Consider the following 56,824-nt stretch of genomic DNA (forward strand, 5'->3'; position numbering starts at 1 on the left):
CCGACGGCATGACTCTTGAGTCCCTGGCGCAACGCGTGCACTTCAGCAAAAGCCATCTGAGCAAGGTCGAACGCGGTCAGCAACGCCCAAGTCCGGAGCTGGCCCGGCTCTGCGACGCGGCGTTGGGGGCCGGTGGCGCGCTGGTGTCCCTGGTGCCCGGACGGGCGCCCGTGGCACCACCCATGCACACGAGCATCACGACGGATGACGAGGTGTGGTCGATGCGTTTGTCCCCGGACGGAGCGAGTTGGTTCCAGCCCCTGCCACGGCGGGATGTCGTGACAGGTGCCGCCGCCTCCGTCGTCCGGCTGGGGCTCGGCACCCCACGCCACGCGGAAGATCTCGAAGGCACCGCTGTGCTGGAGACGTACACGTCTCTCTTCGCGCAGTACCGGAAGCTCGGCCAAGCAGCCGGTCCCGAGGTTCTGCTGCCGACCTTGATCGCGCAGACCCACACCTTGAGGAGCCTGGCACAGCACTCCGCCCCACGAACGCGCAAGAGCCTGTTGAAGCTCGCCTCCCGCTACGCCGAATACATCGGCTGGCTGGTCCAGGAAACGGGGGACGACACATCCGCTCTGTGGTGGACACAGCGCGCCGTCGACATGGCCGCCGCCGGTGGTGACCAGGACCTGGCCGCTTACGCCTTGGTCCGCCGGGCGCTGATCACCCTGTACCGGGGCGACGGCGACGAGACCATAGCCCTGGCCCAGCAAGCTCAGAAGGGCCGGTTACCACCCCGCATCCTAGGGCTGGCCGCCCAGCGGGAGGCCCAGGGGCACGCGCTGTCCGGGAGCTACGCCTCGTGCATGCGGTGCTTGGACCGTGCTCGTATGCTCCTCGCCGTCCACCCTTCCGACCAGGCGTCTCCCGTCATCGGCACGACGAACCTGACCGACCCGGTCGCCATGGTGACGGGCTGGTGCTTGTACGACCTCGGACACCCCCGGCGGGCAGCTGCGGTTCTGGACGAACAGGTCGCCGCACTACCCAACGGCGCCCTGCGCTCCCACGCCCGCTACGGGTTGCGCCAAGCCCTCGCCCATGCCGCGGCCGGTGAAGTCGACCGGGCCTGTGCCGTGGCCGGGCCGTTGCTGGCGACCACGGTCTCCGTCGGTTCGGCCACCGTCGCGACCGACCTCGCCCGCCTGGAGCGCACGCTGGCCCGCCACGCGCGAAACGCCTCAGTGCGCGATCTCGTCCCCGAACTCACCGCTGCCCTGCGCGCTGTCCGTACCCAGTAGATCCGCCCGTACCCGAGAAGGGGAACCACCATGCCTGACGTCTTCATCAACTACCGCACCGGCGATGGCGAGAAGAGCGCGACTCTGATCGAAACACGGCTGTCCGACCGCTTCGGGAGCGAGAGGATCTTCCGCGCCTCGAAGTCCATCAAACCGAGCGAGCCGTTCCCCACGGCCATCCTGAAAGCTCTGCGCCGGAGTTCGATCCTGCTCGCCGTCGTCGGAGCGCAGTGGGCCGCTCATCCGCGGCTACGTCACCACGACGACTGGGTACGCAAGGAGATCCTTGAGGCCTTCGAGATCGGCATTCCTGTCCTCCCCATCCTGGACGGCCGTACGGTGGACCGGCTGTCGGCCGACGCCCTGCCTGAGGAACTTGCCCACATCGCCGATCTCCAGTCACTGCGGCTGGACCACCAGAACGCGGACGCGGACCTCGCCCGCATCGGTGACACTCTGGCTGAACTGGTACCGGAACTCGGCACGGCCGACCGTCACGCACAGGAGCACCGGGACAGCACGCCGGACGGGGCCGGCAACTCCATCAGCGGCGGCACCCAGGGCAGGGTGGTCCAGACTCGTGATTTCAACGGCACCGTGGGCACATCCTTCTACGGTGCTCAGGGTCCCGTCCACACGGGCAAAGGGAACCAGTACGTCGAATCGCAGCACTTCTCCGGTCCCGTTTCGGGCGATGGGGCAACGTATGTGACGGGCGAGGTGAACGGCGGCATCAACCACCGCTTCGGCGGCAGGGCCGACCGTGAGGACAACGACAGGTGAGTGACTGGATCCGAAATGCCTTCGAAGGAGGTCAGGGAAATGTCCACACGGGCCCCGGTGACCAGTACAACGTCTCCTTCCTGACCAACTCTCGGGGCCAGACACCCCGCGCGGTGGCCGAGAACCACCTCCGCTGGCTGCGCCAGCGGTTCGTCCCTCCCTTCGGACTGGGCGTGGCACGCGAACTACTGCTGAGCAACAGCATGGTGATGCTGTGCGCCCCGCCCGGGAGTGGGAGGAACGTAGCAGCGCACATGCTGCTGCACGAGCTCACCGAGAAGGGCGGCTCGTTCCAGGAGCTGGCCCCGAATCCGAGGGAGAAAGGCCCTCTTCTCCCACCGGACATGGTGGGAGAAGGTGATCGACTGCTGCTGGACCTGTCGGCCGGGGATGCGGAACTCTGGTCCGCTGTCCGGGCCGAACTCGGGCCCTTCCAGGACACGCTCGAGAGGAACACGGCCCACTTGGCGGTCGTCCCGCCGTACCACCTGGCCCACCAGCACAGCAACGGACTCCAACGCTTCTGTGCGGACCTCCGGCGGCCACCAGCCACAGCGCTGCTGCGGCGATATCTCCGGCTGGACGGGCTCGACACCGAGTCCAGCAGCCACCTGCCGACAGACATACTCTCCTACCTCGACCGGACACCGCCCTTACGTGACGTGGCCGCACTCGCGCACTACATCCTGCGCGCGAAAGTGTCCGCCGAGGGATCGGACGGCTTCGAGCAGTGGTGCGAGCAGGCGCTCCGTGCGGTGACGAACCGGGAGCGGGAAGTCGCCGATCATGTCGCCTCCCTCCGGGAAGGCCCCCAGCGGGCCCTGCTCCTGACCACCGCCATGCTGGATGGAGCCCACGCCGATGCGATCCATCTCGGCACCGAGCAATTGCTGCGCACCGCGCAGCACCCCCCGGACGAGGGTCCGCTGCTGGAGCGGGACGACCTCGCCCAACGCTTGAAATCCATCGACGCGATCAGCGATTTCGACGGTACGGTGCGCTTCCGGGAACTCGGCTGGCCGGAGGCGGTCCGGACCCACTTCTGGACCACCATGCCCGGTCTTCGCGACCACCTCCGAACATGGGTGGAGAAGTCCATCGGCCTGCCGGGCCTGACCGTGGAGGACCGCGACGGCCTCGTCGAGCGATTCGCCGTGCAGTGCCTACGCACCAAGCGGCCGGGCGATTTGATCTCTCTGGTGGAGCACTGGACCGGCTCACCGAAAGACGGCGTACGGCTGCGCGCGGCCGCCCAGGCGCTGGAGCACGGCCTGACCTCGGAACAGTGGGGGAACAGCTTCCGTCAGAGGATCTACTACTGGGCGATCGAGCGCCGCCTACCCGAAGGGCTCTTCACCGTCCTGGTCGAAGTCTGCGGCGAAGTGATGGCAGTGCGCCACCCCGACCAGGCCATGGTCCGCCTCCACCACCTGAGCCATCAGGAGCCGCTCCCCGGCATGGCCCAGGACGCCCTCGCCCGGCTCGTCCGTGCCGACCGCCGCATCCAGCGACGCCTACTCGACCGACTCGCCCGGGCGCTGGAACACACCCACTGGCCTGCCGACAGAAACCTGTTCGCAGCAACCGCCGACCCCTGCCTGCTCGCATACCCCGATACGCGCTCCCACGCTCTCCTGGCCGAGCCCGGCGTACGTCACCACCTGTCCACCTGCTGGGGCTCGCTCTTCCGGAAACACCCGCCACCCACTTGGGCGCCTCTTGTGGGGCTCTGGCTGTCCACCGCGACGGACGACGAAGTCCAAGGCGACCTTCTCCTGCGGGTCCTGGTCGGGGCAGCAGCCGAATCGAGCGCCCTCCTGAGCCGTCTGTATCTGATCGGGCGCGACTGGTCACGCGCCGGGCCCGATCCCAGGGAACGGGCACGGCGGGCAGGCACGACAAAACGACTGCTCCGGATGATCGATGCCGCCCAGGGACTGCAGAGCGGCTGACCAGTCTGCGAAACCCAACGGGAGAAGACGCACGATGAGCTCTGGCCACAAGACGGTGACCCTCTTTCTGACCGTCATCTGCGCATTGCTGGCGGCGATCGTGGGCAAGTGCCTGGGCTGGCCCCTGTGGGCCTGGCTCGCCGCTGCCGCCGCCCTGATGGCGGGTCCGGCGACAGTCGCACTGATCTCCAGCCGCCGGAAGGACCCCCTGCCCAGGGAGCTGACACTCGAACCCGACCTGCCGATTCCCCCGCTGGAGCGCCGCGAGCAGCGCATCACGCGCGTAGCTCTGCCCAGCGACACCCCCGACTACGATTTCATCCTCGCGGCCACCGTGCGGTGGTACCCCATCGATGCGCCGTCGGACGCCCCGATCATCAATCCCGGCGCCCTTGCCATCGACGCCGTCCTGGCCCGGGCACGCGTGATCTCGGCCCAGCGGTCACCCGGGCGAAGCGCTCTGGTCCAGCACGAGCTGAACGGGGAGCTGGGTACCATGCTGCCCGATCCGTCCGGCCGCGTGTACGCCATGGCCGAGAGCGTGGAACTCATGCTGTCGGAGCAGGACCGGGAGCGGCTCGCAAAGCTCTCCGGAGTCCGCAAGGACGAAGCGGTCTGGGAACACGAGCGGAGATACGAACGGAACAAGCGCGCCTACTTGGGTGACGACGTGCTCAAGGACACCGGCAGCGCGGTGGTCTGGTGGCTGGCGAGGAACGACGACCGCATCGACACGACTGTCAAGGACATCGGCCTCCTGGCACAGCTCTCGTCCGCGGCCAACAACCAGGGCGTCCCCGAACCGTTCCAGCACCTCGTGCCCTGGCCTGAGGTGGAACAGGAGGACGACCGCGAGGCGACCGCCGCCGACCTCTTCGACCGGATGCTGTTGGCGATGGGCTTCGCCGAGGACGATCCCGGGCGGGCGCTGTTCGTGGACCGGGTTGCCGATGCCGCAGAAGGGTCAGCACGCCATGAGACCGCCCAGGCGATCCGGCAGCGCTTCGACGCGCCGTCGGCTCCAGGCACGGACGACGGACCCCTGCCCCCCTTCAGCCCGGAGCAGCCTGCCGCCACCTGACACAGGGACGCTGGTGCGCGGATGCCCGGCGCCCCTCAGGGGGTGCCGGGCATCCGCGGAACGCCTTACCGACCTACAGCCCCGCAGCCTTCTTCAGCGCCTCCACACGGTCCGTCCGCTCCCACGTGAAGTCCGGGAGCTCGCGGCCGAAGTGGCCGTACGCGGCGGTCTGCGCGTAGATCGGGCGCAGCAGGTCCAGGTCGCGGATGATCGCGGCCGGGCGGAGGTCGAAGACCTCGGAGATCGCCGTCTCGATCTTCTCGACGTCGACGGTGGCGGTGCCGAAGGTCTCGACGAACAGGCCCACCGGCTCGGCCTTGCCGATCGCGTACGCGACCTGCACCTCGCAGCGGGTGGCCAGACCGGCGGCGACGACGTTCTTGGCGACCCAGCGCATCGCGTACGCGGCGGAGCGGTCGACCTTGGACGGGTCCTTGCCGGAGAAGGCACCGCCGCCGTGGCGGGCCATGCCGCCGTAGGTGTCGATGATGATCTTGCGGCCGGTGAGGCCGGCGTCGCCCATGGGGCCGCCGATCTCGAAGCGGCCGGTGGGGTTCACCAGGAGGCGGTAGCCCTCGGTGTCCAGCTTGATGCCGTCCTCGACGAGCTCCTTGAGGACGTGCTCGACGACGAACTCGCGGATGTCGGGCGCCAGCAGCGAGTCCAGGTCGATGTCGGAGGCGTGCTGGGAGGAGACGACCACGGTGTCCAGGCGCACGGCCTTGTTGCCGTCGTACTCGATGGTGACCTGGGTCTTGCCGTCGGGGCGCAGGTAGGGGATGGTCCCGTTCTTGCGGACCTCCGACAGGCGGCGCGACAGGCGGTGCGCGAGGTGGATCGGCAGCGGCATGAGCTCGGGCGTCTCGTCGCACGCGTAGCCGAACATCAGGCCCTGGTCGCCCGCGCCCTGCTTGTCGAGCTCGTCCTCGTCGCCCTCGACGCGGCTCTCGTACGCCGTGTCGACGCCCTGCGCGATGTCCGCGGACTGCGCGCCGATGGACACCGACACGCCGCAGGAGGCGCCGTCGAAGCCCTTCTTGGAGGAGTCGTAACCGATCTCGAGGATCTTGTTGCGGACGAGCGTGGCGATGGGGGCGTAAGCCTTCGTCGTCACCTCGCCGGCGACGTGCACCAGGCCGGTGGTGATCAAGGTCTCGACGGCGACACGGGAGGTCGGGTCCTCTTTGAGGAGAGCGTCGAGAATGGTGTCGCTGATCTGGTCAGCGATCTTGTCGGGGTGACCCTCGGTCACGGATTCCGAGGTGAACAGGCGGCGGGACACATCGCTCCCTGGGGTTGCAGCGGCTGCTGGCTGATCATTGACGGACCCGGCCGAGAGCTGCGCTCGACGCGGATCCAGAGGCCAGTTTATCCGGCGATCCCGCCGTTAGGACATCCCGTCGCACATCCGCGACGCCGTGACCTGTGATCCCCGCCTCAGCGGGGACCCCGGCGCGTCAGGAGAGCCGCTCGGCCACCAGGTCCCAGACCGTCTCGGCGAGGGCCTCCTTCGGCCCGTACGGGACGGGGGTCTCGGAGCCGTCGGGGGCGAGGACCACGGCCTCGCTCGCCTCCGCGCCGAAGGTCTTGCGCTCCCCCACTTCATTGACGACCAGCAGGTCACAGCCCTTGCGGGCGAGCTTGGCGCGGCCGTTGGCGAGCACGTCGTCGGTCTCGGCGGCGAAGCCGACGACGATCTGTCCCGGGCGGGCGCGGCCGGCCGAGAGCTCGGCGAGCACGTCGGGGTTGCGGACCAGCTCGACGGGCGCGGGCTCCTGCCCGTCCCGCTTCTTGATTTTGCCCTCGGCGTAGCGGGCGGGCCGGAAATCGGCGACCGCGGCCGCCATGACCACGGCGTCGGCGTCGGCCGCCGCCTTGAGCACGGCCTCGCGCAGCTGTATCGCGGTGCCCACCTGGACCACGTCGGCACCGGCGGGGTCCGACAGGCCGGTGTTGGCGGCGACGAGGGTGACGCGGGCGCCCCGGGCCACGGCGGTACGGGCCAGGGCGTAGCCCTGCTTGCCGGAGGAGCGGTTGCCGAGGAAGCGGACGGGGTCCAGGGGCTCACGGGTGCCGCCCGCGCTGATGACCACGTGCCGGCCGGCGAGGTCGGCGGTCTGGGACCGGGCGCCGCGGGCGAGCACCCGGCGGCAGACCTCGAAGATCGCCTCGGGGTCCGGGAGGCGGCCCTTGCCGGTGTCGACGCCGGTGAGGCGGCCGACGGCGGGCTCGATGACGATCGCGCCGCGGCGGCGCAGGGTCGCCACGTTCTCCTGGGTGGCCGGGTTCTCCCACATCTCGGTGTGCATGGCGGGCGCGAAGACGACGGGGCAGCGCGCGGTGAGCAGCGTGTTGGTCAGCAGGTCGTCGGCGAGGCCGTGGGCGGCCTTGGCCAGCATGTCGGCGGTGGCGGGCGCGACCACGACGAGCTGCGCCTCCTGGCCGATGCGCACGTGCGGCACCTCGTGGACGGAGTCCCACACCTGGGTGGCCGCGGGGTGGCCGGAGAGCGCGGACCAGGTGGCCTCGCCGACGAAGTGCAGGGAGGCGGCCGTCGGCACGACGCGCACGTCGTGTCCCGACTCGGTGAGGCGCCGCAGCAGCTCGCACGCCTTGTAGGCGGCGATCCCGCCGCTGACCCCCAGGACGACCTTGGGCTTGTCCATCGCTTCGCTTCTCCCCGCGCTCTCGCACACTTCCGTGGCCTCTACCTACCCCATGACACACCAAGGGCCCGGCAGCTGCTCTGCCGGGCCCTGGATGACGTCGAAGGTGCCGCTCTACTGGGCCGGGGCCTCGATGGCCTCGGAGGTCAGCAGACCGGCGTTGATCTCGCGGAGCGCGATGGAGAGCGGCTTCTCGTGGACGTGGGTGTCCACCAGCGGGCCGACGTACTCCAGCAGACCCTCGCCGAGCTGCGAGTAGTACGCGTTGATCTGGCGGGCACGCTTGGCGGCGTAGATCACCAGGCTGTACTTCGAGTCGGTTGCCTCGAGCAGCTCATCAATCGGCGGGTTGATGATGCCCTCGGGCGCGGTGATGGAAGAGGACACTGTCTGCCTTCCGATGGGGGTGGAGATCAAGAACTCTGGGGTCTGGGGATACCCCCAGTTCAACGGAGCAAGGCTAGCAGCTCGCGCGCCACGTCCTCGACGGAGGTGTTGACGAGCGTCACATCGAACTCCGCCTCGGCGGCCAGCTCGACCTTGGCCGCGGCCAGGCGGCGCTCGATGACCTCGGGCGACTCCGTGCCCCGGCCGGTGAGCCGGCGGACCAGCTCGTCCCAGCTCGGCGGCGCGAGGAAGACCAGCCGGGCGTCCGCCATGCTCTCGCGGACCTGCCGGGCGCCCTGGAGGTCGATCTCCAGCAACACCGGCTGCCCCGCGGCCAGCCGGTCCAGGACCGGCTGACGCGGGGTGCCGTAGCGGTTGCCCGCGAACTCGGCCCACTCCAGCAGCTCCCCGTTGGCGACGAGCTTGTCGAACTGCTCGTCGTCGACGAAGAAATACTGGACGCCGTCCTGCTCGCCGGGTCGCGGCTTGCGGGTGGTGGCGGAGACCGAGAGCCACACCTCGGGGTGTGCCTTGCGCATATGGGCGACGACCGTGCTCTTACCGACCCCGGAGGGGCCGGAGAGCACGGTCAGCCGCGGTTGTCTGGCCGGGGATACGGGGGACGTCCCCCGGGAGACTGCAGTACTCATGCAGCGATTATCCCGGTTCCCGGGAGTGCCTGGGACCGTCAGGCGGCCGTGCTGCCGAACTCGCGCTCCAGGGAGGCGATCTGGTTGGAGCCGAGACCGCGCACCCGGCGGCTCTCGGAGATCCCGAGCCGCTCCATGATCTGCTTGGCGCGGACCTTGCCCACACCGGGAAGGCTCTCCAGGAGTGCGCTGACCTTCATCTTGCCGATGACTTCATTCTTCTGGCCCTGTGCGATGACCTCGTGCAGCGAGGCGCCGGAGTGCTTGAGCCGATTCTTGACCTCGGCGCGCTCCCGGCGAGCCGCGGCGGCCTTTTCGAGCGCGGCTGCGCGCTGTTCAGGGGTAAGGGGCGGAAGAGCCACGCCTACGTCACCTCGGATATCGAACTGTCGGATAACGGACCGGTGTGGAACCTAGTCGGCCCACACCTGCGGAGCAACGCGCAACGCGCTTGCACGTTCGCTCTCGTCGGAGACTAGCGGCCGATCCCGCTCCAGTCAGCGAGAACAGACGAAAAGTCCTGGTCAGACTCGCTCGACCAGGACTTTTCCGGACATACTGGCCGACAATTCTTTGCCGCGCTCGTCCGGGACAGGCGCTAACCCGCCGTCGGGCCGCCCGTTTCCACCGCGGCCCGCACCTCGTCGGCGAACCGCAGGGCGCTCCCGCGCAGCGCGGCGACGTCCGGACCGTGGCGCAGGACACCCCGGCTGACGTTCGGGACGACGTCGCGGACGGCCGCGCCGAAGACCTTCGGCAGGTCGGCGGCGGTGGCGCCCTGCGCGCCGATGCCGGGGGCGAGCAGCGGGCCGTTGATCGCCAGGTCGGCCCCGGCGGCGGCGAGCGAGCCGCTCAGCGTCGCGCCGACGACCGCGCCGTAGGAGCCCATGGGCGCGGCGCCCGCGTTCTCGTCCCGCAGGTGGTCCAGCATGGTCGCCGCGACGCTCGCGCCCCCGGTCCGCACCGCGTGCTGCACCTCCGCGCCCTCGGGGTTCGAGGTGAGCGCGAGGACGAAGACGCCGGTGCCGCTCTCGCGCGCCAGGTCCAGCGCCGGGCGCAGCGAGCCGTAGCCGAGGTAGGGGCTCACCGTGACGGCGTCGGAGAAGAGCGGCGAGGCGGGGTCGAGGTAGGTGGCGGCGTACGCGGCCATGGTGGAGCCGATGTCGCCCCGCTTGGCGTCCATGAGGACCAGCGCGCCGGCCTCGCGGGCCTCGGCGACGGCCCGCTCCAGGACGGCGATGCCGCGCGAGCCGAAGCGCTCGAAGAAGGCGGACTGCGGCTTGAGCACGGCCACGCGGTCGGCCAGCGCCTCCACGACCGTGTGCGTGAAGCGCTCCAGGCCGGCGATGTCGTCGCTCAGGCCCCAGTCCGCGAGGAGCGAGGCGTGCGGGTCGATGCCGACGCAGAGCGGGCCGCGCTCGTCCATGGCCGCGCGCAGCCGGGTGCCGAAGGGTTCGAGGGTCATGCGGCTGCCTTCTTCCGGGTCTCGGCGCCGACGGCCTCGGCGAGGGTGGCGTACGGGCTGGCGGCGAGCCGCTCGGCCAGGCCCCGGTGGATCTCCCGGCACCAGAACGGGCCCTCGTAGATGAAGGCGCTGTAGCCCTGGACCAGGGTCGCGCCCGCCAGGATGCGCTCCCAGGCGTCGTCGGCGGTCTCGATGCCCCCGACCCCCACCAGCGTGATCCGGTCGCCCACACGGGCGTACAGGCGGCTCAGGACCTCCAGCGAGCGGGCCTTGAGGGGGGCGCCGGACAGGCCGCCCGCGCCGATGGCCTCGACGGTGCGCTTCGGGGTCGTGAGCCCGAGGCCGTCGCGGGCGATGGTGGTGTTGGTGGCGATGATGCCGTCCAGGCCGAGCTCGACGGCGAGGTCGGCGACGGCGTCGACGTCCTCGTCGGCGAGGTCGGGGGCGATCTTCACCAGCAGCGGCACCCGGCGGGTGGTCACGGTGCGGTCGGCGGCCTCGCGGACGGCGGCCAGCAGCGGGCGCAGGTGGTCGACCGCCTGGAGGTCGCGCAGGCCCGGCGTGTTGGGTGAGGAGACGTTGACCACGAGGTAGTCGGCGTGGGCGGCGAGGCGCTCGGTGGACGTGACGTAGTCGGCGACGGCCTCCTCCTCGGGGACGACCTTGGTCTTGCCGATGTTCACGCCCACCGTCGTACGGAAGACGGCCTTCCGGGCCGCCAGGCGCTCCGCGACGGCCGCCGAGCCGTCGTTGTTGAAGCCCATGCGGTTGATGAGCGCGCGGTCCCCGACGAGGCGGAAGAGGCGCTTCTTGGGGTTGCCGGGCTGCGGCTGGGCGGTGACGGTGCCGATCTCGACGTGGTCGAAGCCGAGCATCGCCATGCCGTCGATCGCGGCGGCGTTCTTGTCGAAGCCCGCGGCGAGCCCGAAGGGGCCGTGCATCCGCAGGCCCAGGGCCTCGGTGCGCAGCGCCTTGTGGCGGGGGGCGAGGACGGCCGCGACGAAGGTCCGCAGGACCGGCACGCGGGCGGCGGCGCGGATCCAGGCGAAGGCCAGGTGGTGGGCCTTCTCCGGGTCCATGCGCTTGAAGAGCAGGTCGAAGAGGAGACGGTACATTTCAAGCCTTCTTGGGCGGGGAGGGGCGAGGGGCTCGCGGAGAGGGGGACACCTTCCGGTGTCCCCCTTCCGTGGCTACGCCTCGCGGGCGGCGGTCAGCGCCGTGGCGTGTTCCTGGAGGGAACGCACGCCGACGTCGCCGCGGGTGAGCGCCTCGATGCCCTGGACGGCGGCCGCGAGGGCCTGGACCGTGGTCAGGCAGGGCACGGCACGGGCCACCGCGGCCGTACGGATCTCGTAGCCGTCGAGCCGGCCGCCGGTGCCGTACGGGGTGTTGACGATCAGGTCGACCTGGCCGTCGTGGATGAGCTGGACGATGGTCTTCTCGCCGGCCGGGCCCTCGCCCTCGCTCTGCTTGCGCACGACGGTGGCGTTGATGCCGTTGCGCTTGAGGACCTCGGCGGTGCCGGAGGTGGCGAGCAGCTCGAAGCCGTGGGCGACCAGCTCGCGCGCCGGGAAGATCATCGAGCGCTTGTCGCGGTTGGCGACGGAGACGAACGCGCGGCCCTTGGTGGGCAGCGCGCCGTACGCGCCGGCCTGCGACTTGGCGTACGCCGTGCCGAAGACCGAGTCGATGCCCATGACCTCGCCGGTGGAGCGCATCTCCGGGCCAAGGACGGTGTCCACGCCGCGGCCGGAGGCGTCGCGGAAGCGGCTCCACGGCATCACGGCCTCCTTGACGGAGATCGGCGCGTCCAGCGGCAGCGTGCCGCCGTCGCCCTCCTTGGGGAGCATGCCCTCGGCGCGCAGCTGGGCGACGGTCGCGCCCAGCGAGATACGGGCGGCGGCCTTGGCCAGCGGCACGGCGGTCGCCTTCGAGGTGAAGGGGACCGTGCGGGAGGCGCGCGGGTTGGCCTCCAGGACGTAGAGGATGTCCCCGGCCATGGCGAACTGGATGTTGATCAGACCACGGACGCCGACGCCCTTGGCGATGGCCTCGGTGGAGGTCCGCAGCCGCTTGATGTCGAAGCCGCCGAGGGTGATCGGGGGCAGCGCGCAGGCGGAGTCGCCGGAGTGGATGCCGGCTTCCTCGATGTGCTCCATGACGCCGCCGAGGTAGAGCTCGTGGCCGTCGTAGAGCGCGTCGACGTCGATCTCGATGGCGTCGTCGAGGAAGCGGTCGATGAGCACCGGGTGCTCGGAGATGAGGCCGGCGTGCCGGGTGAGGTACTCCCCCAGCGACGGCTCGTCGTAGACGATCTCCATGCCGCGGCCGCCGAGCACATAGGACGGGCGGACCATGACGGGGTAGCCGATCTCGGCGGCGATGCCCTTGGCCTCGTCGAAGGAGAAGGCGGTGCCGTACTTCGGCGCGGGCAGCCCGGCCTCGGTCAGCACGCGGCCGAAGGCGCCGCGCTCCTCGGCGAGGTCGATGGCCTCGGGCGAGGTGCCGACGATCGGCACGCCGTTGTCCTTGAGCGCCTGGGCGAGGCCGAGCGGGGTCTGGCCGCCGAGCTGGACGACGACGCCCGCGACGGGACCGGCGAGGGTCTCGGCGTGGACGATCTCCAGGACGTCCTCCAGGGTGAGCGGCTCGAAGTAGAGCCGGTCGGAGGTGTCGTAGTCGGTGGAGACGGTCTCGGGGTTGCAGTTGACCATCACGGTCTCATAGCCGGCGTCGCTGAGCGCGAAGGAGGCGTGGACGCAGGAGTAGTCGAACTCGATGCCCTGGCCGATGCGGTTGGGACCGGAGCCGAGGATGATCACGGCGGGCTTCTCGCGCGGCGCGACCTCGCTCTCCTCGTCGTAGGAGGAGTAGAAGTACGGCGTCTTCGCGGCGAACTCGGCGGCGCAGGTGTCGACCGTCTTGTAGACCGGGCGGACGCCGAGGGCGTGCCGGACCTCGCGGACGACGTCCTCGCGCAGGCCGCGGATGGCGGCGATCTGGGCGTCGGAGAAGCCGTGCCGCTTGGCCTCGGCGAGCAGCTCGGGCTCCAGCTCGCCGACGGCGGCGAGCTCGTCGGCGATCTCCTTGATCAGGAAGAGCTGGTCGACGAACCACGGGTCGATCTTCGTCGCGTCGAAGACCTCCTCCGGGGTGGCCCCGGCGCGGATCGCGGCCATCACGGTGTTGATGCGGCCGTCGGTGGGGACGACCGCCTTCGCCAGCAGCTCCGCCTTGTCGCCGGGCGCGGAGACGAAGTCGAACTGCGAGCCCTTCTTCTCCAGGGAGCGCAGGGCCTTCTGGAGCGCCTCGGTGAAGTTGCGGCCGATGGCCATGGCCTCGCCCACCGACTTCATGGTGGTGGTGAGGGTGGCGTCGGCGGCCGGGAACTTCTCGAAGGCGAAGCGCGGGGCCTTGACCACGACGTAGTCGAGCGTGGGCTCGAAGGACGCCGGGGTCTTCTCCGTGATGTCGTTCGGGATCTCGTCCAGGGTGTAGCCCACGGCGAGCCGGGCCGCGATCTTCGCGATCGGGAAGCCGGTGGCCTTGGAGGCGAGCGCCGAGGAGCGGGAGACGCGGGGGTTCATCTCGATGACGATGATCCGGCCGTCGTCGGGGTTGACCGCGAACTGGATGTTGCAGCCGCCGGTGTCGACGCCGACCTCGCGGATGATCGCGATGCCGATGTCGCGCAGCCGCTGGTACTCGCGGTCGGTGAGCGTCATCGCCGGGGCGACGGTGATCGAGTCACCGGTGTGCACGCCCATGGGGTCGAAGTTCTCGATGGAGCAGACGACCACGACGTTGTCGTTGCGGTCGCGCATCAGCTCCAGCTCGTACTCCTTCCAGCCGAGGATGGACTCCTCCAGGAGCACCTCGGTGGTCGGGGAGAGCGTGAGGCCCTGGCCGGCGATGCGGCGCAGCTCGTCCTCGTCGTGGGCGAAGCCGGAGCCGGCGCCGCCCATGGTGAAGGAGGGGCGGACGACGACGGGGTAGCCGCCGAGCTCCTCGACGCCCGCGAGGACCTCGTCCATGGTGTGGCAGATGACCGAGCGGGCGGACTCGCCGTGGCCGATCTTCGCGCGGACGGCCTCGACGACGCCCTTGAACAGGTCGCGGTCCTCGCCCTTGTGGATCGCCTCGACGTTGGCGCCGATGAGCTCGACGTCGTACTTCGCCAGCACGCCGTTCTCGTGCATGGAGATCGCGGTGTTGAGCGCGGTCTGGCCGCCGAGGGTGGGCAGGAGGGCGTCGGGGCGCTCCTTGGCGATGATCTTCTCGACGAACTCGGGGGTGATCGGCTCGACATAGGTGGCGTCGGCGATCTCCGGGTCGGTCATGATCGTGGCCGGGTTGGAGTTGACCAGGATGACCCGCAGGCCCTCGGACTTGAGGACCCGGCACGCCTGGGTGCCGGAGTAGTCGAACTCGGCGGCCTGGCCGATGACGATCGGGCCGGAGCCGATGACCAGGACGGACTGGATATCGGTGCGCTTAGGCACGCTGGCCCTCCATGAGCTGGACGAAGCGGTCGAACAGGTACGCCGCGTCGTGCGGGCCTGCTGCTGCCTCGGGGTGGTACTGGACGCTGAACGCCGGCTGGTCGAGCAGCTGGAGGCCCTCCACCACGTTGTCGTTCAGACAGACGTGGGAGACCTCGACCCGGCCGTACGGCGTGGCGGTCGCCGCGTCGAGCGGGGCGTCGACGGCGAAGCCGTGGTTGTGCGCGGTGACCTCGACCTTGCCGGTCGTGCGGTCCTGCACGGGCTGGTTGATGCCGCGGTGGCCGTACTTCAGCTTGTAGGTGCCGAAGCCGAGCGCGCGGCCGAGGATCTGGTTGCCGAAGCAGATGCCGAAGAGCGGCGTCTTGCGGGAGAGGACCTCCCGCATCACGGCGACGGGGCCGTCGGCGGTCGACGGGTCGCCGGGGCCGTTGGAGAAGAACACGCCGTCCGGGTCGACGGCGTAGACGTCCTCGGCGGTGGCGGTGGCGGGCAGGACGTGCACCTCGATGCCGCGCTCGGCCATCCGGTGCGGGGTCATGCCCTTGATGCCGAGGTCGACCGCGGCGACGGTGAAGCGCTTCTCACCGATCGCGGGGACGACGTAGGTCTCCTTGGTGGCGACCTCGGCGGAGAGGTCGGCGCCCTGCATCTCGGGGGCCTGGCGGACCTCGGCGAGCATCGTGCCCTCGTCGGGCAGGCTGTTGCCGGAGAAGATGCCGACCCGCATCGCGCCGCGCTCGCGCAGGTGGCGGGTGAGGGCGCGGGTGTCGATGCCGCTGATGCCGACGACGCCCTGGTGGCTCAGCTCCTCGTCGAGGGAGCGGCGGGAGCGCCAGTTGGAGGGGATCCGGGCGGGGTCGCGGACGACGTAGCCGGCGACCCAGATCCGCTTCGACTCGGGGTCCTCGTCGTTGACGCCGGTGTTGCCGACGTGCGGGGCGGTCATGACGACCACCTGGCGGTGGTACGACGGGTCGGTCAGGGTCTCCTGGTAGCCGGTCATGCCGGTGGAGAACACCGCCTCGCCGAAGGTCACCCCCACGGCCCCGTAGGCGCGGCCGCGGAAGGTCCGGCCGTCCTCCAGGACGAGTACGGCGGGGACCTTGGCGGTCCCCCTGGTGGAGGTCGTCATCGTGCGCCTTCCATGTCGTGGTTCGGGTGGTGCGGCCGGGTGAGTGCCTCGACCCAGGCGGGGTGTTCGGCGGCCCGGTCGGAGCGGAAGCCGGAGTCGATCCGCCGGTCGCCGTGCTCCCAGGTGATCACCAGCAGGCCGCCCTCGGTGAGGACCTTGCCGGCGATGCCCTTGTCGAGCCGGGCGCCGCGCACCCGGTCCGCGGGGATGAAGAAGTCCTGGGCACCGGGCCGTACGACGGTGACGCCCTGGTCCGTCAGGGTGAGCTCGGCGCGGCTGCGGGTGCCGAGGCCGCGCGCGACGATCCGGTCGAGCCACTGCCCGGCGGTGGTGGAGCCGTGGTAGCGGCCCGCCATGGTCAGCCGCGGCTCGGCGGCGGTGGCCGGGGCCGCGGGCAGCTCGGGCAGGTCGCCCTGGAGCGTGCCGCGCCACTTCCAGCCCTCGCGCATCAGCCAGTAGAGCAGCGCGATGAAGAGCAGCAGCCCGACGACCCAGCCGATCCGTGCGGCCCAGTCGGTGACGGCCTGGGACTTCTCCTCGACCGCCAGATTGATCAGTGCAGATGTCACGCGAGATTCCCGTCCACGACCGTCGCCCGTCCCCGCAGGAAGGTGTGGGTGACGCGTCCCGGCAGCTCACGGCCCTCGTAGGGGGTGTTGCGGCTGCGGGAGGCGAAGCCCGCGGGGTCCACGGGTCCACGGTAAGCGGAATCGACCAGGGTGAGGTTGGCAGGCTCTCCGGCGGCGACCGGGCGGCCGTGACCGGCGAGGCGGCCGATCTCCGCCGGGCGGGCGGACATCCGCTCGGCGACGCCCGCCCAGTCCAGCAGGCCGGTGTCGACCATGGTGTGCTGGACGACCGACAGGGCGGTCTCCAGGCCGACCATGCCCATGGCCGCGGCACCCCACTCGCAGTCCTTGTCCTCGTGCGGGTGCGGGGCGTGGTCGGTGGCGACGATGTCGATCGTGCCGTCGGCCAGCGCCTCGCGCAGCGCCAGCACGTCGCGCTCGGTGCGCAGCGGCGGGTTCACCTTGTAGACGGGGTTGTAGGTCCGTACGAGCTCGTCGGTGAGGAGCAGGTGGTGCGGCGTGACCTCGGCGGTGACGTCGATGCCGCGGGACTTGGCCCAGCGGACGATCTCCACCGAGCCCGCCGTGGAGAGGTGGCAGATGTGCACCCGGGAGCCGACGTGCTCGGCGAGGAGGACATCGCGGGCGATGATCGACTCCTCGGCGACGGCGGGCCAGCCGCCGAGGCCGAGCTCGGCGGAGACGATGCCCTCGTTCATCTGGGCGCCCTCGGTCAGCCGCGGCTCCTGGGCGTGCTGGGCGACGACGCCGCCGAACGCCTTCACGTACTCCAGGGCGCGGCGCATGATCACGGCGTCGTCGACGCACTTGCCGTCGTCGGAGAAGACGCGGACGCCGGCGGCGGAGTCGTGCATCGCGCCCAGCTCGGCGAGCTGCTTGCCCTCCAGGCCGACGGTGACGGCGCCGATGGGCTGCACGTCGCAGTAGCCGGACTCCTTGCCCAGGCGCCACACCTGCTCGACGACGCCGGCGGTGTCGGCGACGGGGAAGGTGTTCGCCATGGCGAAGACGGCGGTGTAGCCGCCGCTCGCGGCGGCCCGGGTGCCGGTCAGGACGGTCTCGGAGTCCTCCCGGCCCGGCTCGCGCAGGTGGGTGTGGAGGTCGACCAGGCCGGGCAGCAGGATCTTGCCGTCGGCCTCGATGACGGTGGCGTCGCCCGCGTCGATGCCGGTGCCCACCTCGGCGATGGTCTCGCCGTCGATGAGGACGTCCTGGGGCTCGCCGCCGAGGATCTTCGCACCGCGGATCAGGATCTTGCTCATGTCAGTTGTTCTCCTCGGCATCGAGAGACCGGCGCGGAGCGCCGCCGTCAAGGGTGGCGGTGGGCGACGGGTGGGCGAAAGTGACGGCCGGCTCGGAGCCGCCGAGCAGGAGGTAGAGGACGGCCATGCGGATGCTCACGCCGTTGGCGACCTGCTCGACGGCGGTGCAGCGGTCGGAGTCGGCGACCTCCGCGGTGATCTCCATACCCCGGTTCATCGGGCCGGGGTGCATCACGATGGCGTGCTCCGGCATCCGGGCCATCCGGTCGCCGCTCAGGCCGTAGCGGCGGGAGTATTCGCGCTCGGTGGGGAAGAAGGCGGCGTTCATGCGCTCGCGCTGGACGCGCAGCATCATGACGGCGTCGGACTTCGGCAGCACCGCGTCCAGGTCGTAGGAGACCTCGCAGGGCCACTGCTCGACGCCGATCGGCACCAGGGTGGGCGGCGCGACCAGGGTGACCTGGGCGCCGAGGGTGTGCAGCAGGTGGACGTTGGAGCGGGCCACCCGGCTGTGCAGGACGTCGCCGACGATCGTGATCCGGCGGCCGCCGAGGTCCCGGCCGAGCCCGGCGTCGCGCCCGACCAGGCGGCGGCGCATGGTGAAGGCGTCCAGGAGCGCCTGGGTGGGGTGCTCGTGGGTGCCGTCACCGGCGTTGACCACGGCGCCGTCGATCCAGCCGGAGTTGGCCAGCCGGTAGGGGGCACCGGAGGCGTGGTGGCGGATGACGACGGCGTCGGCGCCCATGGCCTCCAGGGTCAGGGCCGTGTCCTTGAGGGACTCGCCCTTGGAGACCGAGGAGCCCTTGGCGGAGAAGTTGATGACGTCGGCGGAGAGCCGCTTGGCGGCGGCCTCGAAGGAGATGCGGGTCCGCGTCGAGTCCTCGAAGAAGAGGTTGACGACGGTGCGGCCGCGCAGGGTCGGCAGCTTTTTGATCGGCCGGTCGGCGACCCGGGCCATCTCCTCGGCGGTGTCGAGGATGAGGACGGCGTCGTCGCGGGTGAGGTCGGTGGCCGAGATGAGGTGGCGCTTCATCCGGATGCTCCGTGGTCGAGGAGGTGGGGGTGGGGATGGCGAACGGCGGGGCCGCGTCCGGGCATGCGGGGGCGCGGAACCGGCGGTCGCCGGGGCCGGAGGCGACCGCTACTGCTGGGCCGGGGCACTCTCGCGCACGCCGAGGAGCACGCTGTCGCGGCCGTCCTCCTCGGTGAGCTGCACCTTGACCGTCTCCCGCAGCGACGTGGGGAGGTTCTTGCCGACGTAGTCGGCGCGGATGGGCAGCTCGCGGTGGCCGCGGTCGACGAGGACCGCGAGCTGGACGGCGCGGGGGCGGCCGATGTCGTTCAGCGCGTCGAGCGCGGCGCGGATCGTCCGGCCGGAGAAGAGCACGTCGTCGACCAGGATCACCAGACGGCCGTCGATGCCGGGGCCGGGGATGTCGGTGCGGGCGAGCGCGCGGGCGGGGCGCAGCCGCAGGTCGTCGCGGTACATGGTGATGTCGAGGGAGCCGACCGGGGTCTTGCCTCCGGTGATCTCCTCGAGCTTGGCGGCCAGCCGGCGGGCGAGGAAGACCCCGCGCGTCGGGATGCCGAGGAGCACCACGTCGTCGGCGCCCTTGGCGCGCTCGACGATCTCGTGTGCGATACGGGTCAGGACCCGGGCGATGTCCGGTGCTTCGAGCACGGGACGAGCGGCGGAACCGGCCTGGTTCACGTCACGGTTTGCGTCCATACGAAACGGACCCCCTTCTCCGCCTCACGGGACGGACATTAAAGGACGTCGGATTTACCTTTCTCACCGTACCAGGGTCCCGGACCAGGACCGGCCACCGCCCCGCACGGGGGATGCTGTGGACCATTCGGCTTGACGAAGTCAGATTACGCTGCGTAACCTCACAGTGAGTTACCAGCCACGCGGCAGAGCCGCAGATTGATACCGCGTCCGGGGAGCTTTATGTCCAGCGAATACGCCAAACAGCTCGGGGCCAAACTCCGCGCCATCCGCACCCAGCAGGGCCTCTCCCTCCATGGCGTCGAGGAGAAGTCCCAGGGCCGCTGGAAGGCCGTGGTAGTGGGCTCGTACGAGCGCGGCGACCGTGCCGTGACCGTGCAGCGCCTGGCCGAGCTGGCCGACTTCTACGGCGTTCCGGTGCAGGAACTGCTGCCGGGCACCACGCCGGGCGGGGCCGCCGAGCCGCCGCCGAAGCTGGTTCTGGACCTTGAGCGCCTGGCCCACGTGCCGGCCGAGAAGGCGGGTCCGCTCCAGCGCTATGCCGCGACCATCCAGAGCCAGCGCGGCGATTACAACGGCAAGGTCCTGTCGATCCGCCAGGACGACCTGCGCACCCTTGCCGTGATCTATGACCAGTCGCCTTCGGTGCTCACCGAGCAGCTGATCAGCTGGGGTGTGCTCGACGCCGACGCGCGCCGCGCCGTCCAGCACGAGGACGCCTGAGCCCCGGCTCGGTGAAATCCCCGCCCTGACGGGCCAAAGCCGTGGGGCGGGGAGAAACCCTTCAAGGTTTCTCCCCGCCCCACGGCTTTTTACGTCTGTCAGCTCTCGTCGCGACGAAGGCTCGGCTTGAGGTCCTTGAACCGGCCGAGCAGACCGTTCACGAAGGACGGCGAGTCGTCGGTGGAGAACTCCTTGGCGAGCTGCACCGCCTCGTCGATCGCCACCGCGTCCGGGGTCTCGTCCTCCCAGATCAGCTCGTAGGCACCGAGCCGCACGATGTTCCGGTCCGCGACCGGCATCCGGTCCAGGTCCCAGTCGACCGCGTAGGTGGCGATGAGCTCGTCGATGCGGGAGACATGCTCCGCGTACCCCTCGACCAGCTGCATCGTGTATTCGTTGACCGGCGGCTGCCGGTCGTCGGAGCGCGAGTGCCGGACCCAGTCGGCGAGGACGTCTCGCACGGTGGTGCCGCGCTGATCGGCCTCGAAGAGGATCTGGAAGGCGCGCTTACGGGCCTTGCTGCGGGCGGCCACGGTTAGCTGTTCACCCGACCGAGGTAATCACCGGTGCGCGTGTCGACCTTGATCTTCTCACCCGTGGTGATGAAGAGCGGGACCTGGATCTCGTAGCCGGTCTCCAGCTTGGCGGGCTTGGAGCCACCGGTGGAGCGGTCGCCCTGGACACCCGGCTCGGTGTGCTCGATGGTCAGCTCGACGGCGGCCGGCAGCTCGACGTAGAGCACCTCGTCGCCGTGCTTCGCGACGACGGCCTCGAAGCCCTCGAGCAGGAAGTTGGCGGCGTCGCCGACGGTCTTGCGGTCGACGTGCAGCTGGTCGTACGTGTCCATGTCCATGAAGACGAAGTACTCGCCGTCCATGTACGAGAACTGCATACCGCGCTTGTCGACGTTGGCCGTCTCGACCTTCACACCGGCGTTGAAGGTCTTGTCGACCACCTTGCCGGAGAGCACGTTCTTCAGCTTCGTGCGGACGAAGGCGGGGCCCTTGCCGGGCTTGACGTGCTGGAACTCGACGACGGACCAGAGCTGGCCTCCGTCGAGCTTGAGCACCATGCCGTTCTTGAGGTCGTTCGTGGAAGCCACGGTTGCGGAATCTCCTGGACTGAAGCTGGGACCCCGAAGGCACGCGCTAAAGCGCGAGCAGCTCCTTGGTCGTAATGGTGAGTAGCTCGGGTCCGCCATCCGCCTCGGGGCGGACGACGAGCGTGTCATCGATCCGGACGCCGCCCCGCCCCGGGAGGTTGACCCCCGGATCTACGGTGACCGGCACGCAAGCGTCCAGTTTACCCATTGCCGAGGGCGTCAGCCGAGGGTCCTCGTCGTTTTCGAGTCCCACGCCGTGTCCGATGCGCGGTCCGAGCCGCTCACCGTGGCCCGCGGCCTCCAGCACGACCCGTGCCGCGCGGTCCACTTCGCGGTAGGGAGTGCCCGGCGCGAGCTTCTCCCGGCCCGCCCGCTGAGCGGCGAACACCTGCTCGTAGAGCTCGATCTGCCAGTCCGCCGGGCTGGTGCCGATGACGAAGGTCCGGCCCACCTCGCTGCGGTAGCCGCGGTAGTCGGCGCCCAGGCACACACAGAGGAAATCGCCCTCCTCCACCCGCCGGTCGGTGGGCACGTGCCCGGCCAGCCCCGAATTCGGGCCCGCGCCGACCGAGGTGGTGAAGGCCGAACCCGAGGCGCCGTGGTCGATCAGGCGGCGCTCCAGCTCCAGCGCCAGATGCCGCTCCGTGCGGCCGACGAGGATCGACTCCAGCAGCTCGCCCAGCGCCTGGTCGGCGATCTCCGCGGCGATCCGCAGCGCGGAGATCTCCTCGTTGTCCTTGACCACCCGCTGCTGCTCCACGGCCGTGCCGAGGTCGTCCAGGCGCAGCCGGGGCGCGACCGAGCGCAGGGCGCGGTGCCGGGCGACGGTCAGGTGGTGCTCCTCGACGGCCAGCGAGCGGGCACCGGCCGCGGCGGCCCGCTCGGCCCCGGCGACGGCCGGGTCGCCGCCCGGCAGGGGCAGCGCCTCGATCCGCAGGCCCTCGGCCGGGCGGTCGGCCGGGCCGCGCACGGCCAGGTCGCCCGGACACAGCAGGGTGTCCTCCACGGGCCCGACGAGCAGCGCGGCACCCGCCGGCGCCCCGCCCGCCAGATACCGGACATTGGCGCCGCCGGACACCAGGGCGGCCTCGCTCCCGGCCGCCTCGCAGCGCTCACGCAGCCGCGCGCGGCGCGCCGCGTACACCTCGGACATGCCTCCGAGCGTACGGCGGAGTGCCGTGGCGGGCCGTTCCAGCGCGTCCGACCGGGGCCTACGGATAGCCGGGCGGCGCGGCCAGGGCGCGGGCGACCACGTCGTCCAGCAGGCGGGCCGTGGTGGCGACGTCCTGCTGGGAGTTGTCGATGATCGGCAGACCGGAGCCGTACCAGCCGGCCATGCGGCCGTGGATCCGGGCGACTTCCTCGTCGCCGAGGCGGCGGTTGCCGGTGCGCTCGGCGTTGCGCTCCAGGACGATCTCCAGGCCGGGCAGCAGGACCACGGGCAGCAGCCCCGGCCCCACGTGCCGCTTCCAGCCGCCGAGGCCGACGACGGGCCGGTCGGGGAAGACGGCGTCGTCCAGGACGCAGGAGATGCCGTTGGCGAGGAAGTTGCGGGCGGCGAAGCCGCAGGTGCGGCGGGCGAGGCGGTACTGCGCCTCGGAGTGGTCGTTCCACCCGGACCGCGGGTCGGCGAAGCCGGAGCGCACCCACTCGCGCACGTCGTCGAGGCTGATGTGCGCCGTGGGCACGGCGCGGGTGTCCGCCCAGTGCCGTGCCACGGTGGTCTTGCCCGCGCCGGCCGGGCCGATGAGCAGCAGGGCCACGGCGGCGTGCGTCGCGGGCGCGGCCTCGACGGCGGGCGCGGTGAAGGCCGCGGGCATGGTGAAGGCCGCGGTGGCGTCCGGCCCGGGCGGGGGTGGTACGGGTGGCATCGGGGGGTGGGGCGGTGGCACCGGCGGTCCCCCAGGGTGCTGCATGCGGTTGGCACTCCGTCTCGTGCGGCGACTTGCGCGGCAGAGGCTATCCCCCGCCCGGCCCGGCCCCCGTGCGGGGGTAGGGCCCGCCGGTCCCGTGGGAGCTGGTCGCGCCGTTCCGCGGGTCCCTCGCGGGGGCCGGGGCAAAGCCCCGGTCCCCGGTGAAGACGCGCGGGTCAGCCCCGCAGTTCCTCCGCCAGGGCGCGGAGCGCCAGCCGGTAGGACCCGATGCCGAAGCCGGCGACCGTGCCGCTGGCCACCGCGGCGATCACGGACGTGTGGCGGAACTCCTCGCGCGCGTACGGGTTGGAGATGTGCACCTCGACCAGCGGCGCGGTGCGCTGGGCCGCGGCGTCCCGCATGGCGTACGAGTAGTGCGTGAAGGCGCCGGGGTTGATGACCACCGGGATCCGCCCGTCGGCCGCCTCGTGCAGCCAGCGGACCAGCTCGCCCTCGTCGTTGGTCTCGCGGACCTCGACGTCGAAGCCGAGCTCCGCGCCGAGCTCCGCGCAGGCCGCGACCAGGCCCTTGTAGGAGGTCGAGCCGTAGACGTCGGGCTCGCGCGAGCCGAGCCGGCCGAGGTTGGGCCCGTTGAGCACGAGCACCCGGGCGCGCTCGCCGGCGCTCACGCGGCGATCTCCGCGTGGGCGGCGAGGAGCATCGCCGGGTCCGGGGATTCCAGGACGGTGGGCTTGGCGAGGCCGTCGAGGACGATGAAGCGCAGCCGGTCGCCACGGGACTTCTTGTCGACCTTCATGGTCTCGACGAGCTTGGGCCACTGGTCGCCGCGGTAGGTCACGGGCAGGCCCACGGACTCCAGGATGGCGCGGTGCCGGTCGGCGGTCGCGTCGTCCAGGCGGCCCGCGATGCGGCCGAGTTCGGCGGCGAAGACCATGCCGACGGAGACCGCGGCGCCGTGCCGCCAGTTGTAGCGCTCGTTCTTCTCGATCGCGTGGGCGAGGGTGTGCCCGTAGTTGAGGATCTCGCGCAGGCCCGACTCCTTGAGGTCGGCGGAGACGACCTCCGCCTTGACCCGGATGGCGCGCTCGATCAGCTCCGCTGTGTGCGCGCCCCGCGGGGTGCGGGCGGCCGCCGGGTCCGCCTCGACGAGGTCGAGGATGACCGGGTCGGCGATGAAGCCCGCCTTGATGACCTCGGCGAGTCCGCTGACGTAGTCGTGGACCGGCAGCGACTCCAGCGCGGCGAGGTCGCACAGGACGCCGGCCGGGGGGTGGAAGGCGCCGACGAGGTTCTTGCCTTCTGCGGTGTTGATGCCGGTCTTGCCGCCGACGGCGGCGTCGACCATGCCCAGCACGGTGGTGGGCACGGCGATCCAGCGCACCCCGCGCAGCCAGGTCGCGGCGACGAAGCCGGCCAGGTCGGTGGTGGCGCCGCCGCCCACGCCGACGATGACGTCGGTGCGGGTGAAGCCGGTCTGGCCGAGCGCCTTCCAGCAGTAGGCCGCCACCTCGACGGTCTTGGACTCCTCGGCGTTGGGGAGCTGGACGGCGATCGCTTCGTAGCCCTGCGCGGCCAGATCCTGGCGGAGCACCTCGCCGGTCTCGGCCAGCGCCTCCGGGTGGAGCACGGCGACCCGCTTGGCCTCGGTGCCGATCAGGCCGGGCAGTTCGCCCAGCAGCTGGTGGCCGACCAGGACCTCGTACGGCTCGGAGCCCGCGCTGGCGACCCGGATGCGGGTGGGGGCGTCGGTCATGCGTTCCTCATTGCGTGGTGTCGGGGGTACGGTCCCGGGGCAGCGCCAGCGCGTCGAGCACGGCGTCGGCGACCTCGTCCGGGGTGCGGCCGCCGGTGGTGACGACGGCGCGGGCGACCTCGGTGTAGAGCGGGCGGCGCGCCGCCATCAGCTCCCGCCAGCGCTGCCGCGGGTTGACCGCGAGCAGCGGGCGCGGGGCGTCCAGGCCCACCCGGTGGACGGCGTCGGCGAGTTCGACGTCGAGGAAGATCACCGGGAGGCCCTTGAGCAGGGCGCGGGTGCCGTCGTCCATGACCGCCCCGCCGCCGAGGGCGAGCACCCCGGGGTGCTCGGCCACGGCGCTGCGGACGGCCTGCCGCTCCAGCTCGCGGAAGTGCGGCTCGCCCTCGTCGATGAAGATCTCCGGGATGGGCTTGCCCGCGGTCCGCTCGATGTCGGCGTCGGTGTCGCGGTAGCCGGTGCCCAGCCGCTGGGCGAGCAGGGCACCGATGGTGGACTTGCCCGCTCCGGGCGGGCCCACCAGCACGACGGCGGGAGGGGTCACTTGATGGCCAGGTTGTCGAGGTAGCTCCGGACGTTGCGACGGGTCTCCGCGACGCTGTCGCCGCCGAACTTCTCCGCCACCGCGTCCGCCAGCACCAGCGCCACCATGGCCTCCGCCACGATGCCCGCGGCCGGGACGGCGCAGACGTCGGAGCGCTGGTGGTGCGCCTGCGCGGCCTCGCCGGTGCTCACGTCGACCGTGGCGAGCGCGTGGGGCACGGTCGCGATGGGCTTCATCGCCGCCCGCACCCGCAGCAGCTCGCCGGTGGTCAGGCCGCCCTCGGTGCCACCGGAGCGGCCGGAGGTGCGGCGGATGCCGTCGCCGGTGGCGACGATCTCGTCGTGCGCCTGCGAGCCGGGCACCCGGGCCAGGTCGAAGCCGTCGCCGACCTCCACGCCCTTGATCGCCTGAATGCCCATCAGCGCGGCCGCGAGGCGCGCGTCGAGCCGGCGGTCCCAGTGCACGTGCGAGCCGAGGCCGACCGGGACGCCGTACGCGAGCACCTCGACGACGCCGCCGAGCGTGTCGCCGTCCTTGTGGGCCTGGTCGATCTCGGCGACCATCGCCTTGCTCGCGTCCTGGTCCAGGCAGCGCACCGGGTCGGCGTCGAGGCGCTCGACGTCGGAGGGCTGGGGGTAGACGCCGTACGGCGCCTTGGCCGAGGCCAGCTCCACGACATGGGAGACGATCTCGATGCCGGCCGTCTCCTTGAGGTAGGAGCGGGCGACGGCGCCCAGCGCCACGCGGGCCGCGGTCTCCCGGGCGGAGGCGCGCTCCAGCACCGGACGGGCCTCGTCGAAGCCGTACTTCTGCATGCCCGCGAGGTCGGCGTGGCCGGGGCGGGGGCGGGTCAGCGGGGCATTACGGGCCAGCGCGGCGAGCTCGTCGGCGTCGACCGGGTCGGCGGACATGACCTTTTCCCACTTGGGCCACTCGGTGTTGCCGACCATGACGGCCACCGGGGAACCCATGGTCAGACCGTGGCGCACACCGCCGAGGAAGGTGACCTCGTCACGCTCGAACTTCATGCGCGCGCCGCGGCCGTAGCCGAGGCGCCGCCTGGCCAGGTGGTCCGCCACCATCTCCGTGGTGATCGGCACACCGGCGGGCAGCCCCTCCAGCGTCGCCACCAGTGCCGGACCATGGGACTCTCCGGCCGTCAGCCAGCGCAACCTGCTCAACGGGACTCCTCTGCTCGCGCCTGATCTTGCTGCGGCGCGACCCGGGGGTACCTCCCAGCGATGGCTGGGGGCGCGCGGCCCTGGCCCGCCGTCCTCGATCCTCCCACGTCCCGGGCCCTTTCCCGGCCTCAGGTCCGGGTTGTGGACGGACTCGGTCAGGTCGTGGTCAGCGGGCGCGTGCCGCGAGGGCCGCCTCGCCCGCCGCGCGCATCGCCGCGAGCGGGCCCGGCCTGCGGCCGGTCATCTGCTCGACCTGGAGCACGGCCTGGTGCACCAGGAGGTCCAGGCCGCTGAGCACGGCCCCGCCGCGGTCCGTCCAGGCGGCGGCCAGCGGGGTCGGCCACGGCTCGTAGAGCACGTCGAAGAGGGTGCCGGGGTGCTCGGGGACCGCGGCGGCGAGGGCGTCGGTGGCACCGGCCGGGGTGGTGGCGACGACCAGGGGCGCGGTGAGGGCCTCGGCGGCGCGGGACCAGTCGGCGACGGTGACGGCCACGCCGAGCCGTTCGCCCCACTGGCGCATCTCGGCGGCCCGCGCCGCGCTGCGCACATAGGCGGTGACCTCGCCGGCGCAGATCCGGGCGAGGGCCGCGAGGGCGGAGGAGGCCGTGGCCCCCGCGCCGAGGACGGCGGCGGACTCGACCTTCTCGACGCCGCGCTCGCGCAGGGCGGCCTCGATGCCGGGGATGTCGGTGTTGTCACCGAGGCGGCGGCCGTCCTCGGTGAGGACGACGGTGTTGACGGCCTCGACCGAGGCCGCGGTGTCGCTGACCTCGTCCAGCAGCGGCATCACCGCGCGCTTGAGCGGCATGGTGAGCGAGAACCCCGCCCAGGTGCCGTCCAGCCCCGCGAGGAAGCCGGGCAGCGCGGCCTCGTCGATCTCGAAGCGATCGTACGTCCACTCGCCCAGGCCCAGCTCCGCGTAGGCGGCCCGGTGCAGGACCGGGGAGAGCGAGTGGTCGATCGGCGATCCGAGCACGGCCGCGCGGCGGCGGTGCCCCTTCAGTTCACTCATCCGCTCTTCTTCTTGTTCTTCTGGCTCTCGTTGAACTCCTGCACGAGCTTCTCGTGCTCCTGCAGGTTCTTGGCGAACTGCGTCTTGCCGTCGATGGAAACGAAGTAGTACCAGTCACCGGGCTCGGGATCCATCGCGGCCTTGAGCGCGAGCTCTCCCGGATTGCCGATGGGGCCGGGCGTCAGGCCCTTGTAGAAGTACGTGTTGTACGGGTCGTCGTAGGACCGCAGCTGCTTGGGGCTGAGGTCCAGGGTGCTCTGGTTCTTGATGTAGTTGTACGTCGAGTCGAACTCGAGCTTGCCGTTCGTCTCGACATTGGTGGGCTTGAGGCGGTTGTAGATGACGCGCGCCATCTTGCGGAAGTCGTCGTGCGTCATGCCCTCGGCGTTGACCATGCTCGCCACGGTGATCAGCTGGAGCGGGGACTTCAGGCCGAGTTCCTTCGCCTTGCCCTCCAGATCCTGCTTGGCGTAGGTCTCCTTCGCCCGCGCGACCATCTGCTTGAGGATCTCCTCGGGCTTGGTGCCCTTGCCCGCGTTGTACTGCGAGGGGAAGAGGAAGCCCTCCAGCGGGTCCTTGATCTTGGGGTCGCTGTTGGCCCAGTCGGGCAGCCCGAGGTTCTTCACCTGATCCTTGGCGACGCCCTGGGTCGTGCCCTTCGGCAGGCCGAGCTTCTCGTCGATCGCGGCGTAGACCCCCACCGCGCGCCGGCCCTCGCCGATGGTGAGGAAGTTCGCGGTGTTGGTCATCATCGACACGGCCGCGGCACCGGACATCTCCTTGTGGAGGGTGTAGGAGCCGGGCTGGATGGCCTTGCCCTTGGGGTCCTTGCCCGCGGCCTCGGTGAAGGCTCCGACGCTCTTGACCACGCCGGCCTTCTGGAGGACCTCACCCATCTGGCTGATGCCGTAGCCCTTGGGGATCTCGACCTGGACCTGGCCGGTGCCCTCGCCGTCGTAGTCGGGCGCGGCCCCGAAGTGGGTCTGCCAGTAGTCGTAGGCGAGATAGCCACCGCCGCCCACGACGCCGACGAGCACCACGGCGACGAGGAGGCAGGCGGTGCCGCTGCGGCGCTTGGCCTTCTTGGGCGCCTTGCCCCGCCGGTCACGGCCGCGGGAGCGCTCCTCGGCCGGCGCGTCCTCCTCCGGCTCCGGGGCGGCCGGACCGGGGAAGTCGTCGAAGAACGACAGCTTCTCCTCGGCGGGCTCGGAACGCCACTCCGCGGGCTGCTCGAACTCCTGCGTGTGGTGCTGCTGCTGCGCCTCGTGCTGAGCCTGCCGCGGCACCTGCTGTTCGTACTGCTGGGGCTGCTGCTGCGCCTGCGGCTCGCGCTGGTGGTGGGGCTGCGGCGGCGGATAGGCGTCCTGCGTGCCGTAGTAGTCCGGCGGCGCGCCGGTGTAGGGGTCGACGGGCTGCTGCCCGTACTGATCCCCGGTGCCGTAGGGACCCCCCGCGCTCTGCGAGGGGTCCCAGCCGTACTGCTGTTGACCGTACTGAGGCTGTGACGGCTGCTGGGGGTGCTGATGCTGCGGATGCTGTTGACCGTCGTATCCCGGGTCCCCGTACAGAGGGTCCTCGGGATGCCACGGTTGGGAGCCGGAGCCCCGGCCATACTCAGTCATCAATCCCCTAGAGCCGCACAGCGGCAGCCGGTCGGCACTCCGTGGAGCGCGGGTTCCGAATCGTCCGGTCCTGTACGGGAGACGTTCGAACGGCTGCCATGTCAGCGCGGAACGTTACCGTACTGCGATCAGATGACCACGTCGACGGCCTCGCCGGGAGGCCGGCCGGAGACCTTCTCGATCTCCAGCGCGTTCTGCAGAATGACCACGGCGGCCGCCTGGTCGACGACCGAGCGCCCCTTCCTGGTGTTGACGCCGGAGGCCCGCAGCCCCTGCGCGGCTGTGACGGTCGTCATGCGCTCGTCGACCAGCCGCACCGGTACGGGCGCCACCCGCCGGGCCATCTCCTTGGCGAAGGTCCGCACCTTGGCCGCGGCCGGCCCCTCTCCCCCCTTGAGGGAGCGGGGCAGACCGACGACGACCTCGACCGGCTCGTACTCCGCGACGATCGCCGCCAGCCGCTTGTGGGCCTGCGGGATGTCCCGTCCCGGCACGGTCTCGACCGGGGTCGCGAGGATCCCGTCGGGGTCGCACGAGGCGACCCCGATCCGGGCGTCCCCCACATCGACGGCGATGCGCCTGCCACGTCGCACGGCGATCAGGCCGCTTCGGCGACGAGGCGCTCGACGGCGGCGACGGCCTCGTCGACGGCGTCCGGGTTCTGACCGCCGCCCTGGGCGACGTCCGGCTTGCCGCCGCCACCGCCACCGAGCGTCTTGGCGGCCGTGCGCACCAGGTCACCGGCCTTCAGACCGCGCTCGCGTGCGGCCTCGTTGGTGGCGATGACGGTCAGCGGGCGGCCGTTCACGACGGTGAACAGCGCCACGACGGCGGCCCGGCCGCCCTGGATCCGGCCGCGGACGTCGAGGACGAGCTTGCGCAGGTCGTCGGCGCCGGTGCCGTCCGGCACCCGGCCGATGGCCAGCGCCACGCCGTGGATGTCCTTGGCGCCCTCGGCGAGACCGGCGGCGGCCTGGAGCACCTTCTCGGCGCGGAAGCGCTCGATCTCCTTCTCGGCGTCCTTGAGCTTGGCGAGCATCCCGGAGATCTTCTCCGGCAGCTCCTCCGGACGGCCCTTGACCAGCTCCTGGAGCTGGGCGACGACCGTGTGCTCCTTGGCGAGGAAGTGATAGGCGTCGGCGCCGACCAGGGCCTCGACACGGCGCACACCGGAGCCGATCGAGGACTCGCCGAGCAGCTTCACCAGGCCCAGCTGGGCGGTGTTGGCGACGTGCGTACCACCGCACAGCTCCTTGGAGAAGTCGCCGATGGTCACGACGCGCACCCGCTCGCCGTACTTCTCGCCGAACTCCGCGATGGCGCCCTGCTTCTTGGCGTCGTCGATGCTCATGACCTCGGCCTGGACGTCGAGTTCACGGGAGAGGACCTCGTTGATCCGCTGCTCGACGTCCGTGAGGACGCTGCCGGGCACGGCGGCCGGGGAGCCGAAGTCGAAGCGGAAGCGGCCGGGCGAGTTCTCCGAGCCGGCCTGGGCGGCCGTCGGGCCCAGGGCGTCGCGCAGCGCCTGGTGGGTGAGGTGGGTGGCGCTGTGGGCACGGGCGATGGCCCGACGGCGCGTCACATCGATGGCGGCGTGGGCGGAGGCACCGACGGTGACCTCGCCGACCTGGACGACGCCCTTGTGGACGTGGACGCCCGGGACGGGCTTCTGCACGTCGCGGATCTCGATGACGGCGCCGTTGTCCAGCCGGATACGGCCGGTGTCGGCGAGCTGGCCGCCGCCCTCGGCGTAGAAGGGGGTGCGGTCGAGGACGACCTCGACCTCGTCGCCCTCGGTGGCGGCGGGCGAGGGCACGCCGTCGACGAGCAGGCCGACGACCGTCGACTCGTTCTCGGTGAGGGTGTAGCCCGTGAAGTCGCTCTCGCCGGTGGTGTCGGCGACCTCGCGGTAGGCCGACAGGTCGGCGTGACCGGTCTTCTTGGCCTTGGCGTCGGCCTTGGCCCGCTCGCGCTGCTCCTTCATCAGGCGGCGGAAGCCGTCCTGGTCCACGGACAGCCCCTGCTCGGCGGCCATCTCGAGGGTGAGGTCGATCGGGAAGCCCCAGGTGTCGTGGAGCAGGAACGCCTTGTCGCCGGAGAGGACCGTGCCGCCGGCGGCCTTGGTCTCGGTCACGGCGGTGTCGAGGATGTTGGTGCCGCCCTTGAGGGCCTTGAGGAAGGCGGCCTCCTCGGCGAGGGCGACGGTCTCGACGCGCTTGCGGTCGGTGACGAGCTCGGGGTACTGCTGCCCCATCGTGTCGATCACGACGCCGATCAGGTCCTTGACGACCGGGCCGGTGGCACCCATCAGGCGCATGTTGCGGATGGCGCGGCGCATGATGCGGCGCAGCACGTAACCGCGGCCCTCGTTGCCGGGGGTGACGCCGTCTCCGATGAGCATCACGGAGGTGCGGATGTGGTCGGCGACCACGCGCATGGAGACGTCCGACTCGTGCTTGTCGCCGTAGCGGACGCCGGTCAGCTCGGTGGCCTTGTCCATGACGACGCGCAGGGTGTCGGTCTCGTACATGTTCTGCACGCCCTGCAGGATCATGGCGAGGCGCTCGAGGCCGAGACCGGTGTCGATGTTCTTGGACGGCAGGTCCCCGAGGATCGGGAAGTTCTCCTTGCCGTCGCCCGCACCGCGCTCGTACTGCATGAAGACCAGGTTCCAGATCTCCACGTAGCGCTCGTCGTTGACGGCGGGGCCGCCCTCGGCGCCGAACTCCGGGCCGCGGTCGTAGTTGATCTCGGAGCAGGGACCGCAGGGGCCGGGGACGCCCATGGACCAGAAGTTGTCCTTCTTGCCCAGGCGCTGGATGCGCTCGGCGGGGACGCCGACGACGTCACGCCAGATCTGCTCGGCCTCGTCGTCGTCCTTGTAGACGGTGATCCAGAGCTTCTCGGGCTCCAGCCCGAAGCCGCCGTCCGCCACCGGGGTGGTCAGCAGCTCCCAGGCGAGCTTGATGGCGCCTTCCTTGAAGTAGTCGCCGAAGGAGAAGTTGCCGCACATCTGGAAGAACGTGCCGTGGCGGGTGGTCTTGCCCACCTCTTCGATGTCCGGCGTGCGGATGCACTTCTGCACGCTGGTGGCGCGCGGGAAGGGCGGCTTGACCTCGCCGAGGAAGTACGGCTTGAAGGGGACCATGCCCGCGTTGACCAGCAACAGGGTCGGGTCGTCCGCGATGACTGACGCCGAGGGGACGACGGTGTGCCCGCGCTCCTCGAAGAAGCGCAGCCAGCGGCGGCGGATTTCAGCCGACTCCATCAGTGGTCCTCTTTCCGGGTGAACGAGTGGTAGGTGTGCTGCTGTTCGAGTGCGACCAGCCGGTGCTGCCCGGGAAGCTCCCGGCGCTCGGGGTCGGGTACGGCGGTGAGGCCGAGCGCGTCCTTGAGCGCCGCCTCGCGGTGCGCCATGCCGTCGCGGACGTCCAGGGCGAAGAGCTTGACCCGGCGGCCCGCGACGACCGCGCGGTCCGCCGCCTGGAGAGCCAGGCTCTCCGGGGTGAGCTGGGCCAGCTTGCGGTTGACCTTGGTCGTGGCCCAGACACCGGCGGCTACACCGGTCGTGAACCAGAAGGTGCGGCGGAACATTCCTGGGGTCAACCCTTCCCACGGGTACGGCGGCTGCCGCGCCGGGCGGACGGCAGTTTCCGGCCGACGGTCCGGCCGGCGAGGACGGAGTGCGGCGGCGCCGGCTCGGCGGGCGCGGCCTTGCGGCCGATCGCGCGGCGCACGCCGTAGCCGAACGCCGCGACCTTGACCAGGGGCCCGCCGAAGGCGGAGGAGACGGTCGAGGAGAGCGCGGAGGCGTTCGCCGTGACCTCCTGGACGTCCGCGGCGATCGAGTCGACGCGGGCGAGCTGGGTGTTGGCGGAGCGCACGGTCGCGGAGGCGTCGGCGAGCAGCGGCACGGCCTGCTCGCTGACGTCGGCCACCAGCTTGGTGGCGGCCTTGAGCGTCTGCGCGAGCCGCACCAGGACCAGGGCCATGAACGACACGAGGATCGCCCAGAAGACGGCCACGAGGATCCCGGCCACCTCTCCACCGGACACGCTGCACCGCTCCCTGCTGGTCGTCGTCGCCGACCCGCCGCTTGCTGTCTTCGGACGTCTTCGGACGCCTCTTGACGTCCTGTACGACCTTATCGCGCCGGGCCTCCGCGCCCGTACCGGATTGTCATCGCGCCCGCCCCGTCCACCTGCCGGAGTTTACGGTGCGCACACTCACCAGTACGCTCTGTGTGCCATGCCCCCACTCTCCGGCTCACCGCTTCCCGGCACCCCCTCCTCCCGCGCCCACGGCGTCGCCGCGCGGGGCTGTCACCGGCCGGATCCGCCGGGCAATCTGCCCGCCGGGCCCACGCGCTTCATCGGCCGCGGTCGCGAACTGGACGCGCTCGCCGCGCTGGTGGAGCGGGCCCGGCTGGTGACGGTGACCGGGATCGGCGGCGTGGGCAAGACTCGCGTCGCGCTCCGGCTCGCGACCGCTTTGCAGGATCGCTTCTGCGACGGGGCCTGGCTGGCCGAGCTCTCCTCGCTCAGCGACCCGGCCCTGCTGGAGCACACGGTCGCCGAGGCCCTGGCGCTGACCGATCACACGGACCGGCCGCCGCGCGCGTGGCTGCTGGAGCAGCTCGCCGAGCGGCGGACGCTGCTCGTCCTGGACGGGTGCGAGCAGGTCACGGAGGCGTGTGCGGCCCTGGTCAAGGCGCTGTTGCGCGGGGCGCCGGGGCTGCGGGTGCTCGCGGTGTCCCGGCGGCCGCTGGGGGTCGCGGGCGAGCAGGTCTTCGCACTGGCGCCGCTGTCCGGCCCGGAGTCCTCCGAGCTCTTCGAGGACCGCGCGGGGGGCGCGTGGGCCGGCGCCGGGGAGGCGGAGCGCGCCACCGCGGACGAGCTGTGCCGCAGACTCGACGGCATCCCGCTGGCCCTGGAGCTCGCGGCGGCGCGGCTGGGCACGCTGTCGGTGGCGCAGGTGCTGGAGCGGCTGGACGACCGGTTCCGGCTGCTGGCGGGGGGCGCGCCGGGCCCGCTGCCCCGCCACCAGACGCTGCGCACGGCCATCGGCTGGAGCCATGAGCTGTGCACGCCCGCCGAACGGCTGCTGTGGGCGCGGCTGACGGTCTTCGCGGGCCTGTTCGACCTGGAGGCGGCGGAGTACGTCTGCTCCGGCCCCGAGCTGCCCGCCGAGAGCCTGCTCGACGTGCTGGCCGAGCTGGTGGCACGGTCCGTGGTGGTGCGGGAGGACACCCCGCTGGGGCCGCGCTACCGGCTGCTGGACCCGGTACGGATGTACGGGGCGGGCTGGCTGGACGCGCTGGCCGACGGCGAGCGGATGCGCCGCAGGCACCGTGACTGGTACATGGGCCTGGTCACCTGGTGCGAGCTGGACTGGTTCAGCCCCCGGCAGGCGGAGGTGGCGGCCCGGATCGAGGCGGAGCTGCCCAATCTGCGGCTCGCGCTGGACTACAGCCTGGAGGAGAAGGGCGAGGCCCACATCGGCCAGTACCTGGCGGCGACGCTGTGGTTCCACTGGACCGGCTGCGGCCGTCTCGCGGAGGGGCGCTACTGGCTGGACCGCGCGCTGGAGGCCGAGGCCGACAACGAGGAGACCCGGCTCAAGGCCCTGTGGGTGCTGGGTCACGTGGCGGTGCTCCAGGGCGATCCGGCCCGCGCGGTGGGGGCGCTGGCGGAGTGCCGTGAGACGGCCCTGCTCGGCGGCCACACCCGGGCCCTGGCCTACGCCGAGCACCGGGCGGGCCTGCTGGCCCTGGTCTCGGACGACCTGCCGCGCGCCGAGGAGCTGCTGCGGTCGGCGCTGGCGCGCTATCAGGAGACCGGCGAGCTGAACAGCGACGTCCTCGCGGCCCAGGCGGAGCTGGCGACGGCCGTCGCCTTCCAGGGCGACCTGCCGGGCGCGGTGGCGCTGTGCGAGGAGGTGCGGGAGGTCTGCGCGGCCCACGGCGAGCGCCGGGCGCTGGCGTACGCGCTGTACATCCTGGCCTTCGCGGCGTGGAGCGACGGGGAGGCCGTACGGGCCCGGCCGCTGCTCCGGGAGTGCCTGGCCACCGCCCACGCCTTCCGCGACCTGGGGGGCGCGGTGCTCGCGGTGGAGCTGCTGGCACTGGTGACGCTGGACGAGACCGGGGGTGCTGGGGGTGCCGAGGAGGCCGCGGTGCTCCAGGGAGCGGCCGGGCGGCTGCGGCGGTCGGTGGGACTGCCACTGTCCGGCTCGCGGCACTTCGACGCCCCGCACGCGCTGTGCGAGCGCCGGCTCCGAGCGCTGCTGGGCACGCGCCGGTACGAGGCGTGCGTGCGCGAGGGGGCCGGGCTGGACCTCGACGCGGTGGTGGCCCGGGTGGGCTGCGGACCGGAGCTGCCTCCGGCGGTGCCGGTGGCCCGGGGGCCCGTGCGCCCCCGAGAAACGCGCGAGCCCGCCGTCTCGCCGGCCACGGGGGCCGGGGAGACGACGGGCTGAGCGAGGAGCTCGGAAGAGCGCTACTACCGCTGGATCAGCGGGCGTAGTACTCGACGACGAGCTGCTCGTCGCAGATCACGGGGATCTCCTTGCGGTTCGGCTCACGGTCCAGGCGGAAGGCCAGCGCGGCCAGGTTGACCTGGAGGTAGCGCGGGGTCTCGCCCTCGGTGTCGTAGCCACCGGCCATCGCGACCTGGAAGGGGTGCTTGGCGCGGCTGCGCTCGCGGACCGTCACGACGTCGTCGGGACGGACGCGGAACGACGGCTTGTCGACCTTGCCACCGTTGACCTGGATGTGGCCGTGGACGACCATCTGGCGGGCCTGGTAGATGGTGCGGGCGATGCCCGAACGCAGGACCAGCGCGTCGAGGCGGCGCTCGAGCTCGACGACCAGCGCCTCGCCCGTCTTGCCCTCGGCCTTCTTGGCGCGGTCGTAGGCGCGGGCCATCTGGCGCTCGCTGATGTCGTACTGGGCGCGCAGACGCTGCTTCTCGAGCAGACGGACCTTGTAGTCCGAGTTCTGCTTGCGGCCACGGCCGTGCTCGCCCGGCGGGTAGGGGCGGGCCTCGAAGTACTTGACGGCCTTCGGCGTCAGCGCGATGCCGAGCGCACGAGACTTCTTGACCTTGGGACGCGACTGGTTAGGCACGTTCTCCAGACCTCCGTTGTAGGTTAGGTTAGGCTCACCTTACTCAAGGAGATCGCATGTCTCGTCCGGGGAACACCAGTCACATCACGGACAGCACGAAAGAGGCCGACGCAACTGATGGCGTCGACGCGACGGAGGTCCGATCAGATCGTGGTCAGCCGCGTCCCAGCGGACTTGAAATCGCGCGGATGCCGTCAGCAGCCGAGCGCACACGAACTCTCGTACAGAGTACATGCTCCGCGGTACTGCTCATTCCCGGGCTGACCGGCGGGACCGGCGCGGGCACCGCGCTGCCCGCCGAACTGCTCGCGCCCGAGGCCCGCAGCGTGGGGCCCGACGGCGAGGTGTTCCTGGTCTTCCCCGCGGATTCCCCGGCCGTGCGCGCCGCCACGCACGCCCAGGACGACGAGCTGGCCGCCGTGCTGGAACTCACCGACGTCGCACCGGTCTCCGTACCCAACCGGATCCGCGGCCGCGCCTGGCTCTCCGGCTGGCTGACCTCGGTGCCCGGGATGACCGAACCCGGCCGGATGATGCTGCGGCTGGAGGTCGGCGAGAGCAGCGTCGACGATCTGTGGAGCGCGGAGAGCGTCGAGGCGGACGACTTCGCCCGCGCCGAGCCCGACCCGCTGATCGAGCACGAGGCGGAGCTGCTCCAGCATCTGCACGCCTCGCACGGCGACCAGGTGCGCGCCCTGAGCTCGCTGCTCGGCGAGCGGCGGCCGCGCTGCGCCCGCGACCGGGCCGTGCCGCTCTCGCTGGACCGCTTCGGGCTGCGTGTGCGGTTCACCACCGCGCACGGCGAGGGCACCCCGGCCGACCGGTCCTTCGACGTGCGCTTCGAATTCCCGCGGCCGGTGCGGGACATCACCGGCCTGCGGCAGGCGATGCACGCGCTCTTCGACGCCACGGAGGACTGAGCCGGCCCGGCCGCCCGGCCGCCGGGGGTGGGGCCGGGGCTCAGCCCTCGGACTCGCCCCGCAACCGCTTGCGCACCCGCTCCACCACGTCCGCGTAGCGCGCCTCCGCGCCGTAGCGCGTGGGTTCGTAGTAGCGCTTGCCGTGGACCGCGTCCGGCGCGTACTGCTGGGCGGCGATGCCGCCGGGCAGGTCGTGGGGATAGAGATAGCCCTGCGCGTGGCCGAGCTTCTCGGCGCCCTTGTAGTGCCCGTCGCGCAGGTGCGGGGGCACGGGCCCGGCGAGGCCCGCCCGGACGTCCGCGAGGGCCGCGTCGATCGCCAGATACGCCGCGTTGGACTTCGGGGCCAGGGCGAGCGCCACGGCCACCTGGCCGAGCACGATCCTGGCCTCCGGGAAACCGATCAGCGCGACGGCCTGCGCACCGGCGACCGCCGTCTGGAGCGCGGTGGGGTCGGCCATGCCGACGTCCTCGCTCGCGGAGATCATCAGCCGCCGGGCGATGAACCGCGGGTCCTCCCCGGCCTCGATCATCCGGGCCAGGTAGTGCAGGGTGGCGTCCACGTCGGAGCCGCGGATGGACTTGATGAGGGCGCTGGCCACGTCGTAGTGCTGGTCGCCGGCGCGGTCGTAGCGCACGGCGGCGCGGTCGACGGCCTCCTCCAGCGTCTCCAGGGTGATCTCGGACTCGCCCTTGGCGATGGCCGAGCCCGCGCCCGCCTCCAGCGCCGTCAGCGCGCGCCGCGCGTCGCCCCCGGCGATCCTCAGCAGATGCCCCTCCGCGTCCTCCGGCAGCGTCACCGCGCCGCCGAGGCCGCGCTCGTCGGTGAGCGCGCGGTGCAGCAGGCCGCGCAGGTCGTCGTCGGTGAGGGCCTGGAGGGTCAGCAGCAGGGAGCGGGACAGCAGGGGGGAGATGATCGAGAAGTACGGGTTCTCCGTGGTGGCCGCGATCAGGGTGACCCAGCGGTTCTCGACGGCGGGCAGCAGGGAGTCCTGCTGGGCCTTGCTGAAGCGGTGGATCTCGTCCAGGAAGAGGACGGTCTCCTTGCCGTAACCGCCCGAGGCGCGGCGGGCGCCGTCGATGACGGCCCGCACCTCCTTGACCCCGGCGGTGATCGCGGACAGCTCCACGAAGCGCTTGTTGGTGGCCTGGCTGACGACGTAGGCCAGGGTCGTCTTGCCGATGCCGGGCGGGCCCCAGAGGATCACCGAGGACGGCCCGGCCGGGCCACCGCTCCCCTCCCCCACCAGCCTGCGCAGCGGCGACCCCTGCTTGAGGAGGTGGCCCTGGCCGACGACTTCGTCGAGGGTCCGCGGGCGCATGCGGACGGCCAGCGGACTGCTCGCCGGGTCTTTCTCCTGGCGGTCCTCGGCGGCTGCGGTGAAGAGGTCGGGTTCCACGTCGAAAACCCTATGCCACTGCACTGACAACGCCGCCGGACCCGAGAGGTCCGACGGCGTCGGTCAAGGGCTCACGGGCCGGTCAGCCGGTCCAGAAGCTCCACCACTTGGTGAGGATCAGCATGCCGATGATGCCGATGTGGATCACCGGGATCACCCAGTGGAACTCCAGCACCGCGTTGCGCAGCGCCCGCGGGGCGGGGATGAAGCCGTGGCGGACGTTGTGCACGGTCACGTACCAGAACATGACGATCGTGCCGACCCAGGCGAGGCAGCACCACAGGCACAGCGAGCCGATCACATACAGCGACTCGTACTGCAGCCAGCTCACGAAGCCGACGCCGAAGAGGCAGCCCGCCTCCATGCCCAGCCAGTACCACCGCGGGAAGCGGGCGCCGGAGAGCAGCGCCAGGCCGATCGCGATGATGATGCCGTAGCAGACCAGGCCGAGCATCGGGTTGGGGAACCCGAAGGCCGTGGCCTGCTTGCTCTGCATGATGTTGCCGCAGGAGACGATGGGGTTGAGGCTGCACCCCGGGACGAAGTTCGGGTCCTCGAGCAGCTTGAACTTGTCGAGGGTGATGACCCAGGCCGCGAGCAGCCCCATGGCACCGGTGACGACCAGCAGCAGGGCGAACGCCCGGCCGCCACCCACGGGTCCCGTGGCGGGGCCGTCCCGCTCCTCGCCGTCGGTGTCGGAGCGGTCGAGTGCCGAAGTGGTCATAGCGCCCTTGATCCCATCTGTCGGTCCTTGCGGCCCATTCTGCACGAGCCGCCAGGCAATCAGCCTTGCCGCGAGAGGAGTTCGCTCACCACGGTGTCGAATGCGACAGGTGTCTGCTCGCCGGACTCGAGGTCCTTGAGCTGCACGACGCCCTCCGCGAGATCCCGTTCACCCGCCACGAGCGCGAAGCGGGCGCCCGAGCGGTTGGCCGATTTCATGGCGTTCTTCAAGCCCTTGCCACCGAAGGCGAAGTCGGTGGCGACACCGGCCCGGCGCAGCTCGGTCACGAGGCCGAAGAGCACCCGGCGGGCCTCGTCACCCAGCGGCACGGCGAAGACCTGCGTCGCGGCGGGCAGATCGAGCTCGATGCCCTCCGCCTTGAGCGCCAGGACCGTGCGGTCGACGCCGAGCGCCCAGCCGACCGACGGCAGCGCCGGCCCGCCGATCATCTCGGACAGGCCGTCGTAGCGGCCGCCGCCGCCCACCGCGGACTGCGAGCCCAGGCCGTCGTGGACGAACTCGAAGGTGGTACGGGTGTAGTAGTCCAGGCCGCGGACCAGCTTCTCGTCGTCCTCGAAGGCGACGCCCGCCGCGGTCAGCAGCTCGCGCACCTGCTCGTGGTACTCCTTGCACGCCTCGCAGAGGTGGTCACGGAGCATCGGGGCGCCGACGAGCTGCTTCTGCACGGCCTCGCGCTTGTCGTCGAGGACGCGCAGCGGGTTGATCTCGATGCGGCGGCGGGTGTCCTCGTCGAGGTCGAGGCCGCGCAGGAAGGTCTGGAGCGCGTCGCGGTAGGCCGGACGGCACTCCTTGTCGCCGAGCGAGTTGAGCAGCAGGCGGAAGTTCGTCAGGCCCAGCGACCTGTAGGCGTCGACGGCCAGGATGATCAGCTCGGCGTCGAGCGCCGGGTCCTCCGCGCCGATGGCCTCCGCGCCGACCTGCGAGAAGTGGCGGTAGCGGCCGGCCTGCGGGCGCTCGTAGCGGTAGTACGAGCCGGAGTACCAGAGCTTGACCGGGAGGTTGCCGGCCTTGTGCAGGTTGGCCTCCAGGGCCGCGCGCAGCACGGAGGCGGTGCCCTCGGGGCGCAGCGCGAGCTGGTCGCCGCCGCGCGTGGTGAGGGTGTACATCTCCTTGGTCACGATGTCGGTGGACTCGCCCACACCGCGGGAGAACAGCTCGACCTGCTCGAAGCCGGGGGTCTCGATATAGCCGTAGCCGGAGCGCTTGAGCGGCGCCGCGATGGCCTCGCGCACCGCGAGGTAGACCGCGGAGTCGGGCGGGGTCAGGTCGTAGGTGCCCTTGGGGGCCTTGAACGTACTCACGGGAAAAATCGTCACATTCCTCGTCGCGGAGGGGCGGTGGCGCCCTCTCCGAGGCCGTGCCGCGCTTCTGCCAGATCCCGCAGGTACGGGTTGGTGGCGCGCTCGCGGCCGATGCTGGTCTGGGGGCCGTGGCCGGACAGCACCACGGTCGAGTCGTCCAGGGGCAGGCACACGCGTGCCAGCGACCGGAGTATCTCGGCGTGGTCGCCGCCGGGCAGGTCGGTGCGTCCGATGGAGCCGGCGAACAACAGGTCACCCGCGAAGAACACCGACGGCACGTCGGCGGTCTCGGGCAGCCGGAAGGTCACCGACCCCTTGGTATGGCCGGGCGCGTGCGCGACGGAGAACTCCAGCCCGGCGAGGTCCAGCCGGGCGCCGTCGGTGAGCTCCTTGACGTCGTCCGGCTCGCCCACGGTCAGCTCGCCCATGAGGCGCTGCCCGATGGAGCGGCCGAGGCCCTTCTCCGGGTCGCTCATCATGTAGCGGTCCGCGGGGTGGATCCAGGCGGGGACGTCGTGGGCGCCGCACACCGGGACGACCGAGGCGACATGGTCGATGTGCCCATGGGTGAGAACGACGGCGACGGGCTTGAGCCGATGCTTCCTGAGCGCTTCCTCGACGCCCGGGGCCGCCTGGTGGCCCGGGTCGACGATCACGCACTCCTCACCCGCGGCCGGGGCGACCAGATAGCAATTGGTGCCCCAGGCCCCGGCGGGGAACCCGGCAATAAGCACATTCGTCCTTAATGATCGACCAGCAGAATTCCAGCAGTGGACCGGCGGGGGCTCCCCGGTGGGAAACCTCGGCCGGTACAGAGCCTACCGGCGGCACTCCGGTCACAGCGAACCCGTATACGGTACGGGCACACCCCGCAACCCCGGTCCGCCATGGACCAGACGGCACGAGGAGACGACCCGGTGGTCAGTAACGAGCAGCGGCGGCGGCAGCTCGCCCGGGAGAAGTTCGAGCGGCAGCAGGAGCGCCGTGAGGCGGCCCGGCGCAAGGCGCGCCGCCGTAACGCGGTGATCGCCGCGGGCCTCGCCGTGGTGCTCGCGGCGGGCGCGACCGCCTATGCCACGGGCGCGCTGTCCGGCGGCAGCGAGAAGGACACGACGGACGCGGCGGCACCGGACAGCTCCACGCCGCCGAGCAAGGGTCCGGACCCGTGCGCCAAGGCGGCCCCCGGCTCCCCCTCCGCCAAGTCGTGGAAGTCCGAGCCCGCGATGGCCGTCGACAAGTCGGCCTCGTACGCGATGGATCTGAAGACGACCTGCGGCTCCATCGACATCAAGCTCGACGCCGAGAAGGCGCCGCACACGGTGAACTCGTTCAACTTCCTGGCCGGCGAGGGTTTCTACGACCACAGCCCGTGCCACCGGCTCACCACCGCCGGCATCTACGTGCTCCAGTGCGGCGACCCCAAGGGCACCGGCATGGGCGGTTCGGGCTACACGATCCCGGACGAGAACCTCAAGGACTCCCGGATCAAGGACGGCATCTATCCGGCCGGCACCCTCGCGATGGCCAACACCGGCCGGCCCGACTCCGGCGGCAGCCAGTTCTTCCTGGTCTACCAGGACAGCAAGCTGGACCCGAAGTACACCCCCGTCGGCACCATCGGCGCCGAGGGCATGAAGGTGCTCAAGAAGATCGCCGACGCCGGTGTGCAAGGCGGCGCCCCCGACGGCGCTCCCAACGCGACCGTCGTCATCGACAAGGCGACGGTGACCAAGTCCTGAGGCCCGCCCGGGCCTTCCGCTCTCCGCCGCGCCTCCCGCCGTGCCACGGGGCCCGATATCCGTTCCGTACGGCGAAATTTCGGTCGCGCGGGATACGGACAGCCGGGCCACCGGTCGCCTATGTTGGCGTTGTGTAGGGTGCCTGATCCGACGGCTGCCCGCACCCAATCGATCAAGCCGTCGGACCGGTCAGGGCGCGGCCCTGCCGGAACAACTGTGGACGATGCCCGAGGGGCCGCGCACCGGCCCCGGCATCATGTGGAGGAGGCGCTGTGAGCAGCGACCCATGGGGCCGCGTCGATGAGACGGGGACTGTGTACGTGCGTACCGCCGACGGCGAGCAGGTCGTCGGCTCGTGGCAGGCGGGTTCCCCCGACGAGGCACTCGCCTACTTCGAGCGCAAGTACGAGGGCCTGGTCGTCGAGATCGGCCTCCTCGAGCGCCGGGTCAGGACCACCGACCTGTCGGCCAAGGACGCGATGACCGCGATCGACCACCTGCGCACGCAGGTCGACGAGCACCACGCGGTCGGCGATCTGGACGCGCTGCGCGTCCGGCTCGACAAGCTCGTGGCCACCGTCGAGAAGCGCCGCGAGGAGCGCAAGGCCGCCAAGGCGAAGCAGTCCGACGAGGCCCGCACGGCGAAGGAGGCGCTGGTCGCCGAGGCCGAGGAGCTGGCCGCGAGCGAGCAGTGGCGGTCGGCCGGCGAGCGGCTGCGCGCCCTGGTCGAGACCTGGAAGGGCCTGCCGCGGCTGGACCGCAAGGCGGACGACGAGCTGTGGCACCGCTTCTCGCACGCGCGCTCGGCGTTCTCCAAGCGGCGCAAGGCGCACTTCGCGTCGCTGGACGCCCAGCGCGAGGAGGCCCGCAAGGCCAAGGAGAAGCTGGTCGCCGAGGCCGAGTCGCTCTCCGGATCCACCGACTGGGGCCCGACGGCCGCGCGTTACCGCGATCTGATGGCCGACTGGAAGGCCGTCGGCCGCGCCCAGCGCGAGGCGGAGGACGAGCTGTGGGCCCGCTTCCGCGGCGCGCAGGACGTCTTCTTCCAGGCGCGCAGCGAGGTGTTCGCCGAGCGCGACGCCGAGCAGCAGGTCAACCTCACCCGCAAGGAGGAACTGGTCGCCGAGGCGGAGAAGCTGCTCCCGGTGACGGACCTCAAGGCGGCGCGGGCGGCGTTCCGTTCGATCAACGAGCGCTGGGAGGCCGTGGGCCATGTGCCGCGGGACGCCCGGCCGAAGATCGAGGGCCGGATGCACACCGTCGAGCGCGCGCTCCAGGAGGCCGAGGAGAGCGAGTGGCGGCGCACCAACCCGGAGGCCCGGGCGCGTGCGGCCGGTCTGACCGGGCAGCTTCAGGCCGCGGTCGACAAGCTCCAGGAGCAGGCGGACAAGGCGCGTGCCGCGGGCAACGACGCCAAGGCCGACAAGCTCACCAAGGAGCTGGAGGGCCGCAAGGCGCTGCTGGACCAGGCCCTGAAGGGCCTGGAGGAGTTCGGCGGCTGAACGGGCCGTACGCCTGACGCGTGAGCTAAGGGGCTCCGGCTATGGCCGGAGCCCCTTACTCATGTACGCGTGGGCGCCGACAACTCGGCGTGCGGCTACGGCCTGCGGGCCGAGGTCACGCGGTAGACGTCGTAGACACCCTCCACGCCCCGCACCGCCTTGAGGACGTGACCGAGGTGCTTGGGGTCGCCCATCTCGAAGGTGAAGCGCGAGGTGGCCACCCGGTCGCGGGAGGTCTGCACGGCCGCCGAGAGGATGTTGACGTGCTGGTCGGACAGGACGCGGGTGACGTCCGACAGCAGGCGGGAGCGGTCCAGCGCCTCGACCTGGATGGCGACGAGGAAGACCGACGACTGGGTGGGCGCCCACTCGACCTCGAGGATCCGCTCGGGCTGCTGCGAGAGCGAGTCGACGTTGACGCAGTCGGCGCGGTGCACCGAGATGCCGTTGCCCCGGGTGACGAAGCCGATGATCGGGTCGCCCGGCACCGGCGTACAACAGCGGGCCAGCTTCACCCACACGTCGTCGACGCCCTTGACGACCACGCCCGGGTCGGCGCTCGAACGCCGCTTGGAGCGGCTGCGGATGGGCGCGGACTCCTCGATGTCCTCGGTGGCCGCGTCCTCCCCGCCGAGGGCCTGGACCAGCTTCTGCACCACGCCCTGCGCGGCGACGTGGCCCTCGCCGATGGCGGCGTAGAGGGAGGAGATGTCGGGGTAGCGCATCTCGTGCGCCAGGGTGACCAGCGAGTCGCCGGTGAGGATCCGCTGGATCGGCAGGTTCTGCTTGCGCATGGCGCGCGCGATGGCGTCCTTGCCCTGCTCGATGGCCTCGTCGCGGCGCTCCTTGGAGAACCAGGCGCGGATCTTGTTGCGGGCGCGGGGTGACTTGACGAAGCCGAGCCAGTCGCGGGACGGGGCGGCGCCGGCGGCCTTGGAGGTGAAGACCTCGACCAGGTCGCCGTTGTCCAGGGTCGATTCGAGGGGGACGAGCCGGCCGTTGACCCGGGCGCCTATGGTGCGGTGGCCGACCTCGGTGTGCACGGCGTAGGCGAAGTCGACCGGGGTGGCCCCGGCCGGGAGCGCTATGACATCGCCCTTGGGCGTGAAGACGAAGACCTCGTTGCGCGAGAGGTCGAAGCGCAGGGACTCCAGGAACTCCCCCGGGTCCTCGGTCTCCTTCTGCCAGTCCAGCAACTGCCGCAGCCAGGCCATGTCATTGACAGTGTCCTGGTTCTTCCCGGCGTTCTTCGGCACGTCGGTGCGGACCTTCGAGGCCCCGGCGACGGCCTCCTGCTTGTACTTCCAGTGCGCGGCGATGCCGTACTCCGCGCGCCGGTGCATGTCGAAGGTGCGGATCTGCAGCTCGACGGGCTTGCCGCTGGGACCTATGACGGTGGTGTGCAGCGACTGGTACATGTTGAACTTCGGCATCGCGATGTAGTCCTTGAACCGCCCCGGGACCGGGTTCCACCGGGCGTGGACGGTGCCGAGCGCCGCGTAGCAGTCGCGGACGGTGTCGACGAGGACGCGGATGCCCACCAGGTCGTAGATCTCGGCGAAGTCACGGCCCCGCACGATCATCTTCTGGTAGACGCTGTAGTAGTGCTTCGGGCGGCCGGTGACGGTGGCCTTGATCCGGGCGGCGCGCAGGTCGGCCTGGACCTCATCGGTGACGATCGCCAGGTATTCGTCCCGCTTGGGAGCACGCTCGGCGACGAGGCGGACGATCTCGTCGTACATCTTGGGGTAGAGGATCGCGAAGGCGAGGTCCTCCAGCTCCCACTTGATGGTGTTCATGCCGAGCCGGTGCGCCAGCGGGGCGTAGATCTCCAGCGTCTCGCGGGCCTTCTTCTCCTGCTTCTCCCGCTTGAGGTAGCGCATGGTGCGCATGTTGTGCAGGCGGTCGGCGAGCTTGATGACCAGGACGCGCGGGTCCTTGGCCATGGCGACGACCATCTTGCGCACGGTCTCGGCCTGCGCGGCCTCGCCGAACTTGACCCGGTCGAGCTTGGTGACGCCGTCCACCAGCAGGGCGACCTGGTCGCCGAAGTCACGGCGCAGGGTGTCCAGGCCGTACTCGGTGTCCTCGACGGTGTCGTGCAGCAGGCCCGCCATCAGCGTGGCCGGATCCATGCCCAGCTCGGCGAGGATCGTGGTCACCGCGAGGGGGTGCGTGATGTACGGGTCGCCGCTCTTGCGCTTCTGCCCGCGGTGCCAGCGCTCGGCCACCTGATAGGCCCGCTCGATCTGCCGCAGCGTCGCGGTGTCGGCCTTGGGGTCGTTGCCGCGGACGACGCGCAGCAGCGGCTCCAGCACCGGGTTGTACGGGCTGGAGCGCTGGACGCCCAGGCGGGCGAGGCGGGCCCGGACGCGGCTGGAGGAGCCGGAGCGCGGGGCGGGTCCCTGCGGGGCGGTGGGCCGGACGGGTGACGCGCCCGCGGGCACGACGGCCGCCTTGCCCGCGCCGGCGGCCGGCTGCGCGCCGGGCATGACCTCGGAGGGCTTGGGGGCCTTGGGCCCCGTGGGAGCCGTGCGGTCCGCGGGCGCGGCCGCGCTGTCGGGGCGGCCCTGGGGCGTGCCCGTGGCCGCCGCGGCCTCGGGAGACGGCTTGTCCGGCTGTGCGGCGGTGCGCGGCTGGGCCTCGTCTGGCAAGAGCACTCCTCATGCGGGTCCGGCCCCCCGTTCAGGTCCGGACTGCCATGGTATCGAGCCAGGCGGCGTGACTGCCGCGCACCCGGGTCGGTGCCGGGCGAAAACGCGGGGCGGGCACCGGTTCTTCCCGGTGCCCGCCCCGCGTCGTCGTGCGCGACGCCGCTGTCCCGTACGGGTCAGAGCGTGATCAGCGCCTCCAGCGGCGCTTCGCCGAGGCCCTCGGCCAGCCGCCGCCGGCCGTCGAGGAAGCCGAGCTCCATCAGCACGGCGACGCCCGCGACCTCGGCACCGGCCCGGTGGATCAGCTGGAGCGCCGCCTCCGCCGTGCCACCGGTGGCCAGCACGTCGTCGATGACGAGCACCCGGTCGCCCGGGCCCACCGCGTCGGCGTGCATCTCGATCTCGGCGGTGCCGTACTCCAGCTCGTACGACTGCGCCAGGCAGGCTCCGGGGAGCTTGCCGGCCTTGCGCACGGGGATGAAGCCGACGCCCGCGCGGACGGCGACCGGGGCGCCCAGGATGAACCCGCGGGCCTCCAGGCCGACGACCTTGGTCGCGCCCAGGCGCTCGCAGAGCCCGGCGAAGGTGTCGGTGAGCAGGCCGAACGCCTCGGCGTCCGCGAGCAGCGGGGTGATGTCCTTGAACATCACGCCCGGCTTCGGATAGTCCGGGACGTCGTGGATGTGCGCCAGCAGCGCCTCACGCAGCTTCTCGTCGGTCATGCCGACCTCCACGGTGCTCATCGGCGCTTCCCCGAGGGACGGCCGCGGCCACCGCGGTTGCGGGGCGTGGCCTGGCGGACGATGCCGGCCGGGGTCGCGTCCTCGGGCTCCTCGCCGACGGGCTCGGCGTCCTGCGGCTCGACCTCGCCCGACTCGGCCTTGGCCGCCGCGGCGGCGCGCTTGGCCGCCACCCGCTTGGCCAGGGCCCGCATCTGCGGGTCGCGCTCCTTGAGGTCGGCGACCAGCGGGGTGGCGATGAAGATCGAGGAGTACGCGCCGGCCGCGAGGCCGACGAAGAGGGCGAGGGAGATGTCGTTGAGCATGCCCGCGCCCAGGAAGCCGCCGCCGATGAAGAGCAGGCCGGCGACCGGCAGCAGCGCCACGACGGTGGTGTTGATGGAGCGCACCAGGGTGCCGTTGAGACTGCGGTTGGCGATCTCGCTGTAGGTCCAGCGGGTCTGCTTGGTGAGGTCCTTCGAGCTCTCCTTCAGACCGTCGAAGACGACGACGGTGTCGTAGAGGGAGTAACCGAGGATGGTCAGCAGACCGATCACCGTGCCCGGGGTGACCTCGAAGCCCACCAGGGCGTACACCCCGACGGTGATGGTGAGGTCGTGGATCAGGGCGATGAGGGCGGCGATGGCCATCCGCCACTCGAAGGCGATCGCGAGGTAGATCACCACCAGGATCATGAAGACCGCGAGGCCCGTCCATGCCTTGTTGGCGATCTGGTCGCCCCAGCTGGGGCCGACGATATCGGCGTTGATCTTGTTCAGCGGGACGTCGAGCTTCTTGGCCAGCGCCGCCTGGGTCGTCCGCGACTGCTCGGTGGACAGCTCGCTGACCTGGACGCGCAGCGTCTTGTTGCCGAGCTTCTGGACGATGGCGGGGTGGCCGGAGGCGTCCTGCGCGGTCCGCTGGGCCTGCTCGGCCGAGACGGAGGTGGTGGGCGTGGTGAAGACCGCGCCGCCGGAGAACTCGATGCCCATGTTCAGGCCGCGCACGGCCAGGCCGACGATGGCCGTGATCGTGATGAGGATCGAGATGCCGTACCAGATCTTCCGCTTGCCGACGAAGTCGTAGCCGACCTCACCGCGGTAGAGCCGGGCGCCGAGGTTGCCGAGTTTCGACATCTCACGCCTCCTTGGGGTCGACGGGGGCGGAGGGGCGGCGGCGGGACGACCGCAGCGGCGGCTTGGCGCCGAGCCGCTTGGGGTCGAGCCCGGACCACGGATGGCCGCTGGCGAAGAACTTGCGGCGCGCGAGAAGCGTCATGAGCGGCTTGGTGAAGAGGAAGACCACCACGACGTCGAGGAGGGTGGTCAGACCGAGGGTGAACGCGAAGCCCTGGACCTTGCCGACGGTGACGATGAAGAGCACCGCGGCGGCGAGGAAGGACACGAAGTCGGAGACCAGGATCGTGCGGCGGGCGCGCGGCCAGCCCCGCTCGACGGCCGGGCGCAGCGAACGGCCCTCGCGGATCTCGTCCCGGATGCGTTCGAAGTAGACGATGAAGGAGTCGGCGGTGATACCGATCGCGACGATCGCACCGCAGACGGCCGGCAGGTTGAGCGCGAAGCCGATGGCCTGCCCCAGCAGCACCATGATCACGTAGGTGAGGATCGCGGAGCACAGGAGGCTGGCGAGGGCGACGAGCGCGAGCCCGCGGTAGTACGCCACCAGGTAGATGATCACCAGGGCGAGGCCGATGGCACCGGCGATGAGACCGGCGCGCAGCTGCTCGCCGCCGAGCGCCGCGGTGACGGTCGTCTCGGTCTCGACGCTGAAGGACAGCGGCAGGGCACCGTAGGACAGCACGTTGGCCAGGTCCTGGGCGCTCTGCTGGGTGAAGCCGCCGGAGATCTCCGCCTGGCCGCCGTTGATCGAGCTGGAGACGGAGGGGTCGGAGACGACCTCGCCGTCCAGGACGATCGCGAACTGGTTCTGCGGGGACTGCTTGGTGGCCAGCTGGCCGGTCACGTCGGCGAACTTCTTGGAGCCGCCGGAGGTGAACTTCAGCTGGACGAGCCAGCCGCGGCCCTGCTGGCTGTCGAAGACGGCCGAGGCGCTGCTGACGCCGGTGCCCTCCACGGACACCGGGCCGAGGATCTCCTTGGCGGAGCCGTCCTTCTTGCACGCGGCGATCATGTCGGTCGCCGCGGAGCGCGCGGCGGCCTCGCTCGCGTTGGAGCGGCCTTCCTTGGTGGAGCAGTCCAGCGCGTCGAGCTTCTTCTGGAGCGCGGCGACGTCGGCGGGGGCCGGCGAGGGGTTGTTGTCCTGCTTGGACTTGTCGTCCTTCTTGGCACCCTTGTCGTCCGTGCCCGCGGAGGCGGAGGCGCTCGGGGTGGTGGCGGCGTCGGCCTTCAGGGCGTCGGTGACGGCGCGGCCCTGCGGGCTGGCGCTCGCGGACGGGGAGCCGGACGGCTTGTTCTTGTCGTCCTTGCTCTTGTCACCACCCTTGTCCTTGCCCGCGGCGGAGGGGCTGGAGCTGGGCTGCTCGGGCGTCTTGGCACCGGGGGCCACGCTCAGCACGGGCCGGAAGCCCAGCTTGGCGGTCGTGCCGACCTGCTGCCGGGCCTGCTCGGCGTTCGTCCCCTTGGGGATGTTCACGACGATGTGGTCGCGGCCCTGCGTCTGAACCTCGGCCTCGGTGACACCGAGGCCGTTGACACGCCGCTCGATGATGCCGACGGCCGTGTTCATGTTGGTGTCGTTGATCGCATTGGGCTTGCCGGGTTCGTTCTTGGCCTTCAGCGTGAAGCTGGTGCCACCAGCGAGGTCGATACCCAGCCGCGGGGTGGTGCGCCCGGAGGCGAACATTCCCCCGGTGAGCGCCACCATGGCGATCAGGATCAGGGCCAGGACACGGCCCGGCCTGCCCTGGCCGCCCGGGGACCTGCGGCCCTTCTTCGGTGCTGCCACCTTGTCGTTTCTCCCTGTCCAACCGCCCGGCGTCGGAGGTTTCCCGGACGGCCACGAAGTGTTGTGGGGACCTGCCCCCGCCGGAGCCTAGACCGAAAGGGAACCGCGGCGCACTGATCGGTGAGTGCTCCGCGGTTCCCGGGTGGTGCTACTTGGCGTCGGTGTCGCCCGGCTTGCCGTCCCGCTCGGCGTCCTTCGCCTCGGCCGTGTCCGCCCCGGCGGCCTTCTCGCCCTTGTCGGCCTTGTCCTCGGCGGGGGTCTCCTTGCCGAGGTCGATCTTCTTCTCGGCCGGGGTGTCGGTCAGCGACGAGGCGTCGTCCGGGACGACAGGGGTCTCGGACTCGTCGGGCTCGATGCCGTGGACGATGCGGTTGTACTCCTCGTCCTGGAGAACGGCGCCGATGGAGTTCTTCGCGTAGATGGCGTGCACACCAGGGGCGATCTCGAGGAGGACCGAGTCGTCGTTGACCTCCTTGACGGTGGCGTACATGCCGCCGATCGTCCGCACGCCGGTGCCCGGCTGCATCTGGTCGCGCATCTGGGCCGCCTGGCGCTGCTTGTTCTTGGCCGACCGGGTCATCAGGAACATGGCCCCGATAAGCACGATGAACGGCAGGAGAGTCATGATATTCACGGGACGGGGTTTCCTTCACACGACCACGGAGGCGCGGCCTGGTCTACGGGGGTGGTATGCCGCACCGATACGGACGGCATCGGCGGAGTCTAAGCGAGTCCGCGCCTAGGGAACAACGCTCAGCATGGCACCGGGGTTCCTGACCGGACCAGCCCACGCGCCGTCACGCGTCGAAGAGCCCCGGTCCCCCGGCCCCGCCCGCCGGCCGCCCCGGCGGCTCGAGACCGAGGTGTGCCCAGGCCGCGGGCGTGGCGACGCGGCCCCTGGGCGTACGGGCCAGCAGCCCTTCCCGTACGAGGAAGGGCTCGGCGACCTCCTCGACCGTCTCGCGCTCCTCGCCCACGGCGACGGCCAGGGTGGAGAGGCCGACGGGGCCGCCGCCGAAGAGCTTGAGCAGCGCCGTCAGCACGGCGCGGTCCAGCCGGTCGAGGCCGCGGGCGTCGACCTCGTAGACATCGAGCGCCTGTGCGGCGACCTCCCGGGTGATGACACCGTCGGCCTTGACCTGGGCGAAGTCACGGACGCGGCGCAGGAGGCGGTTGGCGATGCGGGGCGTGCCCCGGGAGCGGCCGGCGATCTCGGCGGCGCCCTCCGCGTCGGTCTCCACGTCGAGCAGGCGGGCGGAGCGGTGGATGACCCGCTCCAGCTCGGCGGGGGCGTAGAACTCCATGTGCCCGGTGAAGCCGAAGCGGTCGCGCAGCGGGGGCGGCAGCAGCCCGGCCCGGGTGGTCGCGCCGACGAGGGTGAAGGGCGGCAGCTCCAGCGGGATGGCGGTGGCGCCGGGGCCCTTGCCGACGATGACGTCGACCCGGAAGTCCTCCATCGCCATGTAGAGCATCTCCTCGGCGGGCCGGGACATGCGGTGGATCTCGTCGAGGAAGAGGACCTCGCCCTCGGTGAGGGAGGACAGGATGGCCGCGAGATCACCGGCGTGCTGGATGGCGGGGCCGGAGGTGATGCGGATGGGGGCGCCCATCTCGGCCGCGATGATCATCGAGAGGGTGGTCTTGCCGAGCCCGGGGGCGCCGGAGAGCAGGACGTGGTCGGCCGTGGCGTTACGGGCGCGCGCGGCCTTCAGGACGAGGTCGAGCTGCTCCCGCACGCGCTCCTGGCCGACGAACTCGCCGAGGTCCTTCGGGCGCAGGGCGGCCTCGACGGCCTGGTCCTCGCCGTCGGCGGTGGTGCCGACCAGCCGGTCGGCCGCGGCGGATTCGGGGTCGTCTTCCCAGTTCACGGGTGGTGCCTCGCGATTCGTGACGGTCGGGGTGCGGCGTGCGTCCGGGCCCAGGCGGCGCGTGGGCCCCGGCGGCCGGTCACCGGGCCCGGTTCAGGGTCTGGAGGGCCGCGCGCAGCAGCTGCCCGACCTGGGGCACGGCGCCCGCGGCCACCGTGGCCTCGGCCTGCGGTGCCACAGCCGACACGGCCTCGTCCGCCTCGCGCGCGGCGTAGCCCAGGCCGACGAGCGCGGCGTGCAGCTGCTCGCGCCAGCCGGCGGCGCCCGAGCCGGCCGCGGCACCCGGCCCCGCGGCCGTGCCGGAGCCGACCGGCTCGCCGAGGCGGTCCTTGAGCTCCAGGAGCAGCTTCTGCGCGCCCTTCTTGCCGATGCCGGGCACGGCGGTGAGCGCCTTCTCGTCACCGGTGGAGACGGCGCGGCGCAGGGCGTCCGGGGAGTGCACGGCGAGCATGGCCTGGGCCAGCCGCGGGCCGACGCCGCTGGCGGTCTGGAGCAGCTCGAAGACCTGCCGCTCGTCGTCGTCGGCGAAGCCGTAGAGCGTGAGGGAGTCCTCGCGCACCACGAGGGAGGTCGCGAGCTTGGCCTCCTGGCCGACGCGCAGGCCGGAGAGGGTGTTCGGGGTGCACAGGACGGCCATGCCGATGCCGCCGACCTGGACGACGGCGGTGTCGGGGGCCAGGGCCGCGACCGGCCCGGAGACGAAGGCGATCATGCGGTGCCCTTCAGATTGCGTACGGCCGCGTCCCGCGGGCGCGTGGTGCGGCGGTGGGCGGCGACGGCCTCCTGGAGGCGGTTGGTCGCGGGGGCCCGCCAGATATGACAGATGGCGAGAGCGAGGGCGTCGGCGGCGTCGGCCGGCTTGGGCGGCGCGTCGAGCCGGAGCAGGCGGGTGACCATCGCGCCGACCTGCGCCTTGTCGGCCCGGCCCGAGCCGGTGACGGCGGCCTTGACCTCGCTGGGGGTGTGCAGGGCGACGGGCAGGCCGCGGCGGGCCGCGCAGAGCATGGCCACGGCACTGGCCTGCGCGGTGCCCATCACGGTGCTCACGTTGTGCTGGCTGAAGACCCGCTCCACGGCGACGCATTCGGGGCGGTGCTCGTCCAGCCACTGCTCCATGCCGCGCTCGATGAGGACGAGGCGGTCGGCGACCGGGGCGTCGGCGGGCGTGCGTACGACACCGACGCCGAGCATGCGCAGCGGCCGCCCGGCCACGCCGTCGACCACGCCGACACCGCACCGGGTCAGCCCCGGGTCGACCCCCAGCACCCGCATCGCGTGCCCTCCCCTTCGCCGTACGGCCGTGTGTTCCCGCTGCCGTCGCAGGCTATCGGCTGCCACTGACAACGGCGGATCACGCCGACGGGCCGACGGGTGGTGTCCCGTCGGCCCGTCGGTGAGCCCGTCGCGCGTGCCTGTGCGTCAGGCGTCGACCTTGGCCATGACCTCGTCGGAGACGTCGAAGTTGGCGAAGACGTTCTGCACGTCGTCGCTGTCCTCCAGCGCGTCGATCAGCTTGAAGATCTTGCGCGCGCCTTCCTCGTCGAGCTCCACCTGCATGGTGGGGACGAAGTTGGCCTCGGCGGAGTCGTAGTCGATGCCCTGCTCCTGGAGCGCGCTGCGGACCGCGACCAGGTCGGTGGCCTCGCTGAGGACCTCGAAGGTCTCGCCGAGGTCGTTGACCTCCTCGGCGCCCGCGTCCAGGACCGCGCCGAGGACGTCGTCCTCGCTGAGCTCGCCCTTGGGGACGATGACGACGCCCTTGCGGTTGAAGAGGTAGGACACCGAGCCGGGGTCGGCCATGGAGCCGCCGTTGCGGGTCATGGCGACGCGGACGTCGGAGGCGGCGCGGTTGCGGTTGTCGGTGAGGCACTCGATGAGCACGGCGACACCGTTCGGGCCGTAGCCCTCGTACATGATCGTCTCGTAGTCGGCGCCGCCCGCCTCGAGACCGGCGCCGCGCTTGACGGCGCTGTCGATGTTCTTGTTGGGGACCGAGCTCTTCTTCGCCTTCTGGATGGCGTCGAACAGCGTCGGGTTGCCGGCCGGATCGGCACCGCCGGTGCGGGCGGCGACCTCGATGTTCTTGATCATCTTCGCGAAGAGCTTGCCGCGCTTGGCGTCGATCACGGCCTTCTTGTGCTTAGTCGTAGCCCATTTAGAGTGGCCGGACATCCGCCTGTCTCCTTCGCGTAACCAAATTCTGAACGAACGACTGTGATCCTACCGGGATCGGCCCCCCGGTCTCCCAACGCCCACCCTCAGGCGGCGGTGACGCGGGCACCCCCGTCGTCCGCAACGAGCCGGCCGTGGGCGTGGTTCCGGGCGATCTCCACGAACAGCGCGTGCACGCGGTGGTCGCCGGTGAGCTCCGGGTGGAAGGAGGTCGCGAGGACGTTGCCCTGCCGCACGGCGACCGTGTGACCGTCGTAGGTGGCCAGCACCTCGGCGCCCGCGCCGACGGACTCGACCCAGGGCGCGCGGATGAAGACGCCCTCGACGGGTCCGCCCGCGATGCCGGACACCTCGACGGACGCCTCGAAGGACTCGTTCTGGCGGCCGAAGGCGTTGCGGCGCACGATCATGTCGATGCCGCCCAGGGTCTCCTGGTCCTCGCGGCCGTCCAGCAGCTTGTCCGCGACCATGATCATGCCGGCGCAGGTGCCGTAGACGGGCAGTCCGGCCCGTACGCGCTCGCGCAGCGGTTCCAGCATGCCGAAGGCGACGGCCAGCTTGGACATGGTGGTGGACTCGCCACCGGGGATCACCAGGCCGTCGAGGCCGTCGAGTTCCTCGGGGCGGCGGACCGGGCGCGCGACGGCGTCCGCCGCGGCGAGGGCGATCAGGTGCTCGCGGACGTCACCCTGGAGGGCGAGTACGCCGATGACGGGGCTGTCGGCGGTGGACACGGTGGGTACCTCTCGACGCGGGACGGCCGGTGGGCGGCCCGCAGCTGCGGGCCGCCCACCGTGCAAGGACAACGGGATTACCAGCCGCGGTTGGCGTAGCGCTCCGCCTCGGGGAGGGTGTCGCAGTTGATGCCGACCATGGCCTCGCCCAGGTTGCGGGAGACGTCCGCGATGACGCTCGGGTCGTCGTAGAACGTGGTGGCCTTCACGATGGCCGCGGCACGCTTGGCCGGGTCACCGGACTTGAAGATGCCGGAGCCGACGAACACGCCCTCCGCACCGAGCTGGCGCATCAGCGCGGCGTCGGCCGGCGTGGCGACACCACCGGCGGAGAACAGCACGACCGGCAGCTTGCCGAGCTCGGCGACCTCCTTGACGAGCTCGTACGGGGCGCGCAGCTCCTTGGCGGCGGCGTACAGCTCGTTGTTGTCGTAACCGCGCAGACGGGCGATCTCGCCCTTGATCTGCCGCAGGTGACGCACGGCCTCGACGACGTTGCCGGTGCCGGCCTCGCCCTTCGAGCGGATCATGGCCGCGCCCTCGGCGATCCGGCGCAGCGCCTCGCCCAGGTTGGTGGCACCGCAGACGAAGGGGGTGGTGAAGGCCCACTTGTCGCTGTGGTTGACCTCGTCGGCCGGGGTGAGGACCTCGGACTCGTCGATGTAGTCGACACCGAGGGACTGGAGCACCTGGGCCTCGACGAAGTGCCCGATGCGGGACTTGGCCATCACCGGGATGGAGACGGCGTTGATGATGCCGTCGATCATGTCCGGGTCGGACATCCGGGCCACGCCGCCGTCCTTGCGGATGTCCGCGGGGACCCGCTCCAGGGCCATGACCGCGACAGCGCCCGCGTCCTCGGCGATCTTGGCTTCCTCGGGCGTGACGACGTCCATGATCACACCGCCCTTGAGCTGCTCGGCCATGCCGCGCTTGACGCGCGCGGTGCCGGTCTCGGGGGTGGTGGGGCTGGGGGACGTGCTGGACACGTTGTGACCTCGCTATCAAGGGCGGTGAAGCTGCTCCCTCATACAAGCGGCCACCTGGGCCCAGGAAAAAGGGCCAATTCGAGGACGGTGGCTTGTCAGGGGGCGGAAGGCTGTCGGCTTTACCGAGGTCAGGGGGTGGCGTCGGGCGCGGTGGGGGGTGGGGTGCGCGGGCCAGGCGGGGTGCGCGGGCCGGGCGCACGCCGGGCTGGATGCGCGGGCCAGGGCGGGCGTACGGGCGGGGTGTACGGCGGGACGCGGCGGCGCGTGGGGGGTTACGCCGGGCCGGCGGCGCGTGCGGACTCCATCGGGTTCGGCGGCCGACGGATGCCTCGGGCATCGCCCGGGCGGCCCCGGAGGCGCGGGCGCCGGCCCAGATCAACCGCAGGCAGGCGAAGCGGCCCCCTCCGACCCCGGCCGGGCGCGCACAGCGCACAGGCGTCCCGGATCAGCAGCGGGCAGCCGGGTCAGCCGGCTGATCGGGGGCACCCCCGATCAGTCGTGCGCTCCGTCGCCCAGGGCGACCGGCGGCTCGTCGTCCATCTCGAAGGCGAGGGGGAACGGCGCGTGGCCCGCCAGCCGGAACCACCGCACCACCCGGTGCGTACGGACCGCCCGGGCCGCGCGGACGGCGTCGTTGTGGAAGCGCCGCGCCATGGGCACCCTGCGGACCGCCGCCGTCAGCTCGCCGAGCGACTCCTCGCCACCCGGCGCCGCCCGTACCGCCTCGACCTGCGGCACCTCGGCGAAGACCGCCCGCAGCGCCTGGCTCAGCTC

The 56,824-nt window shown here is 71.4% G+C and carries 53 protein-coding genes (2 of these 53 only partly in view); 9 read left to right on the forward strand and 44 right to left on the reverse strand.

What is annotated here, in order from left to right:
• The 4 genes in view from ACZ4A5_RS12280 to ACZ4A5_RS12295 are tightly spaced (at most 34 nt apart) and all read left to right on the forward strand, a layout consistent with a single transcriptional unit that may run on beyond the window.
• On the forward strand, nt 1-1,244 hold the 3' portion of the coding sequence (locus tag ACZ4A5_RS12280) for a helix-turn-helix domain-containing protein (RefSeq protein WP_467581817.1). 52 nt of this gene lie to the left of the window's left edge; the window shows 1,244 of its 1,296 coding nt (coding positions 53-1,296); the start codon falls outside the window, past its left edge; its stop codon occupies nt 1,242-1,244.
• Between the two features lie 30 nt (nt 1,245-1,274).
• Complete coding sequence (locus ACZ4A5_RS12285) at nt 1,275-2,027, forward strand: toll/interleukin-1 receptor domain-containing protein (protein WP_467581819.1); 753 nt, start codon at nt 1,275-1,277, stop codon at nt 2,025-2,027.
• Nucleotides 2,024-3,979 (forward strand): hypothetical protein, encoded by a 1,956-nt coding sequence (locus ACZ4A5_RS12290; RefSeq protein ID WP_467581821.1) that lies wholly within the window; start codon nt 2,024-2,026, stop codon nt 3,977-3,979. The genes ACZ4A5_RS12285 and ACZ4A5_RS12290 overlap by 4 nt, the downstream gene beginning before the upstream one ends.
• Before the next feature lie 34 nt (nt 3,980-4,013).
• Nucleotides 4,014-5,060, forward strand: coding sequence for a hypothetical protein (locus ACZ4A5_RS12295; RefSeq protein WP_467581823.1), 1,047 nt, complete (start codon nt 4,014-4,016; stop codon nt 5,058-5,060).
• Nucleotides 5,061-5,133: 73 nt separating this feature from the next.
• Here ACZ4A5_RS12295 and metK read toward each other — a convergent pair whose 3' ends face one another.
• From metK to pyrR, 13 genes are all read right to left on the reverse strand, one after another.
• Nucleotides 5,134-6,342 (reverse strand): methionine adenosyltransferase, encoded by a 1,209-nt coding sequence (metK, locus tag ACZ4A5_RS12300; RefSeq protein ID WP_398872758.1) that lies wholly within the window; start codon nt 6,340-6,342, stop codon nt 5,134-5,136.
• 175 nt (nt 6,343-6,517) lie between these two features.
• Nucleotides 6,518-7,726 carry a bifunctional phosphopantothenoylcysteine decarboxylase/phosphopantothenate--cysteine ligase CoaBC gene (coaBC, locus tag ACZ4A5_RS12305; RefSeq protein ID WP_467581825.1) on the reverse strand — a complete coding sequence of 403 codons (1,209 nt, stop codon included), beginning with the start codon at nt 7,724-7,726 and terminating at the stop codon, nt 6,518-6,520.
• 114 nt (nt 7,727-7,840) lie between these two features.
• Nucleotides 7,841-8,113 (reverse strand): DNA-directed RNA polymerase subunit omega, encoded by a 273-nt coding sequence (gene rpoZ, locus ACZ4A5_RS12310; RefSeq protein WP_004948662.1) that lies wholly within the window; start codon nt 8,111-8,113, stop codon nt 7,841-7,843.
• Between the two features lie 59 nt (nt 8,114-8,172).
• A complete protein-coding gene (gene gmk, locus ACZ4A5_RS12315; RefSeq protein WP_398872763.1) occupies nt 8,173-8,763 on the reverse strand; it encodes a guanylate kinase in 591 nt (196 codons plus the stop codon).
• Between the two features lie 38 nt (nt 8,764-8,801).
• Nucleotides 8,802-9,125 carry an integration host factor gene (locus ACZ4A5_RS12320; protein ID WP_398872765.1) on the reverse strand — a complete coding sequence of 108 codons (324 nt, stop codon included), beginning with the start codon at nt 9,123-9,125 and terminating at the stop codon, nt 8,802-8,804.
• A 236-nt stretch (nt 9,126-9,361) separates the two neighbouring features.
• Nucleotides 9,362-10,228, reverse strand: a complete 867-nt coding sequence (pyrF, locus tag ACZ4A5_RS12325; RefSeq protein WP_467581827.1) for an orotidine-5'-phosphate decarboxylase — start codon at nt 10,226-10,228, stop codon at nt 9,362-9,364.
• Entirely contained in the window at nt 10,225-11,343 is a 1,119-nt protein-coding gene (locus ACZ4A5_RS12330; protein ID WP_467581828.1) for a quinone-dependent dihydroorotate dehydrogenase, read from the reverse strand. Before ACZ4A5_RS12330 ends, pyrF begins: the two co-directional genes overlap by 4 nt.
• 75 nt (nt 11,344-11,418) lie before the next feature.
• Nucleotides 11,419-14,730, reverse strand: a complete 3,312-nt coding sequence (carB, locus tag ACZ4A5_RS12335; RefSeq protein WP_467581830.1) for a carbamoyl-phosphate synthase large subunit — start codon at nt 14,728-14,730, stop codon at nt 11,419-11,421.
• On the reverse strand, nt 14,723-15,865 hold the full coding sequence (carA, locus tag ACZ4A5_RS12340; protein WP_467581832.1) for a glutamine-hydrolyzing carbamoyl-phosphate synthase small subunit: 1,143 nt from the start codon (nt 15,863-15,865) through the stop codon (nt 14,723-14,725). Before carA ends, carB begins: the two co-directional genes overlap by 8 nt.
• The gene (locus tag ACZ4A5_RS12345) at nt 15,862-16,434 is read right to left on the reverse strand and encodes a PH-like domain-containing protein (RefSeq protein WP_467581834.1); all 573 of its coding nucleotides are present in this window, start codon (nt 16,432-16,434) and stop codon (nt 15,862-15,864) included. Before ACZ4A5_RS12345 ends, carA begins: the two co-directional genes overlap by 4 nt.
• Nucleotides 16,431-17,717 (reverse strand): dihydroorotase, encoded by a 1,287-nt coding sequence (locus tag ACZ4A5_RS12350; protein WP_467581836.1) that lies wholly within the window; start codon nt 17,715-17,717, stop codon nt 16,431-16,433. The genes ACZ4A5_RS12345 and ACZ4A5_RS12350 overlap by 4 nt, the downstream gene beginning before the upstream one ends.
• A gap of 1 nt (nt 17,718) precedes the next feature.
• A complete protein-coding gene (locus ACZ4A5_RS12355) occupies nt 17,719-18,750 on the reverse strand; it encodes an aspartate carbamoyltransferase catalytic subunit (RefSeq protein ID WP_467581837.1) in 1,032 nt (343 codons plus the stop codon).
• A gap of 108 nt (nt 18,751-18,858) precedes the next feature.
• Nucleotides 18,859-19,446 (reverse strand): bifunctional pyr operon transcriptional regulator/uracil phosphoribosyltransferase PyrR, encoded by a 588-nt coding sequence (gene pyrR, locus ACZ4A5_RS12360; protein WP_467581839.1) that lies wholly within the window; start codon nt 19,444-19,446, stop codon nt 18,859-18,861.
• Nucleotides 19,447-19,668: 222 nt separating this feature from the next.
• Between pyrR and bldD the strand changes: the two genes are divergently transcribed.
• A complete protein-coding gene (gene bldD, locus ACZ4A5_RS12365) occupies nt 19,669-20,169 on the forward strand; it encodes a transcriptional regulator BldD (protein WP_004948690.1) in 501 nt (166 codons plus the stop codon).
• 98 nt (nt 20,170-20,267) lie between these two features.
• Here bldD and nusB read toward each other — a convergent pair whose 3' ends face one another.
• The 14 genes from nusB to ACZ4A5_RS12435 form a co-directional block, all read right to left on the reverse strand.
• Entirely contained in the window at nt 20,268-20,702 is a 435-nt protein-coding gene (gene nusB, locus ACZ4A5_RS12370) for a transcription antitermination factor NusB (RefSeq protein WP_467581841.1), read from the reverse strand.
• Between the two features lie 2 nt (nt 20,703-20,704).
• Complete coding sequence (gene efp, locus ACZ4A5_RS12375; protein WP_398872786.1) at nt 20,705-21,271, reverse strand: elongation factor P; 567 nt, start codon at nt 21,269-21,271, stop codon at nt 20,705-20,707.
• Nucleotides 21,272-21,317: 46 nt separating this feature from the next.
• Nucleotides 21,318-22,424: a M24 family metallopeptidase gene (locus ACZ4A5_RS12380; RefSeq protein ID WP_467581843.1), complete on the reverse strand. Its 1,107-nt coding sequence runs from the start codon at nt 22,422-22,424 to the stop codon at nt 21,318-21,320.
• 58 nt (nt 22,425-22,482) lie between these two features.
• Nucleotides 22,483-23,364, reverse strand: coding sequence for an AAA family ATPase (locus tag ACZ4A5_RS12385; protein ID WP_467581985.1), 882 nt, complete (start codon nt 23,362-23,364; stop codon nt 22,483-22,485).
• Entirely contained in the window at nt 23,361-23,813 is a 453-nt protein-coding gene (gene aroQ, locus ACZ4A5_RS12390; protein ID WP_467581845.1) for a type II 3-dehydroquinate dehydratase, read from the reverse strand. The genes ACZ4A5_RS12385 and aroQ overlap by 4 nt, the downstream gene beginning before the upstream one ends.
• A complete protein-coding gene (gene aroB, locus ACZ4A5_RS12395) occupies nt 23,810-24,898 on the reverse strand; it encodes a 3-dehydroquinate synthase (RefSeq protein WP_467581847.1) in 1,089 nt (362 codons plus the stop codon). The genes aroQ and aroB overlap by 4 nt, the downstream gene beginning before the upstream one ends.
• Nucleotides 24,899-24,905: 7 nt before the next feature.
• Nucleotides 24,906-25,442 (reverse strand): shikimate kinase, encoded by a 537-nt coding sequence (locus tag ACZ4A5_RS12400; RefSeq protein WP_467581848.1) that lies wholly within the window; start codon nt 25,440-25,442, stop codon nt 24,906-24,908.
• Entirely contained in the window at nt 25,439-26,623 is a 1,185-nt protein-coding gene (gene aroC, locus ACZ4A5_RS12405) for a chorismate synthase (RefSeq protein ID WP_467581849.1), read from the reverse strand. The genes ACZ4A5_RS12400 and aroC overlap by 4 nt, the downstream gene beginning before the upstream one ends.
• A 166-nt stretch (nt 26,624-26,789) precedes the next feature.
• Nucleotides 26,790-27,635, reverse strand: coding sequence for a shikimate dehydrogenase (locus ACZ4A5_RS12410; protein WP_467581851.1), 846 nt, complete (start codon nt 27,633-27,635; stop codon nt 26,790-26,792).
• The gene (gene mltG / locus ACZ4A5_RS12415) at nt 27,632-29,257 is read right to left on the reverse strand and encodes an endolytic transglycosylase MltG (RefSeq protein ID WP_467581853.1); all 1,626 of its coding nucleotides are present in this window, start codon (nt 29,255-29,257) and stop codon (nt 27,632-27,634) included. Before mltG ends, ACZ4A5_RS12410 begins: the two co-directional genes overlap by 4 nt.
• Nucleotides 29,258-29,385: 128 nt before the next feature.
• Nucleotides 29,386-29,850: a Holliday junction resolvase RuvX gene (gene ruvX, locus ACZ4A5_RS12420; protein ID WP_398872804.1), complete on the reverse strand. Its 465-nt coding sequence runs from the start codon at nt 29,848-29,850 to the stop codon at nt 29,386-29,388.
• 5 nt (nt 29,851-29,855) lie between these two features.
• Nucleotides 29,856-32,525, reverse strand: a complete 2,670-nt coding sequence (gene alaS, locus ACZ4A5_RS12425) for an alanine--tRNA ligase (protein WP_467581856.1) — start codon at nt 32,523-32,525, stop codon at nt 29,856-29,858.
• On the reverse strand, nt 32,525-32,851 hold the full coding sequence (locus ACZ4A5_RS12430; RefSeq protein ID WP_467581857.1) for a DUF6167 family protein: 327 nt from the start codon (nt 32,849-32,851) through the stop codon (nt 32,525-32,527). The genes alaS and ACZ4A5_RS12430 overlap by 1 nt, the downstream gene beginning before the upstream one ends.
• 8 nt (nt 32,852-32,859) lie before the next feature.
• A complete protein-coding gene (locus ACZ4A5_RS12435) occupies nt 32,860-33,312 on the reverse strand; it encodes a DUF948 domain-containing protein (protein WP_467581859.1) in 453 nt (150 codons plus the stop codon).
• A 193-nt stretch (nt 33,313-33,505) separates the two neighbouring features.
• On the opposite strand from ACZ4A5_RS12435, the gene ACZ4A5_RS12440 reads away from it, so the two are divergent.
• Nucleotides 33,506-35,734 (forward strand): ATP-binding protein, encoded by a 2,229-nt coding sequence (locus ACZ4A5_RS12440; protein WP_467581860.1) that lies wholly within the window; start codon nt 33,506-33,508, stop codon nt 35,732-35,734.
• 34 nt (nt 35,735-35,768) lie between these two features.
• On the opposite strand, the gene rpsD is transcribed toward ACZ4A5_RS12440, so the two are convergent.
• Nucleotides 35,769-36,383: a 30S ribosomal protein S4 gene (gene rpsD, locus ACZ4A5_RS12445; RefSeq protein ID WP_366002974.1), complete on the reverse strand. Its 615-nt coding sequence runs from the start codon at nt 36,381-36,383 to the stop codon at nt 35,769-35,771.
• A 188-nt stretch (nt 36,384-36,571) separates the two neighbouring features.
• On the opposite strand from rpsD, the gene ACZ4A5_RS12450 reads away from it, so the two are divergent.
• Entirely contained in the window at nt 36,572-37,303 is a 732-nt protein-coding gene (locus ACZ4A5_RS12450; protein WP_467581863.1) for a DUF2470 domain-containing protein, read from the forward strand.
• Nucleotides 37,304-37,343: 40 nt separating this feature from the next.
• Here ACZ4A5_RS12450 and ACZ4A5_RS12455 read toward each other — a convergent pair whose 3' ends face one another.
• The 4 genes from ACZ4A5_RS12455 to ACZ4A5_RS12470 all read right to left on the reverse strand — a co-directional run bounded on the left by ACZ4A5_RS12455 (nt 37,344) and on the right by ACZ4A5_RS12470 (nt 41,482).
• On the reverse strand, nt 37,344-38,702 hold the full coding sequence (locus ACZ4A5_RS12455) for a replication-associated recombination protein A (protein WP_467581865.1): 1,359 nt from the start codon (nt 38,700-38,702) through the stop codon (nt 37,344-37,346).
• A gap of 82 nt (nt 38,703-38,784) precedes the next feature.
• Nucleotides 38,785-39,426, reverse strand: coding sequence for a vitamin K epoxide reductase family protein (locus tag ACZ4A5_RS12460; RefSeq protein ID WP_467581867.1), 642 nt, complete (start codon nt 39,424-39,426; stop codon nt 38,785-38,787).
• A 59-nt stretch (nt 39,427-39,485) separates the two neighbouring features.
• The gene (gene hisS / locus ACZ4A5_RS12465; RefSeq protein WP_467581869.1) at nt 39,486-40,748 is read right to left on the reverse strand and encodes a histidine--tRNA ligase; all 1,263 of its coding nucleotides are present in this window, start codon (nt 40,746-40,748) and stop codon (nt 39,486-39,488) included.
• A gap of 11 nt (nt 40,749-40,759) precedes the next feature.
• Nucleotides 40,760-41,482 (reverse strand): MBL fold metallo-hydrolase, encoded by a 723-nt coding sequence (locus ACZ4A5_RS12470; RefSeq protein ID WP_398872822.1) that lies wholly within the window; start codon nt 41,480-41,482, stop codon nt 40,760-40,762.
• Between the two features lie 183 nt (nt 41,483-41,665).
• Between ACZ4A5_RS12470 and ACZ4A5_RS12475 the strand changes: the two genes are divergently transcribed.
• Nucleotides 41,666-42,487 (forward strand): peptidylprolyl isomerase, encoded by an 822-nt coding sequence (locus tag ACZ4A5_RS12475; RefSeq protein WP_467581871.1) that lies wholly within the window; start codon nt 41,666-41,668, stop codon nt 42,485-42,487.
• 272 nt (nt 42,488-42,759) lie between these two features.
• Nucleotides 42,760-43,989 (forward strand): DUF349 domain-containing protein, encoded by a 1,230-nt coding sequence (locus tag ACZ4A5_RS12480; protein ID WP_467581873.1) that lies wholly within the window; start codon nt 42,760-42,762, stop codon nt 43,987-43,989.
• Nucleotides 43,990-44,084: 95 nt separating this feature from the next.
• Here ACZ4A5_RS12480 and ACZ4A5_RS12485 read toward each other — a convergent pair whose 3' ends face one another.
• The 12 genes from ACZ4A5_RS12485 to ACZ4A5_RS12540 all read right to left on the reverse strand — a co-directional run.
• On the reverse strand, nt 44,085-46,643 hold the full coding sequence (locus ACZ4A5_RS12485) for a RelA/SpoT family protein (protein WP_467581875.1): 2,559 nt from the start codon (nt 46,641-46,643) through the stop codon (nt 44,085-44,087).
• Between the two features lie 176 nt (nt 46,644-46,819).
• Nucleotides 46,820-47,386, reverse strand: coding sequence for an adenine phosphoribosyltransferase (locus ACZ4A5_RS12490; protein ID WP_467581876.1), 567 nt, complete (start codon nt 47,384-47,386; stop codon nt 46,820-46,822).
• Nucleotides 47,383-48,498 (reverse strand): protein translocase subunit SecF, encoded by a 1,116-nt coding sequence (gene secF / locus ACZ4A5_RS12495; protein WP_467581878.1) that lies wholly within the window; start codon nt 48,496-48,498, stop codon nt 47,383-47,385. The genes ACZ4A5_RS12490 and secF overlap by 4 nt, the downstream gene beginning before the upstream one ends.
• 1 nt (nt 48,499) lies before the next feature.
• Entirely contained in the window at nt 48,500-50,287 is a 1,788-nt protein-coding gene (gene secD, locus ACZ4A5_RS12500) for a protein translocase subunit SecD (RefSeq protein ID WP_467581880.1), read from the reverse strand.
• A gap of 148 nt (nt 50,288-50,435) precedes the next feature.
• Nucleotides 50,436-50,921, reverse strand: a complete 486-nt coding sequence (gene yajC / locus ACZ4A5_RS12505) for a preprotein translocase subunit YajC (protein ID WP_467581882.1) — start codon at nt 50,919-50,921, stop codon at nt 50,436-50,438.
• 163 nt (nt 50,922-51,084) lie between these two features.
• Nucleotides 51,085-52,155 carry a Holliday junction branch migration DNA helicase RuvB gene (gene ruvB / locus ACZ4A5_RS12510; RefSeq protein ID WP_467581884.1) on the reverse strand — a complete coding sequence of 357 codons (1,071 nt, stop codon included), beginning with the start codon at nt 52,153-52,155 and terminating at the stop codon, nt 51,085-51,087.
• A gap of 79 nt (nt 52,156-52,234) precedes the next feature.
• Nucleotides 52,235-52,867: a Holliday junction branch migration protein RuvA gene (gene ruvA, locus ACZ4A5_RS12515; protein ID WP_467581886.1), complete on the reverse strand. Its 633-nt coding sequence runs from the start codon at nt 52,865-52,867 to the stop codon at nt 52,235-52,237.
• Complete coding sequence (gene ruvC, locus ACZ4A5_RS12520; protein WP_467581888.1) at nt 52,864-53,427, reverse strand: crossover junction endodeoxyribonuclease RuvC; 564 nt, start codon at nt 53,425-53,427, stop codon at nt 52,864-52,866. The genes ruvA and ruvC overlap by 4 nt, the downstream gene beginning before the upstream one ends.
• 147 nt (nt 53,428-53,574) lie before the next feature.
• On the reverse strand, nt 53,575-54,327 hold the full coding sequence (locus ACZ4A5_RS12525; RefSeq protein WP_398872844.1) for a YebC/PmpR family DNA-binding transcriptional regulator: 753 nt from the start codon (nt 54,325-54,327) through the stop codon (nt 53,575-53,577).
• An 86-nt stretch (nt 54,328-54,413) separates the two neighbouring features.
• Nucleotides 54,414-55,061: a pyridoxal 5'-phosphate synthase glutaminase subunit PdxT gene (gene pdxT, locus ACZ4A5_RS12530; protein ID WP_467581890.1), complete on the reverse strand. Its 648-nt coding sequence runs from the start codon at nt 55,059-55,061 to the stop codon at nt 54,414-54,416.
• A 77-nt stretch (nt 55,062-55,138) separates the two neighbouring features.
• The gene (pdxS, locus tag ACZ4A5_RS12535) at nt 55,139-56,050 is read right to left on the reverse strand and encodes a pyridoxal 5'-phosphate synthase lyase subunit PdxS (protein WP_361522429.1); all 912 of its coding nucleotides are present in this window, start codon (nt 56,048-56,050) and stop codon (nt 55,139-55,141) included.
• 492 nt (nt 56,051-56,542) lie between these two features.
• A protein-coding gene (locus tag ACZ4A5_RS12540) for a hypothetical protein (protein ID WP_398872848.1) crosses the window boundary here: on the reverse strand, nt 56,543-56,824 show its 3' portion. Its footprint extends 261 nt past the window's final position; 282 of the gene's 543 nt are visible here — the last part of the coding sequence; the start codon falls outside the window, past its right edge; its stop codon occupies nt 56,543-56,545.

The organism is Streptomyces sp. NPDC025618 (genome assembly GCF_055558795.1).

Bases quoted from the DNA above. Each gene is read 5' to 3' on its own strand.
- ACZ4A5_RS12285 (WP_467581819.1), top strand. From the start codon at position 1,275: ATGCCTGACGTCTTCATCAACTACCGCACCGGCGATGGCGAGAAGAGC.
- ACZ4A5_RS12295 (WP_467581823.1), top strand. From the start codon at position 4,014: ATGAGCTCTGGCCACAAGACGGTGACCCTCTTTCTGACCGTCATCTGC.
- coaBC (WP_467581825.1), bottom strand. From the start codon at position 7,726: ATGGACAAGCCCAAGGTCGTCCTGGGGGTCAGCGGCGGGATCGCCGCC.
- gmk (WP_398872763.1), bottom strand. From the start codon at position 8,763: ATGAGTACTGCAGTCTCCCGGGGGACGTCCCCCGTATCCCCGGCCAGA.
- pyrF (WP_467581827.1), bottom strand. From the start codon at position 10,228: ATGACCCTCGAACCCTTCGGCACCCGGCTGCGCGCGGCCATGGACGAG.
- ACZ4A5_RS12330 (WP_467581828.1), bottom strand. From the start codon at position 11,343: ATGTACCGTCTCCTCTTCGACCTGCTCTTCAAGCGCATGGACCCGGAG.
- carA (WP_467581832.1), bottom strand. From the start codon at position 15,865: ATGACGACCTCCACCAGGGGGACCGCCAAGGTCCCCGCCGTACTCGTC.
- ACZ4A5_RS12350 (WP_467581836.1), bottom strand. From the start codon at position 17,717: ATGAGCAAGATCCTGATCCGCGGTGCGAAGATCCTCGGCGGCGAGCCC.
- ACZ4A5_RS12355 (WP_467581837.1), bottom strand. From the start codon at position 18,750: ATGAAGCGCCACCTCATCTCGGCCACCGACCTCACCCGCGACGACGCC.
- pyrR (WP_467581839.1), bottom strand. From the start codon at position 19,446: ATGGACGCAAACCGTGACGTGAACCAGGCCGGTTCCGCCGCTCGTCCC.
- bldD (WP_004948690.1), top strand. From the start codon at position 19,669: ATGTCCAGCGAATACGCCAAACAGCTCGGGGCCAAACTCCGCGCCATC.
- ACZ4A5_RS12380 (WP_467581843.1), bottom strand. From the start codon at position 22,424: ATGTCCGAGGTGTACGCGGCGCGCCGCGCGCGGCTGCGTGAGCGCTGC.
- aroB (WP_467581847.1), bottom strand. From the start codon at position 24,898: ATGACCGACGCCCCCACCCGCATCCGGGTCGCCAGCGCGGGCTCCGAG.
- ACZ4A5_RS12410 (WP_467581851.1), bottom strand. From the start codon at position 27,635: ATGAGTGAACTGAAGGGGCACCGCCGCCGCGCGGCCGTGCTCGGATCG.
- mltG (WP_467581853.1), bottom strand. From the start codon at position 29,257: ATGACTGAGTATGGCCGGGGCTCCGGCTCCCAACCGTGGCATCCCGAG.
- alaS (WP_467581856.1), bottom strand. From the start codon at position 32,525: ATGGAGTCGGCTGAAATCCGCCGCCGCTGGCTGCGCTTCTTCGAGGAG.
- ACZ4A5_RS12430 (WP_467581857.1), bottom strand. From the start codon at position 32,851: ATGTTCCGCCGCACCTTCTGGTTCACGACCGGTGTAGCCGCCGGTGTC.
- ACZ4A5_RS12440 (WP_467581860.1), top strand. From the start codon at position 33,506: ATGCCCCCACTCTCCGGCTCACCGCTTCCCGGCACCCCCTCCTCCCGC.
- ACZ4A5_RS12450 (WP_467581863.1), top strand. From the start codon at position 36,572: ATGCCGTCAGCAGCCGAGCGCACACGAACTCTCGTACAGAGTACATGC.
- ACZ4A5_RS12460 (WP_467581867.1), bottom strand. From the start codon at position 39,426: ATGACCACTTCGGCACTCGACCGCTCCGACACCGACGGCGAGGAGCGG.
- ACZ4A5_RS12490 (WP_467581876.1), bottom strand. From the start codon at position 47,386: ATGAGCACCGTGGAGGTCGGCATGACCGACGAGAAGCTGCGTGAGGCG.
- secF (WP_467581878.1), bottom strand. From the start codon at position 48,498: ATGTCGAAACTCGGCAACCTCGGCGCCCGGCTCTACCGCGGTGAGGTC.
- ruvA (WP_467581886.1), bottom strand. From the start codon at position 52,867: ATGATCGCCTTCGTCTCCGGGCCGGTCGCGGCCCTGGCCCCCGACACC.
- ruvC (WP_467581888.1), bottom strand. From the start codon at position 53,427: ATGCGGGTGCTGGGGGTCGACCCGGGGCTGACCCGGTGCGGTGTCGGC.
- ACZ4A5_RS12525 (WP_398872844.1), bottom strand. From the start codon at position 54,327: ATGTCCGGCCACTCTAAATGGGCTACGACTAAGCACAAGAAGGCCGTG.